25 protein-coding genes are annotated in these 40,859 nt (G+C 64.9%); 12 read left to right on the top strand and 13 right to left on the bottom strand.

What is annotated here, in order from left to right:
* Positions 1-394: 394 nt before the first annotated feature.
* The 4 genes from ACYOEI_RS39725 to ACYOEI_RS39710 form a co-directional block, all read right to left on the bottom strand.
* On the bottom strand, positions 395-1,417 hold the full coding sequence (locus ACYOEI_RS39725) for a DUF1559 domain-containing protein (RefSeq protein WP_462856151.1): 1,023 nt from the start codon (positions 1,415-1,417) through the stop codon (positions 395-397).
* Between the two features lie 697 nt (positions 1,418-2,114).
* Complete coding sequence (locus ACYOEI_RS39720) at positions 2,115-3,065, bottom strand: IS4 family transposase (RefSeq protein WP_462856150.1); 951 nt, start codon at positions 3,063-3,065, stop codon at positions 2,115-2,117.
* 142 nt (positions 3,066-3,207) lie between these two features.
* Positions 3,208-5,628, bottom strand: coding sequence for a protein kinase domain-containing protein (locus tag ACYOEI_RS39715; protein ID WP_462856149.1), 2,421 nt, complete (start codon positions 5,626-5,628; stop codon positions 3,208-3,210).
* 175 nt (positions 5,629-5,803) lie between these two features.
* On the bottom strand, positions 5,804-6,415 hold the full coding sequence (locus ACYOEI_RS39710) for an RNA polymerase sigma factor (RefSeq protein WP_462856147.1): 612 nt from the start codon (positions 6,413-6,415) through the stop codon (positions 5,804-5,806).
* A gap of 326 nt (positions 6,416-6,741) precedes the next feature.
* Here ACYOEI_RS39710 and ACYOEI_RS39705 point away from each other — a divergent pair, with 326 nt between their 5' ends.
* Positions 6,742-8,637 carry a HEAT repeat domain-containing protein gene (locus tag ACYOEI_RS39705; protein ID WP_462856146.1) on the top strand — a complete coding sequence of 632 codons (1,896 nt, stop codon included), beginning with the start codon at positions 6,742-6,744 and terminating at the stop codon, positions 8,635-8,637.
* A 143-nt stretch (positions 8,638-8,780) separates the two neighbouring features.
* Here the strand turns inward: ACYOEI_RS39705 and ACYOEI_RS39700 are convergent, their stop codons facing one another.
* The 3 genes from ACYOEI_RS39700 to ACYOEI_RS39690 all read right to left on the bottom strand — a co-directional run bounded on the left by ACYOEI_RS39700 (position 8,781) and on the right by ACYOEI_RS39690 (position 12,631).
* Complete coding sequence (locus ACYOEI_RS39700; RefSeq protein WP_462856143.1) at positions 8,781-8,987, bottom strand: hypothetical protein; 207 nt, start codon at positions 8,985-8,987, stop codon at positions 8,781-8,783.
* A gap of 292 nt (positions 8,988-9,279) precedes the next feature.
* Positions 9,280-9,483, bottom strand: a complete 204-nt coding sequence (locus ACYOEI_RS39695; protein ID WP_462856141.1) for a type II toxin-antitoxin system Phd/YefM family antitoxin — start codon at positions 9,481-9,483, stop codon at positions 9,280-9,282.
* Positions 9,484-9,682: 199 nt separating this feature from the next.
* On the bottom strand, positions 9,683-12,631 hold the full coding sequence (locus ACYOEI_RS39690; protein WP_462856139.1) for an FG-GAP-like repeat-containing protein: 2,949 nt from the start codon (positions 12,629-12,631) through the stop codon (positions 9,683-9,685).
* 327 nt (positions 12,632-12,958) lie between these two features.
* Between ACYOEI_RS39690 and ACYOEI_RS39685 the strand changes: the two genes are divergently transcribed.
* The 7 genes from ACYOEI_RS39685 to ACYOEI_RS39655 all read left to right on the top strand — a co-directional run bounded on the left by ACYOEI_RS39685 (position 12,959) and on the right by ACYOEI_RS39655 (position 27,019).
* Positions 12,959-13,402 (top strand): BlaI/MecI/CopY family transcriptional regulator, encoded by a 444-nt coding sequence (locus ACYOEI_RS39685; RefSeq protein ID WP_462856137.1) that lies wholly within the window; start codon positions 12,959-12,961, stop codon positions 13,400-13,402.
* A gap of 11 nt (positions 13,403-13,413) precedes the next feature.
* The gene (locus tag ACYOEI_RS39680) at positions 13,414-16,971 is read left to right on the top strand and encodes a carboxypeptidase regulatory-like domain-containing protein (RefSeq protein ID WP_462856136.1); all 3,558 of its coding nucleotides are present in this window, start codon (positions 13,414-13,416) and stop codon (positions 16,969-16,971) included.
* 97 nt (positions 16,972-17,068) lie between these two features.
* Complete coding sequence (locus ACYOEI_RS39675; protein WP_462856135.1) at positions 17,069-19,498, top strand: DUF1549 and DUF1553 domain-containing protein; 2,430 nt, start codon at positions 17,069-17,071, stop codon at positions 19,496-19,498.
* Between the two features lie 120 nt (positions 19,499-19,618).
* Positions 19,619-20,890 carry a DUF1501 domain-containing protein gene (locus ACYOEI_RS39670; protein ID WP_462856133.1) on the top strand — a complete coding sequence of 424 codons (1,272 nt, stop codon included), beginning with the start codon at positions 19,619-19,621 and terminating at the stop codon, positions 20,888-20,890.
* 200 nt (positions 20,891-21,090) lie between these two features.
* Positions 21,091-23,595 carry a PPC domain-containing protein gene (locus ACYOEI_RS39665; protein ID WP_462856131.1) on the top strand — a complete coding sequence of 835 codons (2,505 nt, stop codon included), beginning with the start codon at positions 21,091-21,093 and terminating at the stop codon, positions 23,593-23,595.
* Between the two features lie 144 nt (positions 23,596-23,739).
* Entirely contained in the window at positions 23,740-26,028 is a 2,289-nt protein-coding gene (locus ACYOEI_RS39660; RefSeq protein WP_462856129.1) for a c-type cytochrome domain-containing protein, read from the top strand.
* 160 nt (positions 26,029-26,188) lie between these two features.
* The gene (locus ACYOEI_RS39655) at positions 26,189-27,019 is read left to right on the top strand and encodes a HesA/MoeB/ThiF family protein (RefSeq protein WP_462856128.1); all 831 of its coding nucleotides are present in this window, start codon (positions 26,189-26,191) and stop codon (positions 27,017-27,019) included.
* A 27-nt stretch (positions 27,020-27,046) separates the two neighbouring features.
* Here ACYOEI_RS39655 and ACYOEI_RS39650 read toward each other — a convergent pair whose 3' ends face one another.
* Positions 27,047-27,664, bottom strand: coding sequence for a WD40 repeat domain-containing protein (locus ACYOEI_RS39650; protein WP_462856127.1), 618 nt, complete (start codon positions 27,662-27,664; stop codon positions 27,047-27,049).
* Between the two features lie 756 nt (positions 27,665-28,420).
* Here ACYOEI_RS39650 and ACYOEI_RS39645 point away from each other — a divergent pair.
* Positions 28,421-29,848: an AAA family ATPase gene (locus ACYOEI_RS39645; protein ID WP_462856125.1), complete on the top strand. Its 1,428-nt coding sequence runs from the start codon at positions 28,421-28,423 to the stop codon at positions 29,846-29,848.
* Positions 29,849-29,851: 3 nt separating this feature from the next.
* Complete coding sequence (locus ACYOEI_RS39640) at positions 29,852-30,400, top strand: cysteine--tRNA ligase (RefSeq protein WP_462856123.1); 549 nt, start codon at positions 29,852-29,854, stop codon at positions 30,398-30,400.
* A gap of 73 nt (positions 30,401-30,473) precedes the next feature.
* Here ACYOEI_RS39640 and ACYOEI_RS39635 read toward each other — a convergent pair whose 3' ends face one another.
* From ACYOEI_RS39635 to ACYOEI_RS39620, 4 genes are all read right to left on the bottom strand, one after another.
* A complete protein-coding gene (locus ACYOEI_RS39635) occupies positions 30,474-31,958 on the bottom strand; it encodes an inorganic phosphate transporter (RefSeq protein WP_462856121.1) in 1,485 nt (494 codons plus the stop codon).
* 336 nt (positions 31,959-32,294) lie between these two features.
* Entirely contained in the window at positions 32,295-33,053 is a 759-nt protein-coding gene (locus ACYOEI_RS39630; RefSeq protein WP_462856119.1) for a sulfite exporter TauE/SafE family protein, read from the bottom strand.
* A 254-nt stretch (positions 33,054-33,307) separates the two neighbouring features.
* A complete protein-coding gene (locus tag ACYOEI_RS39625) occupies positions 33,308-34,441 on the bottom strand; it encodes a hypothetical protein (RefSeq protein ID WP_462856118.1) in 1,134 nt (377 codons plus the stop codon).
* 483 nt (positions 34,442-34,924) lie between these two features.
* Positions 34,925-35,278, bottom strand: a complete 354-nt coding sequence (locus ACYOEI_RS39620; RefSeq protein ID WP_462856116.1) for a hypothetical protein — start codon at positions 35,276-35,278, stop codon at positions 34,925-34,927.
* A gap of 489 nt (positions 35,279-35,767) precedes the next feature.
* Between ACYOEI_RS39620 and ACYOEI_RS39615 the strand changes: the two genes are divergently transcribed.
* On the top strand, positions 35,768-36,544 hold the full coding sequence (locus tag ACYOEI_RS39615; protein WP_462856114.1) for a PIG-L deacetylase family protein: 777 nt from the start codon (positions 35,768-35,770) through the stop codon (positions 36,542-36,544).
* Positions 36,545-36,606: 62 nt separating this feature from the next.
* On the opposite strand, the gene ACYOEI_RS39610 is transcribed toward ACYOEI_RS39615, so the two are convergent.
* Positions 36,607-39,543: a sigma-70 family RNA polymerase sigma factor gene (locus ACYOEI_RS39610; protein WP_462856112.1), complete on the bottom strand. Its 2,937-nt coding sequence runs from the start codon at positions 39,541-39,543 to the stop codon at positions 36,607-36,609.
* Positions 39,544-39,879: 336 nt separating this feature from the next.
* On the opposite strand from ACYOEI_RS39610, the gene ACYOEI_RS39605 reads away from it, so the two are divergent.
* Positions 39,880-40,659, top strand: a complete 780-nt coding sequence (locus ACYOEI_RS39605) for a tetratricopeptide repeat protein (protein WP_462856110.1) — start codon at positions 39,880-39,882, stop codon at positions 40,657-40,659.
* Positions 40,660-40,859 lie beyond the last annotated feature (200 nt).

Here is a 40,859-nt window from a genome sequence, read left to right as displayed (position 1 = left end):
CGCCGTTCGGCCACCCGGGCGCTTCCGCCACATAATTCCCTGGTGACTTCGGCCTGGAACAGGCGTCGTTGATAGCCAGTCAGTCGTCGTGCCCCCGAGCGAATCAAGGCATCGACTTGGTCCGAAGAGCCTTCCATCGAAGGTGAACCTCCAGGCCGCGAAAACACAAAGATCGTCGAGACGGCCCTTGCCGTTCGTTATTGAAGCCTAATCTAATGATCGGGTAGATTTCCAGTCACCTGTCGCCTTATGTCCCCCTTTTTTGCTCCTGTAAAGGTAATATTCTCGGCGGCGAGAGCCATGGCGGGGACGGCAAGCAGAGCAAAGCTTGCCAACACGATCGGACGGATCAATCGGAACATCCTGGACAGACTCCTAGAGGGATTCAAGGCCGTTAGAATGATGCGTCATCGGCCGAGACGGTTTCGCCCCCGGCACGGCTGCCGAGGGCTTGCCACACACGCGTGGCGATCGTCGTCGTGACGGCCTTGGCATGGCCGTCCGCGAACAACGTGGTTGCAACGCCGGAGTGCCTACTTCCTGCGGTCCACGCGCCCGTCCTGATCTCTTCACCGTTCAGGCAACTATGTGAACCTGGGGACATAATATTATTAAATAAACGCATGCCGGGCTGGCCGCTCGCCCAGGGCCTGCCGCGGGAGGTCTTCGCAACGTCCGCCAAATCCTCGCTCAGCCCGCGACACGCCGCCACGAACAGGTCCAATTGGTCCGCCGACGACAGCGGGAGCGGCGTATGCAACGTGAGGCGATCCTTCGGCGTCGATCCTTGTTTGGCGCGGTAATCGACGATCTCCGTACCCTCTGCGGTGCCGAGCACCCATTCGGACATGGCGACCGTCTGGCTCATCCCGTCCGTGACCCCCGCACTGCCGACCGGCGGCCCCGGCGGAATAATAAAGATTCCATTATATCCGAACTTTTGATAGCCGTATCCCGTGCACCCGGCGTAATTGGTCCAGGCGCCCGACGTTACATCCGTCCCGAAGCCGTCGGATGGGCACAAGAGGGACGAGAGCGTGGTCGCCGCGGCGGTCGAGTTGATCGCGTTCAGGTCGATCCCCTCGTCGGAAGGGTGCATGAAGTTGAAGGAGTCGTACAGGCTCCGCTGTTCCATGAACGGCAAGATCATCACATGCGGCGAAAACCCACGTCCGTTCGCCCCCGAGGGGAAACTGCCGACCGCCGAGAGGTAGCCGTGCAGGGCGACGCCGATCTGCTTCAGGTTATTGGTGCATTGGACGCGCCAGGCCGCCTCGCGTGCATATTGGACCGCGGGGACCAGGATCGCGATCAACAGCCCGATGATAGCGATCACGACCAGCACTTCGATGAGGGTAAATCCCCCGCTGGATGATCTCCCCTTTCCGAACAGGATACGGCGAGGATTTAATCTCATCTTCGGCCCCTTTCCAGATACAGCGATTCCGGCGTGGATGATCGGGGATGGCTCCTCGAAGTCCGACCGGCGTTTCGCAAGCCTAACAAGACCAATTCGGCGATACCAGGAACTTTGCCCCGATTTTTTGTGCTTTCCGGTCAAGGACTTAAATCTGGTAAAGATAATAGATGTGTAAGTGACAACATGGGTGACCATAACACCTAATTCTTGCGGGGTGCTCCGGCGGCTTGCGTCCGAAGGCAAAAAGGGGACATAACAAATATCCTGCCTCGGTCGGGTGTATGGTGTATTTATTGGACGCCGAAGGCTGCACAAGCCTCTTTGGCCGATACAGGCTGGCTTAATTCGTTATGTCCCCTTTTTTGCGCCTGATGAGACGCGCGTCGGGATCGGCGTAGCCAGCGCGAGATGATGCAAGGTCGAGAGACCGGGAAATCATGGACGCGACGGGAACGCCCATCGAAGGGAACGGTATGCGCTAACCGCTGTGCGGTTCGAGAGAAGAACTGGCCCATTCGATCGCCAAAGCCCATTTGTGCGAGAGGGTAGTGGTGCGCGCCGTCCTGATGTATCGACAAATGCTATATGAGGCCGTGAACGGCTACGGCTCGTGCAGCCCTTGGCATTCAGAGAATGTGCTGTATTTCCGACCGAGGAGTGATAATTGTTATGTCCCGAATGCCACGAAGATAGTTTATAAATTCTTCGTCGGCAATGATTTGCGTAGTTCTGCCCGCGGCTTATTCATGAGTGTATACTGCTTGGCCCTTCGTTTCTTCACCCGCGGCTCGACCCGACCTCGACGCGAGGGATTGACGATCAACACTGTTAGGTCACTTCCCTCGATCCCGATCAACCAACGCATCGCATCCACCAACCCGATCCGGTCGGGATCTACCCCTTGCAGCCGGGCCGATTCACCCATCACCGAACGCATCAGGTTGTACGCCAACGAGAACATCGCCAGTTCCTTCAACACTCCTTCCACCGTCTTGCATCGCAACACATCCAGTTGCATTGTAATTGTTAGATGTCTGATATGGATTTCAACTTGCCACCTCCGGAAGTAGAGCTCAGCCAGCGCCTCGGCCGGGTACTCTGAAGCATTCAGCAGGCTCGTCACCAACGTGATCTCGCGCACCCGGTAGCCCGGGACCTCCACCCGGTATCGCAACTCACGCACCGTGATCTCCTCAGGCAGTGCCCCATACTCCTCCGCCGTCATCCACGAAGGCTTACCCTTAGGCTTGTACCAGACGACCACCTGATCCGAGTCCCCCTGCGCCAGCACCCATCGCGAACGAGGCAGCCCCGGCATGTCCTTCGCCCCCCCTCGAGTCCCCGGCCGGCCGGGAGTGAAGTCGACGATCGGCTTCTGATGGATCCGAAACACACCGTGCAACTTGCGGCCGCGCAATAGGGCGAGATGGGCATAGGAGCAGAACCCACGATCCCCCAGTACGAGGTCGCCGGGCTCCGACTCGCTCGAGATCGCCGCGGCCCGAGACATCTCATGGCTTCGCAACGGCGCCGTTATCGAGCGGAGCAGCATCCCGGTCGTGAGATCGAACATGACCAACCACTTGGCGACGGGGAAGCCGCATCCCTTCTTCTGATTGCCGGGTTGGCCGAAGTGTTGTTGCAACTCCTAACAGGTCTTGGGTGGTCGCGATTGGTGGATCTTCGATTTCTGAGACCCCACTGCAACGAACCGGCCCGCCCGCTCGAGGTTTGGGACCTCGAGCGGGCGGGCCGGCGGGTGAGGACAGTGGTCTGAGGTCGGGGCCTCAGGGGTGATGACGGAGTTCGGCTCCGCTGGACTTCCGGCCGGCGAGGGCGGGGGGGGTGCCCCAGTAGTGGAGGTTGGAGCCGGAGGAGAGGGAGTAGAGGAGGTTTTGGCGGACGTCGACCTTCGCGCTGGAGGACCCGGAGAGGGTGACCTCGGCGTTGTTGATCGAGAGGGAGTTGAGGGCGAGCTGGCTGGCCCCGCTGGCCTTGAGGATGGCGGAGTCGGCCTTGCCGCCGACGGCGATCGAGCTGGCGGAGTTGGCGGAGAAGCTCGCGGACTTGGCGGCGATGGCGAGCTTGGAGAGGTCGACGCGGCTGGCGCCGTTGGCCTGGACCTTGGCGTCGGTCGCCTTGCCTCGGAGTTTGGCGTGGCTGGCACCGTCGAGGACGAGCTGGACGTCGCCGACTTCGACGTCTCCGTCGATGCCGCTCGCCCCGCTCAGCTTGGCGAAGAAGGGTTGGCCGGAGCGGACGGTGAGTTTGCCCTGGGACGCGCCGGAGAGGTCGATCCGGCATTGGCCCAGGGGGAATTCGGTGAGGCGGAGGTGGCTCGCGCCGCTGCCGGAGATCTTGGCGTTCCCGGCCGAGCCTTGCAAGGCCAGGGAACTCGCCCCGCTGGTGAGGATTTCGGCGGAGGCGGTCTCAAGGGTCCCGTCGAGCCGGCTCGCCCCGCTCAGGTTGAGCTTGAAGTCTCCGGCGTTGCGGAATCCATTGATGGTGGTGTGGGAAGCGCCGGAGACGCTCAAGGCCTCGAGACCAGGCATGGTGATCTCGACCTTGGGGTGTTCCTTGAGCCGGATCTGGATTCCCCCTTCCAGGCCGATCTTCAACACATTCTTGTCCTGGGTCAGTCGGACCAGGGGGAGGATGTTGTCATCGGTCGTGGTCGTCACCTTGAACGTATCGCCCCGGACGACCTCGGCGCGGAAGCTCGAGCCGATCGAGAGGGTGTTGAAGTTCGCCACGTCCCAGGTCTTGGTGACGGGGACGCCCGACGCCACGATGACGTTCGGTACTCGGAGCCGGTCGAGGAACGCTCCAAACGGGCCTCGTTTCGGCGGGTTGGGTGCGGCGGCTGCGGGGGGCGGTGCGGCATTCGGTTCGGCGGGCACCTGGAGGACCAGGTTCCTGAAACGTCCGAACGCGTCGTTCCAGCCGAGCCCGAGGGCGAGGACGACCGTGGCCGCGAAGACGACGGCGGTGGCCGACTTTCTCTTGACCTTGGGATCGGTGCCCGATCGGAAGGACGGGGCAGGGGAGGTCGACGTGCCGGTGCGCTGGAGCTCGGCCAGGTGGTGTCGGAGGACGGCGGAGACCTCGGTCGCGGTCGAGAACCGGCGGTTGGGGTCCTTCGCGTGGAGAGTCTCGATGATCTTGGCGAGCCAGGCCGGGACGTCGGGGTTGATTTCGCGGATCGACCGGGGGCGTTCGTCGCAAACGCGTTTCAGGACCGCGGGGGTCGAGTTCGCCCGGAAGGGCGGGTGCCCTGCGCACATGAAATAAAGGACGCTGCCGAGCCCGAAAAGGTCGGAGCGGTTGTCGACGGGCTCGCCCCTCGCCTGCTCGGGCGACATGTACTGCGGGGTCCCGGCGATGACACCGCTCTGGGTCATGCTCGCGTCGTCGACGGCTCGGGCGAGGCCGAAGTCGGAGAGCTTGACCCGTTCGACCCCGTTCTCGAGGAGGATGTTCGAGGGCTTCACGTCGCGATGGACGAGCCCCTGGCCGTGGGCGGCCGCCAGGCCAAGGGCGGTCTGCATGCCGATGCGGAGGACTTCCTTGACGTCCAGGGGGCCGTCGCGGTCGACCCGCTCCTGGACCGAACGCCCGGCGATGAAGGGCATGACGAGGAACGGGATCCCGTCGCAGGAGTCGACCGAGTGGATCGCGACCACGTTCTCGTGGACGACCGCGGCGGCGGCCCTGGCTTCGCGGGCGAAGCGGTTCCTCGCGGCGGCGCTCGCGGCGAGGTTGGGCGAGAGGACCTTGATCGCGACCGTCCGCCCGAGCGAGGGGTCCGTCGCCTTCAGCACGATGCCGAACCCGCCGCGCCCGACCACGTCGACGACCTCATACGGGCCGAGGCGGCCGAGTGTCCCCGTGGTGCTCGAGGGGTGGAGGAAGTCGAGCGGGATGCTCCCGTCGCTAGCCGCCCGAGTGCGTCGTTGGGATGGCGAAGACGGGCCGAGGTCGTGGAGGGGGTCCGGCGTGCGGACTTCCGTCTCCGGGGCGAGGTGGCGGAGCTCGTCCCAGAGCCGGCTCCCGGCCGCCAGCCGCTCGAGCGACCGTCGGCACGAGGCGCAGGTGTCGAGGTGCTCGGAGAGCCGGTTATGTTCCGGTTCGGGGAGGTCGTCGTCCAGGAACGACCTCAGCCGCGATTCGTGAAGGTGGCCGATATCTCGGGACGGGCGTGATACCATCGGGACGGCTCCGGATTATGATTCATGAAGGATGAGAACTTGTTCCGAAACCTGTTTTTTTCTTAAAGAACGGGTTTCTGTCCGAACCCACCACGAGAACCCCCAAAGAGGCTGTCGAGGTCGAGGGCATCAGACACCCGTTCTTTAAGAAAAAAACAGGTTTCGGGACAGTGGGTTAGAGCAGGCCACTGGGTTCGACCTCGACACGTTCGATCTCGCGCCGGATCCTCGCGACGACCCGGCTCTTGTACTGGTAGACGGTGCCCAGGGTCATCCCCAGGGCGTCGGCCACGTCTTTGGGCGATCGGCCTTCCACGGCGGCCATCCAGAAGGCCCGCCAGGCGGCCTCGGAGAACTCGCCGCGCACTCGATCGGCCGCCCAGGTCAGCAGTCGCTGGCGATACTCGGCGTCGAAGACGGCCGAGTCGTCGCCGAGGGGGTCGGGCTGCTCTTCGAGCATCCGGACCATGTCCGTGTCGCCGGAGCCCCTCGGGTGGCGGCGCTGGGCGACCAGGAGGTTGATGATCAGGTTCCGAGCGACCCGGGAGAGCCAGCCTCGGAACGACCCTCGGGCCGGGTCGGGGTCGAAACGGTCGATGCTCCGGGCCACGGCCCGGAACACGTCCTGGACGAGGTCGTCGGCGTCGGCGTCCTGGAGCCCTTGACGCCTGGCCAGTTGGCGGACGAGGGGCCCGTAGATCTCGGTGAACTCGGCCCAGGTCTCCTCGTCGCCGATGTCTCGGAGGCGAATCAGGAGACTCGGGCGTGTCTGCGGCGATTCGTCCATCCGAGTCCCCTTGATCCTCGACCGGCCTTTCAGGACGTCGATCCCTGGAGGCCCCGTCCCCATCTCCCGATGAGAGACACAGTTCTCGCGCGAAAAGTTGAATCGGATTTCACGGTCGCAGGGTATTCGCGTCTCGGCCTCCATTGTGGTGAACTTGTGGGACTTCAACCATCGAAATGATCGTGGCCCCGGGGCGATCGGCGTCGGACCGGCACATGAAGCGGTCCGACCGACGCATCGCCAATTTTCAAAGCCCGGGGAGTCGTCCGAACCAGGAAAAGACGTCGGAGTGTCCATCTAGCCCGTTGCGGGGAGGATGACGTTCGATGACCAGGTCGATGAGCGACGGGACTCGCCCCGAGGCAGAGACGGGGGAAGGTGAAAGCGAAACCTGGGATCGTCGGCCTCGCCGGTTTGGAATGCCGACGATGGTCGTTCTCATCATCCTGGTCGTCGTGGTGCCCTGGGCGTGGCTCGCGCTCTGGGATTACGACCATCCCGCAGCCTTGCCGGCGCGTCGGCTGTCGGGCGCCGAGGCGACGGTTCGGCTCGCCGCGGTCAAGGAGCTCGAGCGGGTCGGACTCGACGACTCCGAGGTGGCGATCCCCGCGTTGCTCCTGGCCCTGAAGGATCCGGCCCCCGAGGTCCGTGCGGCCTCGGCCATGGCGCTAGTCTCCGTCATCCCCGGCCTGGTCGATGAGGGGTCGAGGAAAGAGCATACCAACGAGGCGATCCGGGCGTTGTTGGGAGAGTCGACGGATTCGAACTCGACCGTGCGTGCGGCGGCCACTCAGGCCGTTTGGATGGTGGTGATCGTCAGTCAGATCCCCGATCGAGAGCTCCCGATCCATCGGGTCGTGACCGCCCTGGCCGGACAGCTCGAGGATGCCGACGCGTCCGTTCGCCAGGCGGCCCTCCAGGGGCTCGGCCTCGTCGGGCCGAGAGTCTCGGAGGAGCCTCCACCGGAACTGATCTCGGCCCTGGACGACACGACGGAGGCGACCCGCGTCGCGGCCGGCCTGGCGCTCTCGGGCTACTCCCGGGGCTTCCCTCGCCTTCTCCCCGATCTTGTTCGATCACTCGACCCGGCGCGACCGGGGCTCCGCCTGGCGCTCATGAAGGCGCTGGAGTCCGTGCGACCGCCTCGGTTCGACGTCGACGCGCTGCCGGGTCTGGTCGCGGTGTTGGAGACCCGGGATATCGAGCTCACGAGCTTGGTCGTGTCCAACCTCGTCGCCTTCCACAGTGCGGCGGGTCCCGCGGTCCCCGGCCTGGCCGCCGCACTCGACCGTTGGGTTGAGGCGAGTCCTTCGGTCGACCCCAAGGCCTCGAAGCTCGTCTTCTCCCTCGCGGGACTCCTGGGGCAACTCGCGCCGGTGGTGACTTCGCAGGAGGAAGCCGTAGCCTCCCTGGCGAAAGTGCTCAGGTCGACGTTCGACAGGGATACTCGGATGGCCGCGGCCCGGGCCTTGGGGCGATATCGCCCGGACGCGGCGCTGTTCGCCGCCTTGACCGGAGCCATCGATGACGGCGATCCCGAGGTCCGGGCCGCCGTCATGTGGGCCATCGACGACGCTGACTTCGGCGTCGGGTTCACGGTGCCGAAGTCGCTGGCGATCGCCCTCGAAGATCGTTCGCCGACGATCCGGGCCGCGGCCGCCGCCGCCCTGGGCCATGCGGGGGTCGGCCTCGATCCGTTCCTTCCGGCGATCCTCGACCACGCCCGGCACGACCCCGACAAGGAAGTCCGCGGGATCTGCAAGGCGGTCCTTGGGGTCTGCGTCGGGCCGGACAAGGTGTCACCCTCGGTCGTTCCCCTCCTGGCCGACTCGCTCGAAGGCTCCGAGCCCGACCTCCGCGACGAGATCGCGTCCCTCCTCTCCAGGCTCGGGCCGGACGCGGCCCCCGCCGTTCCCGCCTTGCTCCGGTCCCTCAAGCCGCTCGCCGGCCCCGGCCCCCCGAACCATCGCTGGCAACTCGCCGCGGCGCTCGGCAAGATCGCCCCGAGCACCCCCCACGCTTCCGAGGCCGTGGCGGTCCTGAATGACTCTCTGGCGAACCCCAATCACATCGAGACGATCACCATCGTCCACGCCCTCGCCAATTTCGGCCCCAAGGCCGCGATCGCCATCCCCCGCCTGCAACAATTGCAAGGGCACGAGGACCACGAGATCCGCTTCGCTGCGGCCGAGACTCTCGCGAAAATTTCTTCTAATGAATAAGATGTATGTTGCGAATTTTTTTATGTCGAAATGTAATTCGATTAAACTTGTGTCCTGTTGGTGGGATCTCGGCGATGAGAAGAAGGTGGTCGGTCTCGACCGAACGATGGGTCAAACTTCGTTCATCGACGACCGACGAAGAATTAGCCGATCCACAATATCCAGGCCGCATACAGGCCGAAGAGGGGCATCGTAAGGGCCAGTGCGAATGCAAGTTTGGTGGCGACTGCCGGTAAATGCCGACGGAGCCAGCGCCACTTGGCCAGGGCCCAGATCAGTCCGCAGGCGAAGAAGAGCCCGAGCGAGAACGACAACTCTTCGACGATCAGGATGACAAACCACTGTTCCACGCCTCGGGCCGCCGGCCTCCGGCCGGTCAGATTTGAGAACAGGATCCCGAATGCGACGACCCAACACGGGGTTCAGGACTGATTCTCGCCAGGTGGACCGAACTGACGCGTTCGTCAGGATGACCCGCGGGTTCAGTGGGCAAGACTCGGGTCAAAGCCTATCACTCCGCCGGTGGGAAAGAGAGATGCGCCGGGCATGCGGCGACCCTCCTCTCGAGGCTTTCCTGAGTCGCTCCATGCCAGTTCAAGGAAACGGCCAGATCGAGGGAGCAACCCCGCTTGGGATCCAAGCCTACTTCCCGAAGCCGAGAAGATCTTTGACGTCCTGCAGCGGAACGGTCGGCGAAGATGCCTCACCCGCTTTGGCTTCGCGGAGATCGATGAGGTCGGCGGCGTCGGCAAGGAATTCCTGGAGAGCGACGAATTCCTCGTAGGGAAGGACGGCGAACACTTTCTTGCCGTCCTTCGCCAGGAACTCGGGATGGAGCTGGAACATAGCCGAGCCTTCTCAAGGATTATGGGCGTGCGAGCGGTGTTTCGTCCGCAAGATGTTGTGTCTCGATGCCCGGACTTCGAGGAGGACTCGGAAGGTTCCGACCTTCCGTCTGGATTTCGGATAGAGGCAGCGACCAACTCATTGACATGCTCGTGAGACCGGGCTCTCAAACTAAAGTGGTGCTCTCCTGATTATACTTTTATTGCCGAGTTGGCTTGGGGGCGGACCCCTCTTCGACAACATAAGATCTGTCGGCCTGGAGGTTGGTCCACGATTGTGTGGCTCCTGACGGCCAGCGGATCTCGAGGCGATCGACGGTCCTGGCGCCGGCGAGGCCGAAGTGGAGGGCGGGGGCGTGGGAGGAGAGGTAGCCGGTTCCTGAGGTGACCCAGTGGGTCGTCGTGGTGTTTCCCGCGTGGCAGACGACGCGGGCGCCGACGGGGGTCTTGCCCGAGCGGGTGCCGCGTAGGTTCAGGGAGATCCAGTGGCCGGTGTCGGTCGAGCGGTTCCAGAGGAGGGCCACGGGGGCGTCGCGGAGGACGACGACGAGGTCGAGCCGGCCGTCGTTGTCGAGGTCGCCCATGGCCAGGCCTCGGCCGACTCGGGGGGACGCGAGGAAGGGCGAGACGCTCGAGTCGGCGAGGAGGAACCGGCCCTGGCCTCGGTTCCAGTAGAACTGGGACGGCTGGGCCATGGGGCTGTTGACCCAGGGTTGGTCGTCGACGTGGCCGTTGGTGACGAAGAGGTCGAGTCGGCCGTCGTTGTCGGCGTCGATGCCGGCGACACCGAAGCCCGTCGAGGCGCGGCTGGGGGCGTCGAGGCCGGCGGCGAGGGTCGCGTCGACGTACTGGCCCTCGCCGACGCCGAGTCGCAAGGTGTTCGGCTCGTTCAGGAAGTTGGTGTGGAAGAGGTCGAGGCGGCCGTCGCCGTTCAGGTCGTCGGCGACGACCCCCATGCTGGCCGTGGCCTGGCCCGAGCCGTCGCAGCCGACGCCCGAGGCGAGGCCAACCTCGTCGAAAGTCAAGCCGAGGTTATGGAAGAGGTAGTTCGGGGTCGCGTCGTTGGCGACGAAGAGGTCGAGCCGGTTGTCGTCGTCGAGGTGGGCGACCGCAAGGCCGAGGCCTCGGCCTCGGGGGCGTTCGACGCCCGCATCTCGGCTGACGTCGGTGAAGGTGCCGTCGCCGTTGTTGCGGAAGAGCTGGTCGAGCTGGTCGGGGAACATCCCGGGGGAGCAGTGGATGCCCTTGCCCGCGTTGTCGAGACAAGGCTGCGCCAAGGCGGGGTCGGCGTCGACGTAGGAGACGACCATCAGGTCGAGGTCGCCGTCGCCGTCGAGGTCGCCGAACCCCGAGGCCGTGGTCCAGCGGTCGGAGGCCACGCCGGCCTTCGCCGTGGCGTCCTCGAAGGTGCCGTCGCCTTTGTTCCGATAGAGGATCGTCCGGCGATAGCCGGTCACGAAGAGGTCGTCGTGGCCGTCGCCGTCGTAGTCGGCGACCGTGCAGCCCATCCCATACCCGAAACCCGCAACGCCCGCACGCGCTGTCACATCTTCAAACGTGCGATCCCCCTTGTTGCGGAATAGCCGGTTCGGGCGGGGGGGATCCTTGGGGTCGACGGGGAGGCGGCAGCCGTTGACGAGGTAGACGTCGAGGAAGCCGTCGGCGTCGTAGTCGATGAGGCCGACACCTCCCCCCATCGTGTCGACGATGAAGAGATCTCCCTTGGCCCCGCTGTCGTAGGTGAAGGCGAGCCCGGCGCCCACGGCCCCTTCCTCGAATCTGATAGTCGCGGGGACCCGGGGCTCGGCGACGCGGGCGGTCTCGGGCGCTGAGGCGAAGGCCGAGCGGGGGATCGGGTGGGCCAGGGCCAGGGGTAACTCCTCGATCGGGCCGATATCGGGGACGAGGTTCAGGCCTTCGGAGGCCTTGGAGAGTCCGGGGTCGCTCGAGAGGGCGAGCTCGAACCAGGCGCGAGCTTCGGCCGGCATCTCGGCGTCGCGACAGAGCGCCCCCAGTCGTTCGCAGGCGGGGGCCGAGAAGCTCTCGACCCTCGCCTCGGCGAGTGCGGTCTGCAGGGCTCGCTGGCGAAGCCGGATCGCCTCGGCGCGGTCGAGGCAGGCGCGGGCTTCCTTCGCGTCGCCGAGGAGCGTGAGGGCCTGCCCGAGCCGGAAGAGGGCTTCGCGGTCGTCGGGGTGGGTCGCGACGGCTTCGCGAAATCGCTTCAAGGCCTCGTCCTTGTTGCCGGCGGCCTCGGCGAGCCGGCCGGCGAGTACCGACCAGAGGGCGGCGACGGCCCGGGGGCGTTCGGGGCGGGGGCCGAGGGTCGCGGTCGGGTCGGGCGAATTCCCCGTAGGGCTTGCGCCGAGGATCCGGCGGCACTCCGCCAGCGCGAACCGGCCGGTCAGGTCCTGGTCGAAGGCCCGCGAAGCGGCTTCGAGGTGGTGCAGGGCCTCGGCGTCATGGCCTCGCCAGTGCAGCGAGAGGCCCTGGGCGCGTCGGAGCCAGGGGTTGTTGGCATCCTTCTTGAGGAACCGCTCGAGGTCCGGGCCGAAGCCCCGCACATCGTTCTCGACCTGGAAGAGGGCCTGGACGAGGTCGGCCAGGGTCTTCGGGTCGCGGTGGGCCCGGTAGATCTCCCAGAGCCGCTCGCGGGCCTCGGCGGTCCGGAGCTCGAGGCTGAAGAGGTAGACGAGACGCGTCCTCGCGGGGATCGCCGTCGGGTCGGCCGAGGCGAGGTCGACGAAGGCTTGCTCGGCCTGTGTGGCGTCGCCGAGCCGGAGGGCGAGCTCGCCGGCCATCCCCCGGGCGTTTGCCCACGCCGGATCCTTCGGTGCCACCTTGCGGAGCGTCTCGAAGGCCTCGGCGTCTTTCCCCTTCGCAACGCCGAGCGCCGCGGCGGTGAGCCAGCCCTGGCCGTCGTCGGGATTCTCGCGGAGCCAATCGGGGAGCCTGCGCTCCACGGTCGCCCAATCTCCCCGCTCGGCCGCGGCCCGGATCGGAGCCCAACGCAGCGGTCGGCGAGGCGTCTCAACACCACCTCCCGACGTGAATCGCCAGGCGGCCCAGGCGCCCAGGGCCAGCACGACCATCCCGACCAGGGCCCAGGCGGCACGACTCGAGGGCCGTGGATTCTGCGGAGGGGACGTCATCGTCTCGCCTTCTCGATCCCGTGCGCGTCGCCCGAGTCACCTGGCGCACGGGGTCGAAGACGAACCCGTGGCACCCAGGTCCGGAGCCTCGGCACCAATTCCACCCCATGAGTCGACCCCATTATCGGGGATCACGCCCCACTCGCAAGGGGGCGAGCCCTAAGCTCTACGCCGGGGATCTCTCGCGAACGATTTCGACGCGATTTGAAGTCGGATCGTTGACGATTGTAAGCGGTCTGGTTACAGTCTGGACTCGTGCGGAGGAGTCGAGAAGGCGGATCTCCGGGCCGAGAGGCCGGGCCGCGGGCTTGATCGCGAGGTAGGCGCATGAGTTCCGACGACCGGAAGGAGCTGTCGAGGGCGGAGTGGAAGGTCATGAAGATTGTCTGGGAGCTGCGCAAGGCGATGGCTCGCGAGGTCTACACGATCGCGGGCGAGCAGCATTCGTGGACCCCGGCGACCGTCAAGACGCTGCTCAAACGCCTGGTTGAGAAAGGATATGTTTCGACGACGACGGTGGGCAACGGGTTCGTCTACCGTCCGGCCCAGAGCGCGCTCTCGACGCTCCAGTCGGCCGCCGACACCCTGATGACCAACGCCGTGGAGGGGGTCACCGGGCCGCTGCTCGTCCACATGGTCGAACGCACGTCGCTGAGCGAAGGCGACCTCGACTCACTCCAGAAATTGATCGATGCCAAGAAAGAATCGTTGAAGCAGAAGGACGCGGGCGAAGTCGAGGCGAACCGGGACTCTGACGGGGGGAATCGATGATGGGAGACGTCATGGTCGAATCCGCCAATGCGCTGGGCCGAGGCTGGGCGGGCCGGGTGGTCCCGGCTTCGCTCGACGCGGTCGTCCTCCTGGCGGTCGTGGGCCTGATCTGGCTGGCCGTCCGCAAGCGGGTGGCGCCACAGGTCGGATACGGGCTGTTCTTGCTCGTGCCGCTCAAGCTCCTGGTGCCGGTGGCCCTGTCGGTCCCGTCTCCCCTGGCCGAATGGACCCCTTCGGCTCGGATCGCGGCCTGGTTTGAAGCCTCGCCCGTACTCGCGAGGCTCGGAGGCGAGGCACCGCACGCATCGGGCCGAGGGCGGGTCGCGTTGAGCGAGGGGCCCACGACGCCTCCGGCGCCGGCTTCTCCTCGAACGGCCGAGGGACCCATCACGACCACTCGAATGGAATCGCCGGAGGGGCGATCCGCAACTCGCAATCCGGCTCGCACGGCTGCCGATCCGGTGTCGGCCGGGGGGCAAACCCGCCTGGCACCGGCGACTGTCCGGCCTCGGCTCTCGGCCTCGGCCATGGTCGTGACCGCTTGGCTCGTCGTCGTCGCCGCCCTCTTGGGGCGGCTCGTCCTCGCACAAAGGCGGTTCGCCGCCGGGGTGCGGCAGGTCGTCGCGCTCGACGAGGTTCGGGCGGGTGTCGACGTCGCGGGACTTTGCCGTCTCGTCGGCCTCGCTCGGACGATCCCGGTCGTGGAAGTCGAGGGCGTCGCCGCGCCTTCGGTCTGGGGGCTCGTCCGGCCGACGATCCTCTTGCCGAAGGGATTCGCCGAATCCCTCACGCGTGAACAACTGCGATGGGTCCTGCTCCACGAGCTGGCCCACGTCCGACGCGGGGACCTCTGGGTCGTGGCCGTGCAGCGCCTGGCGGGGATCCTCCATTTCTTCAACCCGGCCGTCTGGGTAGCGAACCGGGTCGTCCACCAGCTCCGGGAATACGCCTGCGACGATCTGGCCGTCTCGCTCAACGGCGACACCACGGGGGTCGGATCGGGCGAAGCTTTCCTGCGGACGCTCCAGTACGCCGAGCGGCGGGGGGGACTCGAAGGGGTCCTCGGGATTTTCGGGCTCGCCTCGAGGGAGGCATGCTACGACCGCGTCCGCCGACTTCTCGACTCGGAACGCCCGATCCGGGTCCGGCCGAGCATGTGGTCGCTCGCGGGCCTGATCGTACTTGCCGCTGTCGCCTTGCCGCGGCTCCACGCGGCGGGAGGTGCCCAGGCGGAGCCCCCAAAGGCCGAGACGCCCGCGAAGGTCGGTGATGGAGCATCGGCGGTTACCACATTTGAACTCCGAGTCGTGGGGCCCGACAGAAAGCCCGTCCCCGAAGCCCACGTCGAGATCCGGACGACCCCCCTCCCCGAGGTGTCTGACGTCCTCGTTGGTCGTTTCGTTGGGAAGCGGACGTATGGGACGGACATTCGCTCGGATGGTGACGGACGAGTCGTGATCCGACGTCCCAAGCCTCGGGTCGCGCTCAATGCGAACATCACGACGCCGGGATACGGCCCCTACTGGGCGGCCTGGTCGGCCGAGCAGCCAACCTTGGAGGTTCCTGCCCGCTTCACGGCCGAGTTGGAGTCGGCGTGGTCGGTCGGGGTCGTCGTGGTCGACCCCGAGGGGAAGCCCGTCGAAGGGGTCCGGATCAGTCCCAGCATCTGGTTCAAGAAACGGCCCGGAGACCTGCATCAACTGGGGATGGGCTCGAACGCCAAGACCGATGCCCAAGGCCGTTGGCGATTCGACAGCGTGCCGGCGTCGCTGGGCGAGGTCCACGTCGAGATTAACCACCCGACATTCAAGGCGGTCCGGCGTCCCTTGACCCGCAGTGAGTTCGGGCTCGCGGCGGGGCGGGAGCCCTCGGCCAAGGTCGTCCTGGAGGGTGGGCTGAGCTTCACCGGTAGGGTGACCGACGAAGCGGGGAAGCCGATCGCGGGGGCCCTCATACGCACGACGTTCATGAACGACCTCCGCGAGGCGAAGACGGGCGAGGATGGCGTCTATCACATGCGGGGCTGCGAGCCTGTGACGACCCGGATCGTCGTCTCCGCGAAAGGGAAGGCGCTCGACATGAAAGAGATGCGAGTCGACCCGGCGATGGGGCCGGTCGACTTCCAGATGAAGCCGGGGGGGAAGGTCCGGGTCCGCGTGCTGAATTTGCAGGGCAAGGCCGTCCCGAAGGCTCGCATCTTCTTCCAACGTTGGCGGGGCTCCATCAAATATTTCGAGTTCGATCACGTGAACGAATACGCCGACGCGAACGGCAACTGGGGATGGGACGAGGCACCCCTCGACGAGTTCAAGGCGGATATCTGTCCGCCTGGGGGGATGCAAATGTCCGAGCAACCGCTGCTCGCTCGCGAGGAGGAGTACGTCTTCCGGACGCCTCCCTTGCTCGTGATTTCGGGCAGTGTTCTCGATGCGAAGACAAAAGAGCCGATCAGGTCGTTTCGGGTCGTCCCCGGGATCCGTTTCGAGCCTCAGCACACGAGCTGGACCCGAGGCGAGAGTTTCCAGGCTTCGGCCGGTCGGTATCGCTTCAGCAGACACTCCGACTACCTGGCGCACATGGTCCGGATCGAGGCCGACGGGTACCAGTCGAAGATCTCGCGTGACATCAAGAGCAACGAAGGCGAGGTCACCATCGACTTCGCGCTGGAGCGGGGTCGGGACGTCGCGGCGAAGGTCGTCACGCCGGAGTCGGGCCCGGCGGTCGGGGCCAAGGTCGCGTTGGGGATTGCGGGTTCGCAGATCAACATCCATAACGGGGACATCGACGATAGCTCGACCTATGCGTCCCGGCTCGAAACCAACGACGCGGGCGTCTTCCGATTTTCTCCCCAGGATCGCGACTTCCAACTCGTCATCACCCACCCCTCGGGATATGCCCACATCAAGTCGACGCCCGACTGGCCGGTGGTGAAGGTGATCCGCCTTCAGCCCTGGTCTCGCGTGGAGGGGACGTTCCGGGTCGCCCGCAACGCCTTGGCGAACATCCCGATGACGATCAGCGTTGCCGAGCCGCACTCCTACGGGCCGGAGGTTCCGAGCGTCTTCACGTCGTACGACGTCACGACCGGACCCGAGGGCAAGTACGCCTTCGAGCGGGTCGTCCCCGGCCGAGGCCGGATCGGGCGGCGGATCATGTTGACGGTCAACGACGGGGCCGCGGACGTCACCTCGTCTTGCTGGGTCGCCGCGGACTTCCCCGCCGCGAAGACGCTCCACCTGGACCTCGGCGGCACCGGGCGCGCGGTATTGGGGAAACTCAAACCGCCCAAGGACACCAAGGGAGCGGTGCGCTGGAACTTCGCCCTGGTGACGGCGCAGCCGCAGGGGGCAGACGCCCGCGAGCAGGGGGCGTACTTGACGGCCAGCGTCGATCGTGACGGGAACTTCCGAATCGACGACGTGCCCGAAGGGACATACTCGCTCGATGCCCGGTTCGATCGGGACAACGTGGGCTGGCTGTCGAACCACCGATTCGAGGTCAAGCCTGTCGCGCCGGGCACGGAAGCCGGGCCTATCGACCTTGGGACTTTGAACCTCGAGGGACGTTGATCGACTTGGCATCCGAGATCGGCTTCGGGGCTTGGTCTTGTCGAATCGGGCCAGGCGCGGCAGAGTTGGCCGGAGATCACTCTCGACAGGTGACTCCATGCTCTTGCCGCGTCTCCTGATCGCATTAGGCGTCGCTTTCACGTCGGGGGAGCCCTCACCCGGCCTCTCGGTCGAGCCGGAAGCGCTGACGATCGTCGGACCCGACGCGAGGGCACAAATCCTCGTGTCGGGAGTCGGAGGCGACGGGCGGGTCGTCGACCTGACCCACTCGCCCTCACTCCAGTACCGGAGTTTGGATGCGGGGGTCGTCCGGGTCGATGCCGGTGGCCGGCTCGTGCCGACGGGCACGGGCTCGACGTCGGTCGTGGTCCAGAGTGGGGGTGGGGGCAAGGTCGCGACGGTTCAAGTCAACGTTGAGGACTTCGCCGGTCGAAAGCCGATCTCGTTCGCCGGGGAGGTCGTGCCGATCTTCTCGAGGGCCGGGTGCAACACGGGCAGTTGCCACGGCAAGGCGAGTGGGCAGAATGGGTTCCGCCTCAGCCTGCTCGGCTTCGACCCGAGGCTCGACTACGAGTCCCTGGCTCGCGAAGGGCGAGGCCGTCGTGTCTTCCCCGCGTCGCCGGGGTCGAGCCTGCTCCTGCTCAAGCCGACGGCGGCAATTCCACACGGGGGAGGCCGGCGATTCTCGGCCGAGTCGCCGGAGGCCCGGACTCTCACGCGTTGGATCAGGCAGGGGATGCCTTTCGAGGCGGGCCCTGCGTCGGAAGCGGTGGCGCTCGAAATCTTCCCCGCCCGTCGCCGGATCGTGGGCCGCGGGAGCCAACAGCTCCGATTGGTGGCGCGGTATCGCAACGGGGTTTCGGTCGACGTGACGCACCTCGCCCGGTATCAGTCGAACGCCCCGGACCTCGCCTTGGTGGGAGAGGGGGGGCAGATCGAGGCGCTCGACGGTATCGGCGAGGCGGCCGTCCTCGCCCGATTCGGCGGCCGGGTCGCGATCGCGCGGGTGACGATCCCGAGCGGGGTGGAGCCTCCCCGGTGGATTCCGCCCCGGTCCGACAACCTGATCGACCCGCTCGTTTTCGGCAAGCTCCGCGAGTTGGGGATTCCTCCGTTGGGGGCCTGCACGGACGCCGAGTTCGCCCGCCGATCGTCGCTCGACATCTGCGGGATCCTGCCTTCGCCCGAAGAGGTTGTTGCCTTCGAGTCGAGCACCGACCGCGACAAGCGGGCCCGATGGGTCGACGGGCTCCTGGAACGGCCCGAGTATGCCGACCTCTTCGCGATGAAGTGGGGGGCCATCCTCCGGAACAAGCGGAGCCTCGGGGCCCTCTCGCAGCCCGGCTCGTTCGCCTTCCACGACTGGATCCGCGAGGCACTCGCCGAGAATTGGCCGTATACCCGATTCGTCGGCGAGATCCTCACCGCGAAGGGGGACGCGGCGGACCACCCGCCGGTCGTCTGGTATCGCGGGGCAAAGACCGTCGAAGAGCAGGTCGACGACTCCGCGCAGCTCTTCCTCGGCCTTCGCCTCCAGTGTGCCCGCTGCCACCACCACCCGCTCGAGGTCTGGGGCCAGGACGACTATTACGGCTTCGCCTCCCTCTTCGCGCGGGTCGGGCGCAAGGCCGGGCCCGACCCGGTCACGCCTCGCGTGTTCGTCAAACGCGAGGGACTCGCCGTCGACCCGATGACCGGCCGCTCGTATGGTCCCCGCGTCCTTGGCGGTCCCCAACTCAAGGATCTCGACCCCGAGCGCGACCCAAGGCAGGAACTCGTCGACTGGCTCGGTCGTCCCGACAATCCCTATTTCGCGCGAGCGGTCGTCAATCGTTACTGGAAGCATTTCCTCGGTCGAGGATTGGTCGAGCCCGAGGACGACATGAGGGCCAGCAATCCCCCCGCAAACCCCGAACTCCTCGACGCCCTCGCCGACGACTTCGTCCGCCACGGGCACGACCTCAAGCACCTCGTCCGGACGATCGCCACGAGCCTCGCATATGACCGCTCGAGCCTCCCCGCCAGCAGTCACGAGGCCGACCACCGCAACTTCGCCCGGTTCTACGCTCGGAGGCTCCCGGCCGAAGTCCTGCTCGACGCCATCAGCACCGTCTCGGGGACGCCCGCGGAGTTCGATGGCCTCCCTCCCTCGTTCCGCGCCACCCAGATACCCGACGACGGCGTGGCCTCCGCCTTCCTCGACGCCTTCGGCCGCCCCCGGCGTGAGAGCGTCTGCGAGTGCGAGCGTTCCGCCGAGCCGGATCTCTCGCAGGGCCTCCTCTTGCTGACGTCCCCGGAGCTCCAACGCCAGCTCCACGCCCCCGACTCCCGCGCCGCCCGCTGGCGCCTCGACCCGCGGCCCGATCTTGCCAAGGTCGAAGAGCTCTACCGAGTCGCCTTCGCACGGCCTCCCAGCCCCGACGAGTTATCCCTCGCCCTCTCCTACCTCGCCCAACACCGGGAGAACGGGTACGAGGACCTGATCTGGACCGTGATCAATACCAAGGAATTTCTGTTTAATCACTGATGGTAGAAAGTCGGTATTCACCACAAAGACACAAAGTAATATTGGATTAAATAATTAAATTTTATGATTGTAAATTAAATTTGTATATTTGTGATGAATATCGACTTCGGGATACCAGCCATGCTGAACGTCGTCGCGAGCCGCAGGAGCTTCCTTCGCCTCGGAGGGTTGGCCTTCCCAGCCTGGCTCCGGGCGAGGGCGATGGGGCAGGGGCCCCGGCGTGAGGCATCGGCGGTGATCCAGGTGGTGTTGGGGGGTGGGCCGTCGCAGATCGATTCGTATGACCCGAAGCCGGGGGCGCCGGTGGAGTTCCGGGGCGAGTTCGGGTCGATCGAGACGAACGTGCCGGGGGTTTCGATCAGCGAGTGTTTTCCCCGTCAGGCGCGGATCATGGACAAGCTCGCGATCGTGCGGAGCCTGCACCACGCGACGTCCGACCATGCGGGGGGGACGCACTGGATGATGACCGGCCACGCGCCGATCGAGCCGACCCCGCTTCGCAACGAACGGCCGAGCCTGGGGTCGGTCGTCGCGACGATGCGAGGAGGGCGTGTGGCGGGCTTGCCTTCGTATGTCGGGATTCCCGGCCCGGCCCCGTTCGGCCAGGGGGCCTATCTCGGACCGGGAACGAACCCGTTTAGCCTTGGCGCCGACCCGTCACGAGAGTTCACGCTCCGTAACCTGGAACTTCCCGAAGGCCTGACGCTCGGGCGCCTCGATGATCGGCACGGACTGCTCGCCGGGCTCGACCGGCTCGAGCGGAGCCGCGATGCCTCGGGACTGATGGAGGGCATGGACCGGTTCACCGCCGAGGCCTATGCCATGGTCACGGGCCCGTCGGCGCGTCGTGCGTTCGACCTCTCGCGCGAAGACCCACGGACGCGCGACCGATTCGGCCGGACGTCGATCGGCCAGGGTTGCCTGCTCGCGCGGCGACTCGTGGAGGCCGGGGTGCCGTTCGTCACCGTCGTCGAAGGCGGGTGGGACCACCACACCGAGGTCTTCGCGAACTGCCGGCCGATGCTTCCCGCCCTCGACGACGCGATCGCCGGGCTCGTCGGCGACCTGCACGACCGCGGCCTCGACCGCAAGGTCCTCGTGCTGGTCTGGGGCGAGTTCGGCCGGACGCCTCGCGTCAACGGATCAGGCGGCCGGGACCACTGGCCGTCGTCGATGAGTGCCGTGTTGGCCGGGTGCATCACGACCGGCCAGGTCATCGGCGCCTCCGATCGCCGGGGCGAGCGCCCCGCCGATCGCGCCTTGCGTCCCGAGGATTTGCTCCGTACAGTTTATGAAGTGCTCGGGATCGACCCACACCACGAATTCCCGAACGAGGCCGGCCGCCCCTTGGCGGTCCTGAACCAGGGTCGCCCGATCGCCGAACTGCTTTGAGCCCTACCCACCTTGCCCGCCTGTGATGGCTCGCCGCAGAGAATCATGGGTCGAAGAGAGGATTCACCACGAAGTCACAAAGAATACAAAGTAAAAACTCTTATTGATTTAAGAGTGATTCTTGGTTTTCCCTTTGTGCCTTCGTGGTGAATCCTCTCCCGCCCGGCGAACTCGCGATCGGCAACCTGCCTGGGAGCCCAATGATGAGGAAAGCCGATCGAATCGCGCTCGTGATCGTCCTTGCCCTGGGGACGAACTCGGCCCTGGCGCAGTTGCCCAAGCCTCGGCTGACCAGCCTTTCGAGGCTTGGCGTCGCGGTCGGCGAATCGGTCGACGTGACGCTTCGGGGCACCGACTTGGAAGGTGTCAGCCACCTCTGGTTCGACCACCCTGGGCTCCGGGCCTTCCACCTCAAGGACGCGACGTTCCGGGTGGTCTGCGCGACGGGGACGACCATCGGCCAGCACGACCTCCGGGCCGTCGGGCCGTTCGGCGTGAGCAACCCCCGCACGTTCGTCGTCGGGGATCGGCCCGAGTCGGGCGAGACGGAACCGAACAACGCTCCCGAGCAGGCGAACGCCATCACGGTCAACTCGGTCGTCAACGGGGAGATCACCGCGACCGACATCGACTCCTTCGCCTTCGAAGGGAAGAAAGGCCAGCGCCTCTTCTTCGACCTCGCCGCCGAACGGGTCGAGAGCCGGCTCGACGCGACGTTGCGGATCTTCGGCCCCGATGGTCGGGAAATCGCCGAGTCGCGTGACGCGCAGGGGACGGATCCGTTCCTCGACCTGACGTTGCCGGCCGACGGCCGTTACGTCATCAAAGTCCACGACATCATCTACGGCGGCTCCCCGGACCACCCCTATCGCCTGACCGTCACCGACGGCCCTTACATCGACGCGGTCGTGCCGGCGGTGGCGAATCCGTGGGCCCCGGCTTCGTTCACCCTGATCGGGCGTAACCTCGGGGGGACGCCCGCACCCGAGCTCGTCGTCGACGGTCGTCCGCTCGAACGTAAGGTCGTCAAGTTCACGCCGGCCTCCGGTGCGCTCGACTCGTACGCTCCGTCGCTCGCCTTCCTCCCGTCGCCGGCCGCGCCAAGACGGGGCTTCGAATACACGCTCCAGACTCCTTCGGGGGCGTCGAATCCCGTCTTCATCGCCGAGGCGACGGATCCGGTCGTCATCGAGAAGGAGCCCAACGACGAGGCCCATCCGCAGGAGGTGACGCTGCCTTGCGACGTCTCCGGGGCCTTCGGCGCCCCGAACGATCTCGACGTCTATCGCTTCAAGGCCAAGAAGGGTGAGGCCTGGTGGTTCGAGGCCGACGCCGAGCGCCTCGGTTCCTCGGCCGACCCTCTGCTGCTGATTCAGAAGGTGGACGCTGCCGGGAAGGCTGCGGATCTCGCCTCCGCGGAAGACTCGGCCGACCAGGGGGGCGGCGTCCGGTTCGGCACGGGGACGCTCGACGCCTCGCTCCGCTGGCAAGCCCCCGAGGACGGGACGTACCAGGTCGTCGTGAACGACCTCTACTCGTCGCAGCGTGGTGACGCCCGACTGGTCTATCGGCTCAGCATCCGTCCCGAGCGACCCGACTTCCGCCTCTTCGTCCTGCCCGGTAGTGCGGCCCTGGTGGATTCGATCGCGATCGGAGCCGGTGGCAAAGCCCTGGCGTACGTCCTGGCCTGGCGGTCCGACGGCTTCACGGGTCCGATCCGGGTCGAGGCGCGCGACCTCCCCCCCGGGATCCGTTGCGAGCCGGTCACGATCGCCGCGGGCACCGCGCTCGCCCCGATCGTCTTCGAGGCCGCCGAGGATGCCCCGCCGACCGTCGGGCGGGCCCGGATCGTCGGACTCGGTCGCGTCGGGGACAAGAAGGACGAGCTTCGCTACGTCGCCGGCGCGACGAGACTCGGACCGGACGTCGAGCACGAGGCGCTCGCTGGCGGCCTGGTCTGGCCGCCGGCCACCGCGACCCCCGCGACGACCATGGCTCGCTCTCGGGTCGTCCGTGGCCTCGTGCTGAGCGTCGGGAGCCCGGCGCCTCTCAGCCTCGCGGCGACACCGGCGACCGTGACCCTCGCCCAGGGCCATCAACTCAACCTCGACCTCGCGGTCAAGCGTCGGGCTGGGTTTGTCGAGGCGGTCACGGTCACCGCGTCCGACCTGCCGGCGAACCTGGCGAACGCGACGGCCACGGTCGCCAAGGAAGCGACGACCGGCACGCTCCCCCTGTTCGTGGCCAAGACGGTCGCTCCCGGCACGTACACCTTCGTGCTCAAGGGGGCCGGGCCGTATCCGTTCAACAAGGATCCGAACGCCAAGGAGAAGCCGAACATCAACCTCGACGACCCGTCAAACCCGATCACCCTGGTCGTCCGCCCCGCGCCCCTGGGCCTGACCTTGAACAACTCGGGGGGGATGCTGAAGCAGGGGGCGACCTTGGAAGTCGAGGTCACCGTCGAGCGTCGCGACGGCTTCGCCGGGGACGTCCCGCTCAGCCTGATTGCCCCCGCCGCCTCGAAGCTCTCGGCCATGCCCGCGACGCTCGCCGCCGGCCAGACGAAGACCAAGATCGCCGTCAAAGCCGCGGCCGACAGCCCCGTGGGTGCCGTGGCGTCACTCGTCATCCGGTCCGTTGCCAACGTCCGCGGCGAATCCATCGAAGTCGACGAGCCGTTGGTCCTGACGATCAACAAGTAATTTTTTAAATCTTCGTAGGGTGGGCATCGCCCACCATGATCTTGGATGTGTGGCGCTGACCAGGGGAAAAGGTGGGCGATGCCCACCCTGCGGGTTTACCCTCCTCCTCGTCGGTCCCGCCGTCCCCTCGACGCGGAGAACGCGATGCGACACGCCCTCGGCCTTGCTGCCCTGCTCCTGATCGCCGCCGACGCCCCGCCGACGCCGATCCCGGTGTCCGTCCCCACCCGCAAGGAGCCGGTGAGCTACGCCAAGGAGGTCGCCGACGTCCTCGGGGCCAAATGCACCGGCTGCCATAGCTCGGCCCTGGCCGAAGGGAAGCTGAACCTCGAAGAAGTCTCGGGGATGCTCAAGGGGGGCAAGCGCGGGGCCTCCGTCGTCCCCGGCAAGGCCGATGAGAGCCCGCTCTTCCAGATGGCCGCGCACCGGGTCAACCCCGTGATGCCGCCGGACAAGAAGAAAGATGCCAAGCCCCTCACTTCCGAGGAGCTCGGCCTGATCAAGCTCTGGATCGACGCCGGGGCCAAGGACGACTCGGCCGAGAACCCCGAGGAGGTCAAGCCGATCGAGCTCGGCGAACTCCCCCCCGGTGTCCAACCCGTCGTCGCGGTCGACCTGACCGCCGACGGGGCTCGCATCGCCTCGGGACGCGCCAACGTCGTGCAGGTCCACGACGCCGATTCGGGACTCCTCATCACCTCGCTCGGCGGCCACAAGGACATCATCCAGTCGATCCGATTCAGCCCCGACGGCGAGCGCCTCGCGGCCGGCAGCTACCAGGTCGTCACGCTTTGGAACCTCCCGAGCGGGGGTCTCGCACAGACGTTCGCCGGCCACTCCGAGCCGGTGAAGTCCCTGGTTGTGACCCCCGACGGCAAGTCGGTCATCTCCGCGGGCACCGACAAGACCGTTCGCGTCTGGAACCTCGCCGACGGCAAGCCGGTCCGCCAATGGAACGCCCCGGCCCCCGTCCTGGCCCTCGCCCTCTCGGCCGACGGCCGGACCCTGGCCGTCGGTGGCGCGGATGGAATCGTCCACCTCCAGGACCTCGCCGACGGCAAGGCGAAGGCAGACCTGGCCGGCCACACCGGTCCGATTCACGACCTGGCCTTCCTCCCCGACGGTCACCACCTCGTCTCGGCCTCCGCCGATGGCTCGGGCCGGATCTGGGCTGTCCCCTCGGAGGAGGACCTCAAGAAGGTCAACGCCCCCGACGTCCTCAAGGTCAGTGACGCCACCGTGCTCGCCGGCCACAAGGGGGCCGTCCGATCTCTGGCCATTTCCCCCGACGGCCAAACCATCGCGACCGGCGGCGAGGACGCCACCGTCCGGATCTGGCAGGCCGTCGACGGCAAGGCCGTCCGCACGATCGAAGGGCAGGGCGGAGCGGTCCTCTCCCTGGCGATCAGCCCCAAGGGGGACCTCCTCTTGACAGGCTCGGCCGATAAGTCGGCTCGCCTCTTCGAGCTGGCCCCGGGGACGCTCCGCTCGACCCTCTCCGGCCTCGACAGCCCCATCCGCAGCGTGGCCTTCTCGCCGAAGGGCGATCGGGTCGCGACCGCCGTTGAGAACGGCGGTTTGAAGGTCTGGGAGACCGCCTCCGGCCAGGGCGTCATCGCCTTCGGCCACCTCGGTCCTAACAACGCCCCGGCGCTCCCGATCGAGAAGATCGCATTCGCCGGCGAGGGCGTCCTCGTCTCGGCCTCGGCGGACAAGACCCTCAAGAGTTGGACCTTCGAAGGCTCGTGGTCGGAGATGAAGCCCCTCGGGCCGCACGTCTTCCGCGTCCTGGCGATCGACTTCAGCCCCGACGGCAAGCTCGTGGCCACCGGCGGCGGCGAGCCCTCACGCTCGGGCGAGGTCAAGATCTGGGAGGTCGCCACGGGGAACCTGGTACGCTCGATCGACTCGCTCCATTCCGATACCGTCTTCGGACTCCGGTTCAGCCCCGATGGCACCAAGCTCGCGTCGTGCGCGGCGGACAAGTTCTTGAAAGTGACCAACGTGGCCGACGGCAAAGAACTCCGGTCCTACGAGGGGCACACGAACCACGTCCTTTCCGTCGACTGGAAGTCCGACGGCAAGCAGCTCATCACCGGTGGCGCCGACAACGTCCTCAAGGTCTGGGACTTCGACACCGGCGAGCAGCTCCGCACCTTGCAGCCCGCCGGCAAGCAGCTTACGGCCGTCCGTTGGGTCCCGGGCAAGCCCGACGTTGCGGGGGCGTCCGGCGACAACGTGGTCCGCATCTGGAACCCCGACTCCGGCGCCGTCGCCCGGACCTTCACCGGCCCCTCCGACTATGTCTTCGGCGTCGGAATCTCGAAGGATGGCAAGAGGGTCTCCGCCGGCGGCGCCGACGGCCTTCTCTTCCTCTGGAACGGCGAGAACGCGAGCCTCATCCGGAAGATCGGAACTCTAGCTCCCAAGTAAGTGAATGTCTTGAATGCTCGCTCTGAAATCTGTTTTTTTCTTAAAAAACGGGTTTCTGTTGCCCGCGACTCGGACGTCCCCGCCTGGAATATCGCCGTGGATTCCCACAGAAACCTGTTTTTAAGAAATAAACAGGTTTCGTGGAAAACTGAGCGTCCCCATGCCTGACTATTTCGCCACGCAAGACCTCATCGGGGGCTTCGACCCCACCTTCTCCCCCGAGGTCTTCGACCACTCACTCCTGATCGTCGGCCTCGGCGGCAACGGCACCCATCTCGCCCTCGCCGCCGCCCGGATGGGCTTCTCAAGGATCGTCGGCATCGACTGCGACGTCGTCTCCGAGTGCAACCTCAGCCGACAGGTTCTCTACACCAAGGGCGACGTCGGTCGGAAAAAGGCCGACGTCGCTCTCGAGTCCCTCTCACGACATAACCTCAGGTCAAAAATCGAAACCCACCACCTCGACATCCTCGCCGAGCGTGCCCGTTTCGGCGACCTAGTCGCCGAGGCCGATCTCGTCTTCGTCGTCCTCGACCAGCCCTCCACCACCTTCTTCGCCGTCGACACCTGCTTCCATCACCGCAAGCCGACCATTACCGGAGGGACCTGCGTCCTCTCCGGCCTGAGCACCCGCGCCTGGTGGATGGGCCCCGGCCAGTCTCCGTGCCTCAACTGCCTCATCGCCACCCACGACTCGATGGCCGAATGGGTTCGCTTCTATCGTTGGGAAGGCGACGACGACCGGCGGCGATCTCCTGAAGTCGAAGCCATCGACAAACGACTTCGGCTCGAAGGAGGTCATCTCTCGACGTATCCCACCGCCTGCATCGGCTCCAACTTGATGATCGGCATGGCCGTCAACATCTTCCGAGGTCGGACTGACCTGCCGAGAGGCGTTGAGCTCTCGGTGTTGGATTTCACACTCGAAGCTCGTGACCTTAAGGTCCGGTCGAACTGCCCAACGTGCTTTTGCCTCGGACTTTCAGCATAGGGTGTCTCTCTCCCGAGGCTAGGATCGCTAAGGTTGCTGCGGCAAGTCATACAAGAGTATGCCTTGGCTGCCATGTTCAACGGCGAGGAGCAACCCGCTCGGCGAGAATTTCAGTGACCCAACCCATTCGAGGCCGAGGTTGTATTCTCGGATATTAGTTCTATAAATATTCTCGTTTTTCAATGAAAAAGTTTGCCAATGGCGTCGCTGGCCGAAGACCCTCACTGCGATATTCCTCGCCATGGGGTGCAAGTTGTTAATCCACATGTTCCGCGAGATCTGCTTTTGGGAGATGCACGCAACGACGTTTCCGTCGGCCGAGAGCCAAGCGGCGGAACTGTCCCACAGTTCCAATCGAAACGGTCGTGCTCCGATGACTCTGGGCTTCGGTTCTCGGATGCTGCATCGTTGCAGCGTCCCCTCGTCGTGCATGAAGAGGAAGGTTTCGCCGTCAGCGGCCCACGAATCGATGATGTGTCCTTTGGTGTCCGGCATGCTCTTACTGGTGAGGTCTACACAGTTCGGCAACCTCTTGCCGGTCTCGAGATCCCAAATGACGATACGTGACCCCGTGTCGTTTGCCACGACGTGCCTCCCATCGGGAGAGATGACAGGAAGAATCTCTTCGCCGAACGGGAGTTTCACGCGACTCCGGATCTTCCAAGACGACGTTGACCAGCATAGAACCTGCCATCCGACGGTCGATTGTTCGTCGCCAAGCAACATGACCGCAACAAGACGTTCCTTGTCGGATTACAATTTCATTGTAATGTTGAGATGTTTTTCGTTTTCGGTAACCAGTTCTACGGTCTTCTGGCCGGTCGAGAGATCCCAGACAGCTGACTGCACTCCTTCTTGAACGATTACGACGACACTCTCCGATACGAAATGGCATTCAGTAACGAAGTGAGGTCCGATTGCTCGAATCTCCCGCCAGGTCGTTGTGTCCCAGAATTTCACCCCTGTGTACAAGGTCTCCGTAGCCATGGTGCGTCCCCCTGGAGAGAAGCCAAGGTAACTGACCTCGTCCGAATCGCCTTCCGGGGTTGTGGTGCTCGTTCGAATACGCTTCAAGAGTTGACCCGATCGAGTGTCCCAAATCTCGAAGAAGTGATCTGGCTCTGTATCTTCTGAGCGGGTGGTGACGACTTTCGATTCGTCCGGGGAGAATCCCACGACCTTCACGGTGTCAAACGGCCTACTGTCGGGCTGGAGGCGGATGCGGGGATGCAATCGATTGGTTGCGGAATAGAAAACGAAGAACGAAACGGCTGCGAAGAGGGTCCCTACGACCAATAGAATCGATCTACTCGCTCGACTTCGCGGTACGATCGACCACATGCGTCGCTCCTGGGTTTGGTGGAAACGCCAATTCAAACATTTTGCGATCTTCTGCAAAGTTTGGAAAAGAGCGAATCGCTAAATCTTCGCCCGTTATTCCCGTTTCGGCTGGTGCCAGAACCTCTCGATGCCAGCAGCATGGCGACTCAAATCCGTCTTGTACTCGAATGCGAAAGCTCGAATGCGTTGTGCCAACTCGCCAGTGTCGCGCACTCTCCACCGGCCTCGATCTCGGGTTCCTGCCGGTTCCTTCTCGATCTAGTTTGGCAGAAGGGCGAATTGAACGAGCGGTCAGGGCTCTTTGACATTCGCCTGGGAATCGAGAATGGTGTCGGCCTCGGCTCCGCGGCTATGATGGGCGGATCATTAATCCAGACAAGGAGCGGCACACTCGGCCGTGATCGAATGCTCGAACGGTTGAGCCTGAAGAATTTCTCGGTCTTTCGCGACGTGGCACTCGATTTGTCACCCGGGATCAACGTCTTCATCGGTGCGAATGCCACGGGCAAGACACACGCGATGAAAGCCGCCTATTCCTTGATCAAGTCCGCTCGAGAACGAGAAGGCAAGACCGCATCGGACGGCAAACCGAAGTCGATTCCTTCAGCAAAGCTGGTAGACAAGCTAGCGGCCGTCTTTCGCCCCGACGGAGAGGGGGTCGGTCGACTCGTGCGGCGCTCGCGCGGGCGTCAGGCTTCGAGCATTGACCTGAAATTTAGCGAAGGTGGGATCGTTTGCAGCTTGACTGCTCCTTCGCTCGCAAAGGTCAAGATCCGTGGTCCGGTGAGCTTTCCGTCATGTCTCTTCCTTCCAACTCGAGAGGTTCTTTCGATTTTCCAGGGTTTTCTGGCCGCCTACCAGAACCGCGAGCTTGCCTTCGACGAGACCTATTACGACCTCTGCCTTGCCTTGAGCGCGTCCCCGTTGCGTGGCCAGAGGGGTGACGAGGCCGCCGACTTGTGGAGGCCGCTAGGCGAACTACTGAATGCGAAGGTCGTTCTCCAGAAGGACTCGTTTTACCTGAACTCCGAAGACGATGGCGAGGTCGAAGCACACCTCGTGGCGGAGGGGTATCGAAAAGTCGCGACGTTGATTCAATTGATCGCCAATGGATCACTGGCTGCGAACGACATCCTGTTCTGGGATGAGCCTGAGACGAACCTTAACCCGAGGCTGATCCGCGCCGTCGCCGACTTTCTGCTCCGCCTGGCCGCCGGTGGCGTGCAAGTGGTCATCGCGACCCACGATTACTTACTCACGAATGAACTCTCCCTCAACGCGGAGTATCAGACGCAAGAGGCAATCCGAGCCCCCATCCGTTTCTTTTCGTTCGTTCGCAATCAGGATCGGTCGGTCTCGGTGCAAGCGGGTGATACCCTGGCGGACCTCGACCACAACCCCATCATGGAAGAGTTCGCGGCCCTCTACGATCGCGAACGGATCCTTTTCTCTACGCCGAATGGACCACTCGCCCCGAGGAAGGCGTGAGACGTGCCCAAGACCTTCGAGGAGGGATTCCTGACGTTCGTCTTCGATGATGAATGGCTCGCCGTCAAATATGATGAGCATCCTGACTATCGAGGACGAATCCGAAATCTTCCGGAAACCAAGGCCGTCGATTTCGCGGCGATTGGCTCGGGGAACGCTTTGTTTCTCATCGAGGTGAAGGATTTCCGAGGACATCGGATCGAGAACCGCGACCGACTGCGTGACGACGACCTGGCGATCGAGGTGGCACAGAAGGTCAGGGACACGATCGCCGGGATCATTGCTGCTCATCACCGAGGCAATGTCGCCGACTGGGAACGGTTCGCCCAACGGTTGCTGAGCACGGACCCTCCGGTGCGAGTCCTACTCTGGCTGGAAGAGGACATTCACGCCGGGCCACTAGGGCGGTCCGAGAACCGGGCCTCGGTTTTGGTGGACCGGCTCAAGAGACACTTGCGATGGTTGACGACCAAAGTCTTCGTCACCAACCTTGCATCGGCCAATCTGAAGGGGGTTCAGGTGTCAAACCAGCCCGGCGCAGGACAGGGTTGAATCATGCGGTCTGCCGATATGCCGCCAGCCACTGACTGCTCTCGTTGGTCCACCTTGGGCGAGGTTTGGTTTCCTATGGCTTTTCGGCCTTTGCCGGTCCTTGGTCGTGTTTGGCGGAGACCTCGTGGGGCTTGGATACTGACGGGGAATGGGACGGCCTTGCCGCGGGGATGAGGAGTCCGCCGAGGGTGAAGAGGCCGGCGGAGAGGAGGATGGCGGCGGGGAGGGTCAGGACCCAGGCCAGGCCGATCTTTCGGACGGTCTCGCCCTGGATGCCGGAGCGGTTCGCCCGCATGGTGCCGGCGATGCCCGAGGAGAGGACGTGGGTCGTGCTGACGGGCATGTGGGCGACGTCGGCCAGGCCGATCGTGACGGCGGCGACCACCTCGGCGGCGGCCCCCTGGGCGTAGGTCAGGTGGGTCTTGCCGATCTTCTCGGCGACCGTGATCACGATCCGCTGGTAGCCGATCATCGTCCCGATCCCGAGGGCGAGCGCCACGCCGAGCTTGACCCAGGTCGGCACGTACTCGATCGACTCGGAGAAATGCTGACGCTGGGAGGAGATCGCCTCGTATCCCGCGGGGGAGAGACCCGCTTGGGGGAGGTCCCGGCGGACGCGATAGATCGCGCGGCGGATCGTCCAGCGGTCGGCCGCGGGGACCTCGGCGAAGCTGGTCTTCCCCTCGAGGCCGACGATGATCGCGTCGACGTCCTTGTGGAGATCCGTCGTGTCGGTGCCCGGCTTGGCGTCTTGCTTCGCGAGGGTGTCGCGGATCGAGACCGCGGCCTCGTGCATCAGCTTCGCCCGGTTCGGGTGGTCGAGGTCGAGGGCGTAATAGGCGGGGAGGAATCCAATCAAGACGAGGAGGATCAACCCCATCCCTTTTTGCCCGTCGTTCGAGCCGTGGGCGAGGCTGACGCCGCCGCAAGTTGCGATCAGGACCGCACGGACCCACCCGGGGGGCGTGTCACCGTCGACGGGGGGTTGGTAGAGCCGTGGCTCGCTGAGGTAGCGTTTCATGGTCAGGAGCAGCGCCCCGGCGGCCACGAATCCGATGATCGGGGAGATGAACAGCGAGAGGCCGACCTCAAGCGCCTTCGACCAATTCACGCCGGAGATGTCCCCCCGCGTGACCAGGCTATTGGCCAGGCCAACGCCGAGGATCGAGCCGATCAGCGTGTGCGAGCTCGAGACGGGCAAGCCGTACCACCAGGTGGCCAAGTTCCAGGTCAGCCCGGCCAGGAGCAGCGAGATGACCATCACGACCGCCCGGACCGAGGCGCTGTCGATCAGCAGGTCGACGGGGAGCAAATTCACGATCCCGAACGCCACGGCCGTCCCACCGAGGGCGACGCCCAAAAAATTGCAGATGCCCGAATAGATGACGGCGGGGGTTGCCGGGAGTGTGCGGGTGTAGATCACCGTCGTGACGGCGTTCGCGGTGTCGTGGAAGCCGTTCACGAACTCGAAGCCGAAGGCGATGATCAAGGCTACGGCGAAGCCGATTGCGCTCGGCGCGGGGAGTTGGCCCAGCGCCTCCCAGAGAGACGTGCTCACTGCGTGATCTCCGTAGGGTCATCGGGCGCAGGGACGCCGTCGAGTCTCGGGTCGCGTCGGACGTCATGGGCAAAAGGGACCACTCGGCCCGCTTTGCCGCTCGACGTCTCCGAACCCCTCGACCGGTCATCCGATCCCGTCGTCAACGCACGCCGAAGGGAGGGTCGAGCTCGGAGCATACCCCCCGGAAATGCGCTTCGGCAAGGACCTTCGACGGGCATTTCTCGTTCCTGGATGGCGTTGCGCCCTCGAATTCACAGGGAACTCGGGTGGGTATTCGCTCGGATTTTGAAGATACGATGTGGAATCGATTTAAGATTCGTGAGTGGTGGGGGATCAAGGGAGTCGTCGCGACGCCCGGAGGAAGAAGACGGTCGTGATCACGACGTTGAAGAGGGTGATGGCGATCCGGATCAGGCGGGGGTCGAGGCGTCGGGCGACTCGGGCGCCGGAGTAGCCGCCGAGGACGGCGCCGAGGAGCATGGTGAGCGTCGGGAGCCACCAGACCTTGCCCGCGATGATGAAGCAGACCACGGCGACGGAGTTCATCGTCCCGACGATGAGCGTCTTGGCGGCGTTCATCGCGGTGATGTCGGTGTGGCCCAGGAGACTCAATGCGGCCATCGTCATGATGCCGACGGCCCCACCGAAGTAGCCGCCGTAGATCCCGAGCAAGAACTGCCCGCAGACGAGCGTTTTCGGGCCGATCTGGATCCAACGCCTGAGCCACGCCCCGGCCTGCTTGCCGAAGGCGAAGGTCAGGGTCCCGACCAGGAGCAGCCACGGGGCGATGCCGTCGAACGAGGTTTGAGGTGTGACGAGGAGGAGGATCGCGCCGACGAGGCCCCCGGCGAGGCTTGCGATCAGCATCGCGGGGAGAGAGAGGCCCTCGAACTTTGCGAAGTCGTCGCGATACGCCCAGGCGCTCGCGAGGCTCCCTGGGAAGAGGGCGACCGTGCTCGAGGCGTTCGCGGCCACCGAGGGCAAACCGACAGCCACCAGCGCGGGCAAGGTCACGAACGACCCGCCGCCCGCCGCTGCATTCATCGCCCCCGCGACGAGACCCGTCCCGAGAAGAAAAAGAGCCTGGTTCATCGCCCGAGTATCGCCCCACTCGGGCCGGTTGGCAATCCGCTTTCGCTGCCAACAGACCCACGAAACCGCACGGACGTCCCCCCGGTCGGTGGGGCACTCTTGCCCCACTCTTTGCTAATGTCCCCCCGGTCGGTGGGGCACTCTTGCCCCGCGATTTTCGCCGGAAAAGCGGGGCAAGAGTGCCCCGCCTACCGGGGGATCATCTTCATCGGGATGAAGCCACCTACATGGCTTCAACTCTTCGCGTCGACGAATTACTGCGGCTGCGGGGGGGGCGGAGTGACGCCGGTGTGGGGGTCGGGCTGGGGCTGGAAGTGATTGAAGTCCATCCCCGAGAAGAACTTGGTGATCTTCTGGGGGTCGCGGGGGGCGGTCGGCGCTTCGGAGGGCAACTGCACGTCGACCTGGGTACGATCGCGGAGCGCCACGAGCAGCGGGTAGAGCTGGTCGTAGGCCATTTCCTGGGCGGGGTTCTTCGCCACACCGAAGCGGAGGTTCATGCTCTGCATGAACGTGATCAGGAGCCCGAGCTTCGTCGTCGGGTACTTGTTCAGGCCGATGAGGAACTTGTCGACGGACGGCGACTCGAGCATCTTGGTGAGGCCGTAGAGGGCCTTGAGGAAGTTGTCGGCCTCGGAGCGGTCGCGGGTCCCCAGGGGGAGCACCTTGGCGACCTTGTCCTGCACGACCTTGATCGCCGCGCGGAGCTGCCGGAGGGTGTCGATCGAGACCGGTTGATCCGCATCGAGGTCTTTGCGGGCACTCGCGGCGATCGCGCGGATCGACTTGCGGTCGGACTCGAAGGCGGGGTTCGTCGCGAGGGCGTCCGGCACCCCTCGGGCGCTGATGTCCTCGAGGCTGATCGCGATCATCTTCGCGGCGTACTGGAATTCGATGTTCTTGACGAGCTGGCTGGGGATGGCCTGCTCGGCGCGTTGCACGGCCGAACTGTAGACCTTGGGGTTCGTCAGCTCGTCGAAGACGACGTTCAAGGCGTTGCCGCTGTGGATGTCGGACGCGCTCGGGTTGTCGCGGAGGCGCTTGTAGGTGGAGTCGGCCGTCTCATTGATCTTCTGCTGACGCTCGGCCATGCGCGCGTATTCGCGGCGATTGCTCACCTGCTGGCTTTCCCAGAGGTATTCGTTGGCCCGCATCGCGGTGTCGGCATTGATCGAACGGGCCTGGGCAGTCTGGACGTTGTAGGCCCCGGCCCCGGCGGCGTAGACGCCCATGCCGCGTGCGACGCTGCCCTGAACGGTTTCGCCGCCTCCGCCCCAACCACCCCAGCCGCCATAACCGCCTGGGTAGTTGTATTGCGCGTGGGCAGGAATCGCCTGCATGGCGATGACGGCGGATAGCAACGCGGTTCGCGCCAGGAAACGACGCATGAGAACGGCTCCTTCTCGGTCTGCGACGACGCCGACAAGAAGACGCTTCTCGCCGGGCGTCCTCACCCTGATTCGGCTCAGCGAGGGGTTGATCGGCCTCGACCTCGGCCCCTCGATATTGGACAGTTGCGCGTTTGCCGGCCTTGGCAACTCCAGGCTCGCCGCTCCCGTCGAACCGACCGAGGGACCCACCCAACTCCAGTCCCCGATCGGGGTCGGTGTTAGGCTTCCGGTCTGTGTTCGCGGAGGGGCGATGCCCCGACGACTTGCATCAATTGTGCGATATAAACCCGCATCTGATCAAGATGTTCGGTTTCCCTTTTTGGCGAATGCCGACGACCTTGCGGGTCGGTGGAACACTCCTGCCCCGATCGGCCGGGAAGGCCCGTCCAGGACCCGGGAAACGCGAACATTCCGGGCCCGTTGCCCTGCCGATTGACGCGAACTCCGGGAGACTTCGGGCCGAAGTCCTCGGATCGGGGATCAGAAGTAAACGAGGAAAATGCCCAGGAGGATCAAGGTCCAGAAGATCATGCCTTCGTCGAACCTCGCGAGGAGCCAGAAGTACAACGAAGAGAGCAGGAGGGTCTCGCCGATCCAGGCGACGACTGGCTGAACTCCCAGGTTGGCCGCCAGCTGTCGCTGCCAGGGCGCCCAGTTGAGGGTCTCCCAACTCCCGATGAACGCGAAGAAGAGGAACGCGACACCCGCCGTGTAGATGATGCCCAGGAAGAGGTAGCGATCCCGGATCACATCGAACTTAACCTGGGTTTTTACCAGGCTATAAAGATAGAAAAACTTCATACCGAGAACGAATGAATTGACCGAAAACTCCATGGGATGCCTCCGTCGCTCGTGCTGTGTCAGGTACGATCTGGACACTCGGAGCGATCATGCCTTTGGGCGAAACCTGCACGGGCCAGGGTTGGTCGTGGGGATCTGCAACGATCGAAGGCCCGGCGTCGAGTCGTCATCGACTCCGGCACGCCTATCGACGACCGATCGGGGCTTGTAGACGCCGTCGGGTGCCGTGTCGAGTCGGCATCCCGCCGATCCCTTCCAACGACGTCCGACCGAGCCGTCCGGGCTCCGACCGACATGCTGCATTTTTCCAAATATAGAATGGATTTGAGGGTGAGGCGTCCGAAGTCCCGGAGACGGTCGTCGGTTCTCTCGGTTTATCATCGCGAAGGCCCCTCGCACCCTCACCTCGGGTTGTCGTTGACTTCGTGCATTCGTAACGAATCTCCCATAAAGTCGATTGCTCGACACCGGTGGGCTTCCCCGATGAGTTCCCGATTCCGCCGTCACGGAGAGCTGATTCACATGAGAGATCCCCTGACTCGGCGCGCCTTCCTCGCGACTTCCGCGGTGCTCTCAACCTTGCCGGTGGCAGCCGACGAACCTCCCGCGGCGGTGAAGAAACTCAAGGTCGTCGTCTTCGGCGGCCATCCCGACGACCCCGAGTCGGGGGCAGGGGGGCTCGTGGCCGCATTGACTCGGCAAGGCCACGAGGTCATCCTCGCCTACGCCGCCACCTTCCGGGCCGATCGCCGATGCTTCGGACGCCCCGAATCCGACGTCCGGCGCGAGGAATTGGCGGCGGCCTGTCGACGACTCGGCGCGATCCCCAAGGTCTTCCCCTACGCCGCCGAGAAGTTCGAGGCCGACGACGCGACCTTGCGCGTCGTCTCATCCTGGCTCGACGAGGTCCGGCCGGATGTCGTGGTCACGCATTGGCCGATCGACATGCACCCGAACCACCACGTCGTCAGCTCGCTCGTCTGGCGATGCTACACCCGGAAGGGGGGCTGGAACCTCTATTTCTTCGAGGTCATGCTCGACCAGCAGACCCTCGCCTTCTCCCCCGAGCTCTATCTCGACATCGCCCCGATCCGCGAGCTCAAGCAGCAGGCCTTGATGGAGCACAAGAGCCAGCTTCCGGAGTCGATCTGGGCGGCCCACGACCGGATGCACCGGAAACGCGGGGCCGAGTGCGGCGTCGAGTTCGCCGAGGCCTATTCGCTGGTCGAGGCCAAGGAGGGATGTCCTCTGCTCCCGGTGCCGTTCCTGCCAAGGAAAACGGGCCGAGGGCCGAGCTGACTCGGCCTTCGGCCCGATCTTTGGGAGTCGGCGACTTTCGCCGTTGGCCCGCCCTCGGTCGATCAACCCAGTCGGCGGAACTCGACGCGGATCTCCCCGAGATCGAAGACCTCGCCGGCCGGGGCGGTCAAGCCGTCGATCGCCCGATTCGGCTTGGGGTCGAACTCCTGTCGGGGATGGTTCGGGTCCTCGATCCAAAGATTCACCGGCGCCGCCGGGTTGATCCCCTCGATTCGGAATCGGCCGTCGGCGTCGGTGGTCGCCTCGCGAGGCCGGAAGAGCGGGTCGGACGGGCCGTATCGCGACGGACGCGAGGCGCTCAGCTTCGTCCCTCGGAGCGGGACGCCGTCGTCGGCGAGCAGCCGACCCGCCAGGGTCCCGCATCGGTCGAGTCTGACGGCCAAGGGGGTGGTTTTGACTCCCGCACTCTTTACGGTCACTGCACCGGCCAGCCCCAGGATTTCCTGCCGGAACTCCACGAAACGCTCCTGGCCGGGCCGCAACCCCAGGACTTCGAATCGAGATCCCGCGATCGTGGCCGAGCTGAATGGGTCGATGGTCAGGCCCATCGCCTTCACCCCGGACGTCGGCTTTCCCCCCGGGATGATCAACTCGCCCTCGATGACGGGGGTCGAAGCGACGGCCATCTCGATCGAGACGGGGCCGGACCCTTCGGGGACGTCGACCAGGCGATAGGCGTTGTTGAGCGAGAGGGAGACGACCGGAGGAAGTCCGCCTCGCCCGTTATCAGCGAGCGTCGCCCGGTCGGCGGGGGTGAGTTCGGCTTCGGGATAGCGGTTGGGCTTGGCCCGAAGCTTCACGACGACGATCCCTCGGCCAGGGGGGACCGTCAGTCGAAACCCGTTGTCGGGGGCGAAGGCCATCCCATGGAGGTTGCCTCGATGAGGGTTGCCCGCGAGGGGGTAGTACTGGACCCACTCGCAAGGGAGGACCTGGCCGGTCTCTTCCTCGGTGACTCGACCCTGGACGACCACGCCTCGGGGCAATTCGAACGTGGCGTCGATCGGCTTCAGGTTCTCGGTATCGCTCAAGGTTTGGGAAGAGCCTTTGAGGTAGGGTGATCCCGGGATGGGGCGGACGTCGACTCGGTAGTTCTCCGACTTCGGGAGTCCGTCGATGCGGAAGTGCCCGCTCGCGTCGGTCTTGGTCATCCTGACCGACCAGAGCTTGCGGGCGGCCTGGCCCGCGACCGTGACCCCCGCAACCGGCTCGCCGGTCCCCTTCACGCGTACGAACCCCTGGATCGGCTTGCCGGGGCCGACGACTCGCTCGAACGTGGCGCCGTAGAGGGGCAGCGTGATCTCGCCATAGAGCGGATCGGGCGTCGGTGATTTCGGCCGGCCGGCCATGGCAGAAGCGAGGGAAGGCCGGTCGAGGACCGCGACGCGGGCGTATTCGAGCCCTTGGCCCTCGACCCTCAGGAGCGCGAGTCGGTCTCGGCCCAGGCCTTTGAACTCGAAGCGACCGTCCGCGTCGGTCTTGACCGTCCCGGCCTGGCCGAGCCAGGGAACACTTCCCAGGACAGGGCCTCGGAAGCGGTTGGTCACGACGAAGTCATCCCAGTCCAACCGTCCGGAGGCCAGCAAAGGGCCGGGGTCCGCGTCTCGGATCTCGGCGAGCTTCTCGACGCGGACGACCGCCCCGGCGGCGGGGCGGCCCTCGGTGTCGAGGATTCTCCCCCGGACCGGTACGTCGTCGAGTGCGAGACGCAGGGTCGCGTCCCCCTTCGAGGCGTCGACCGCTTTGATCCACGAGGAGCCGAAGCCGGCCGTCGTCGCCACCACGATGGCCTCGTGCCAGGGGGGGCTGTCATCCAACGCGACGTTGCTCTTCGAGGGATCGAGGTCGAACCGGAACCGACCATCCGAACCCGAGACGGCGACTCGCTCATGAAGGAAGGCCTGGTCCGAGTCGCCCCCCCAGTGGCTGTGTTGCACATAGAGCGTGGCGCCGGCAACCGGCCGATCCCGGGGGTCGACGACGCGCCCCGAAATTGACACCGGTTTGGAGTTGTCGTCGGCCCGGGGCGCGGCCGGTTTCGTGGCCTTCGCCGCGTCGGCGAAGGCGAGCACGGCCGGGGGTTCTTGATGTCGCTCGTCCCCGACGTTGTTCGTTCGGGTAACCAAGGTGGCGGCCAGGAGCGTCGACCCGCCGGCGAATCCCACGAGGGCTATCCACTTCAGCTTGGCAATCGTCATCGTCCTGAGCATCCGCTCGCAACCGGCGACGGCGGATACCGAGACCACCCCCGCGGCGAACGTCCCCGACGTGCCCGCCTTGGCGACCTCGGCCAAGGCGGCCACCCAGGCGTTGGGGACGGCCTCGGCCTTCGCGGCTTCGGTCAGGGTCGAGGCCAGGGCAACGGCCGAGAGTGCAACCCCTCGGCGGGCCAATCTTTGGCGGAGTAGCTCGCGTGCCCGAGCGACCCGGCCTCGGACGGTCCCCACCGTCCAGCCGAGTTGCTGGGCGGCCTGCGCATGGGTCATCTCTTCGAAGTGGCAGAGGACGACCGGGAGTCGGAGCTTCTCCGGGAGCCGGTTCACCTCCTGGCACACCACGTGGGTTTCTTTTTCCTCACCCTCGACGCTTCCCACCTTCGCGTTGGCCAAGGCCCCGGCCCGTCTCTCGACCTCACGGCGTCTGGCGGCGTCGGAATTCATCTGGGTCGCCATGTTGAACGCCACCCGGTAGAGCCACCCGGCCAGTGATACCCCCGCCCGGATCGAGCCTGCTTTCCTCAACAACACCAGGAAGGTCGCCTGGAACGCGTCCGGGACGTCCTCGGGACTTCGGAGCACCCCCCGGCAGACGCCCAAAACCATCGGCCCATGCCGTCTCACCAACTCCTCGAAGGCCTTCGCGTCCCCGCCGGCTCGGAACCGTTCGAGCAGCTGATCGTCGGGGACCTCGGAGACGGTCCCGAACCGGAAAAGGTCCTGGACCTGGCGGATCGCGGTGCCGAGTTGCGTGCTGGCCATCAGTCATCCCCCATCGAGACCGGATCGTTAATGCCTATTAGGACGGTCGAGGGGTGGTCAACGACATGGTTTTTTGGGATTTTCGAAAAACACGTTGGGAGCGAGTCCGGCGTCATCGGTGGCTGTGTGCTACGACTTTCGATCATGCCAGCGTCTCGGCCAAGGAGACTTGAGGATGCCAATGGTCCAAACGCTCCGGGCAGTTTGTCGTGTCACTCATCCTCAGATCTACGAGGGGACTTGCCCATGGTGCGAGTGCGTCATGTACGATGGGGAATCCGCCCGGTGGAGTCACCGAGTTACGTGGTATCGCCGAGGTGGAACCTCGATCGAATCTTGAATGACCTTGAACAGGCCAACCTTGAAATCCAAGGGATCACTTTGGCCAATCTCCGCGGCTACTCGTCAGTCGAGTGGAAGCGGAGCATCACCATCGATAAGACCGACGAATTCGGTCAATACGTCTTGGTTGCTCGCTCAGAGATTCTGCGCATCCTCGCCAAGGCCGAGTCGCTCGAGCCGGAAGAGTCCTACTGGCCTGGAATGGCAGGTATGCTAAATCATGTGTGGATATATGATCGTTGGTCTCCAGAAGATGAGATCAGTCGCGAATTTGGGCGAAACGCCGTGGCCGCGTTCGAGAGAGGCTTGGAAATCGAGACCGATCGAGTCGGACGCACTGATTTCTTATATGCGCTGATACAGGTCGTGCTTCAGGTCGGGGAGATGGACAAGGCGGGGGAAATTGCCGAACGACTCCTTGTCGAGACCGAGTTGATTGCAGCGGACTCAGGCTGGTCCCCTGTACTCGGGGACGGCAAGCATCTGGCCCATATCGTGCTGGGACTCATAGCACTCTCGAGAGATGATCGAGAAACCGCCAAGGACCATCTTCTGGCCTCCGTCGAGACGGAAGGCGGAGGTGTCCTCAATTCGTACGGGCCAAGGATGGACTTGGCTGAGGCGCTCCTGAAGCTGGGCGAGGCTCAGGTTGTAATACTCTATCTGCGTTTCTGCGCGAGCTTCTGGGAGATGGAGAATGGCCGCCTTGAACGATGGATCAATCAGATCGAGCAAGGTTTGACACCTGATTTTGGGACGAATCTGCATCGGTAAACGGCGGCCCCAACATCGGGCGAGCTTTAGCCACGGATACTCCTCCGAAGCGACCCTCGAGAACTCTCGCGTCTGAATTCGGATTTGGACAATTGATCGGTCGGCCTCGTCGCGAATGCACACAAGGCATGTCGATCCGCAGATGTCGCAGATCGACGCAGATGAAAACATTGAAAATTTCGAATTTCATCTGCGTCGAA

Source organism: Singulisphaera rosea (genome assembly GCF_054877945.1).
The sequence above is the reverse complement of the archived record's forward strand: the minus strand, read 5'-3'. Positions and strand labels throughout refer to the sequence as shown.

Coding starts and splice junctions, on each gene's coding strand:
- ACYOEI_RS39725 (WP_462856151.1), bottom strand. CDS start 1,417: ATGAGATTAAATCCTCGCCGTATCCTGTTCGGAAAGGGGAGATCATCC.
- ACYOEI_RS39715 (WP_462856149.1), bottom strand. CDS start 5,628: ATGGTATCACGCCCGTCCCGAGATATCGGCCACCTTCACGAATCGCGG.
- ACYOEI_RS39710 (WP_462856147.1), bottom strand. CDS start 6,415: ATGGACGAATCGCCGCAGACACGCCCGAGTCTCCTGATTCGCCTCCGA.
- ACYOEI_RS39705 (WP_462856146.1), top strand. CDS start 6,742: ATGACCAGGTCGATGAGCGACGGGACTCGCCCCGAGGCAGAGACGGGG.
- ACYOEI_RS39695 (WP_462856141.1), bottom strand. CDS start 9,483: ATGTTCCAGCTCCATCCCGAGTTCCTGGCGAAGGACGGCAAGAAAGTG.
- ACYOEI_RS39690 (WP_462856139.1), bottom strand. CDS start 12,631: ATGACGTCCCCTCCGCAGAATCCACGGCCCTCGAGTCGTGCCGCCTGG.
- ACYOEI_RS39685 (WP_462856137.1), top strand. CDS start 12,959: ATGAGTTCCGACGACCGGAAGGAGCTGTCGAGGGCGGAGTGGAAGGTC.
- ACYOEI_RS39680 (WP_462856136.1), top strand. CDS start 13,414: ATGGTCGAATCCGCCAATGCGCTGGGCCGAGGCTGGGCGGGCCGGGTG.
- ACYOEI_RS39675 (WP_462856135.1), top strand. CDS start 17,069: ATGCTCTTGCCGCGTCTCCTGATCGCATTAGGCGTCGCTTTCACGTCG.
- ACYOEI_RS39670 (WP_462856133.1), top strand. CDS start 19,619: ATGCTGAACGTCGTCGCGAGCCGCAGGAGCTTCCTTCGCCTCGGAGGG.
- ACYOEI_RS39665 (WP_462856131.1), top strand. CDS start 21,091: ATGATGAGGAAAGCCGATCGAATCGCGCTCGTGATCGTCCTTGCCCTG.
- ACYOEI_RS39660 (WP_462856129.1), top strand. CDS start 23,740: ATGCGACACGCCCTCGGCCTTGCTGCCCTGCTCCTGATCGCCGCCGAC.
- ACYOEI_RS39655 (WP_462856128.1), top strand. CDS start 26,189: ATGCCTGACTATTTCGCCACGCAAGACCTCATCGGGGGCTTCGACCCC.
- ACYOEI_RS39630 (WP_462856119.1), bottom strand. CDS start 33,053: ATGAACCAGGCTCTTTTTCTTCTCGGGACGGGTCTCGTCGCGGGGGCG.
- ACYOEI_RS39625 (WP_462856118.1), bottom strand. CDS start 34,441: ATGCGTCGTTTCCTGGCGCGAACCGCGTTGCTATCCGCCGTCATCGCC.
- ACYOEI_RS39620 (WP_462856116.1), bottom strand. CDS start 35,278: ATGGAGTTTTCGGTCAATTCATTCGTTCTCGGTATGAAGTTTTTCTAT.
- ACYOEI_RS39615 (WP_462856114.1), top strand. CDS start 35,768: ATGAGAGATCCCCTGACTCGGCGCGCCTTCCTCGCGACTTCCGCGGTG.
- ACYOEI_RS39610 (WP_462856112.1), bottom strand. CDS start 39,543: ATGGCCAGCACGCAACTCGGCACCGCGATCCGCCAGGTCCAGGACCTT.